Origin of the sequence: Paucibacter sp. PLA-PC-4 (assembly GCF_026241155.1) — a bacterium.
GTDB lineage: Bacteria > Pseudomonadota > Gammaproteobacteria > Burkholderiales > Burkholderiaceae_C > Roseateles_E.
Map to the genome: position 1 here is coordinate 54736 of NZ_JAPFGP010000002.1, position 55713 is coordinate 110448.

A 55713-nucleotide genomic window follows, 5' to 3' on the forward strand; every position below is an offset into this window, starting at 1 on the left:
CCGGTCATTGCTGTGACCGCTGGGGTGGGGCTGCGGCGGCCCGGCCGGCGCTGGAAACTCCACCGCCTGCCCGACCGGCAGCTTGACCATGCAGGCGGCGAACAGCGCGCTGTCCAGCCACTGCGCCAGCCAGCGCTGCAGAGCCGGCCACCGCGCGCGCTGTGCTGCATCCCCAAACCAGTCGGGCTGCACCGCCGCGAACTGGCGAACGAAGGGAAAGAGTGCCAGATCGCTGGCGCAGGGCGAGTCGCCGCCCAGATAGGCATGACCCTGCAGGCGCTGCTGCAGCGGTGTCAGCAGCGCGGCCACGGCCCGCTCGCGATGTCGGTCGCGGTCGGCCGCCTCGTCGGGATAGCGCTCAGGGTATTTGTAGCGGTCGAGATGGTGCTTGAACTCGCCGTCGTTGATGCCTAGCAGCGCCAGGTTGTCGGCCGTCTGGGCGCGCTGCCAGTAGCCGTCGGGATCGGCCGGCGCCAGCGCCCAGCGCATGATGTCCCAGCTCTGCTCCAGCACGGTGCCGTCGCTCAGCCGCAGCACCGGCACCGTGCCTTTGGGTGATAGGGCCAGCAGCTCGGCAGGCTTGTCGCGCAGCACGATCTCGTGGACGCGAAAGCGCAGCCCCGCCTGCAGCAAGGCCATGCGGGCCCGCATCGCATAGGGGCAGCGACGGTAGCTGTAGAGCAGCGGCAACACCACGAATCGGCTGGCCTTTCTCTGTACCTCAGGCCTGCAGCAAATCGTACAAGCTTCGCGCGACGACCTTGGTCGCGCGCCGCAGATCATCCAACACCAGATGTTCGTCGGCCCGCTTGGCATTACTTTGCAGCACGGTGCGCGGGCCGGCGCCATAGATCGCGGCCGGGATGCCCTGTTCGCCATAGAGGCGCACATCGGTGTAGAGCGGCGTTCCCGAGGTCGGAATCGCCTCGCCGAACACAGCCGAGCCGTGCCTTTGCAAGGCATCAACCAAGGGCTTGTTGCCGGGCAGCGGGTTGAGCGCGCGGGCCAGCAGCAGACGTTTGATCTCGACCGTAATGCCGGGATACGTGGCGGCCGCCTGGGCAATCAGCTCGCGGATGCTGGCCTCGACCGCGACCGGGTCCTCCTCGGGAATCATGCGGCGGTCCAGCTTCAGCGCGACCTTGCCGGGCACGACATTGGTATTGGTGCCGCCTTCAATGCGGCCGACATTCAGATAGGGGTGCGTGATGCCCTCGACCCGGCTCGTGATCTTTTTGTACTCAGTATTCTGCGCATAAAGCGCGTTCAGGATGGCGACCGCGCCCTGCAGCGCGTCGACGCCGGTGTCGGGGATGGCGGCGTGCGCCATCTTTCCGTGCACTGTGACTTCCATTTGCAGGCAACCATTGTGCGCGGTGACGACCTGGTAGCTGAAGCCGGCGGCCAAGAGCAGATCGGGCTTGGTGAGGCCCTGCTTCAAGAGCCAGCCTGGGCCCAGCTCGCCGCCGAATTCTTCGTCGTAGGTGAAGTGCAGTTCGACGCCGCCTCTCAAAGGCGCGTTCAGCGACTCCAGCGCGCGCAGCGCAAAGGTGTAGCTCGCAAAGTCGCTCTTGCTGACGGCGGCGGCGCGGCCGTAGAGCTTGCCGTCCACGACCTCACCGCTGTAGGGACCGTGCGTCCAGCCCTCTCCGGGCGGCACCACGTCGCCATGGGCGTTCAGCGCGATCACCGGGCCGCCGGGGACGAAGGAGCGGCGCACGATCAGATTGGTGATCGACTGCAGACCGTAGGCCTTGACCTCGGCATCGGGCACCGCATGCTTCTCGGCCGTGTAGCCCATCGTCGCCAGCAGCTCGGCGGTGCGTTCGGCGTGGGGCGCGTTATTGCCGGGCGGGGTGTCGGTGGGTACCTGGACCAGGGCTTGCAGAAAGCGCACTTGCTCGTCGAAATGCGCGTCTATCCACTGATCGAGTTGTTCGTAGCGAGCGTTCATGGGCGGCATTCTTCGGCGAGGTTGTGCAAAAGGCTTTGGAAGGCCTGGACGCAGAGCTGGGCGTCGTCGGCGGTGATGGACTCCAGCGGGTTGTGGCTGATACCCGCGTTGGCGCCGCGCAGAAAGAGCATGGCCTGTGGCATGGCCTCGTGCAGCTTCATCGCGTCGTGTCCCGCCCCCGAGGGCATGCGGTAGACCGGCAAGCCCTGGGCGCGCACCGCCGCTTCCCAGCGAGCCTGCCAGGCCGGGTCACTGGGGGCGGCATCGGCCGCCATGGTCTGCTCCAGCGTGAAGCTCAGTCCGCGGCGCTCGCAGAGGGCGGCCAGCTCGGCGCGTACATCGGCGTCCAGCGCGTCGCGCGCCGCATTGGTGGTCGCGCGCAGGTCCAGGCTGAACAGGCAGCGGCCCGGCACCACGTTGATCGAGCCTGCCGGCACCTGCAGCATGCCGACGGTGCCGACCACATCGGGCACCGAAGCGGCGCGCTTCTCGACAAACAGGATCAGCTCGGCCGCTGCGGCCGCCGCGTCGCGACGCCGGTCCATCGGCGTGGTGCCGGCATGCGAGGCCATGCCAGAGATCTCGCACTGGTAGCGCATGCTGCCGTTGATCGAGCTGACGACGCCCAGCGGCAGGTCGATTTCGTTGAGAACCGGCCCTTGCTCGATATGCACTTCGACAAAGCCCAGGTACTGCGCGGCATCGCGCTGCAGCGAAGCAATGGATCGCAAGGTCGCCGGCAGGCCGGCCGCGCGCATCGCGTCGGCCATGGAGATGCCGTCGGCATCGAGCTGGTCCAGCCAGCGCGGGTCGAACTGCTTGATCAGAGCGCCCGAGCCGAGGAAGGTGGCCTTGTAGCGCTGGCCTTCCTCCTCGGCAAAGCCGACCACCTCGATGCCGAAGGGCAGGCGCCGTCGCTGCGCGCGCAGCTCTCGCACGCAGGCCATGGGCACGAAGATGCCCAGCCGGCCGTCGTACTTGCCGCCATTACGCACCGTGTCGTAGTGGCTGCCGGTCAGCAGGCGCTTCGCATTCGGTTCGGCGCCGTGATAGACGCCAACGACATTGCCCACAGCGTCGAGGCTGACCTCGTCGAAGCCGCAGTCGTCCAACATCCACTGCTGCAGCTGCGCCGCGCAGGCGCGGTGCGCCTCGGTCAGATAGGTAACGGTGAGTTCGCCGCGCTCCTTGAAGCCGGGGTCGGAATGCACGGCCAGGGCCTCGGCCCAGTCCCAGACCTGCTCGCCGAGCGCGGGGCTGGCGCCGAACTTGTCGTTCAGGCGGATCTCGGCGATGCGGTGGATATTGCGCAGGCATTCGGCCCGCTCGAAGTCCGGATGGCCGGCGAGCCGGCGCGCCAAGGTCGCGATGATCTCGCTGCGGGGCAAGCCCTGACCCCGGGGGCCGCGCACCGCGAGGATGAAGGGCCAACCGAACTTGGCGCTGTAGTCGGCGTTGAGCTGTTGGATGCGGGCGAACTCTTCGGGCGTGCAGGCCGTCAGCCCGGCCTGGTTCTGCTCGTTGGTGGATTCGGCCGTCAGCGACTTCGCCACCATGGCCTTACCGGCCAGCTCGGGGTGGGCACGTATCAGGGCCAGCTGCTCCTCACGGCTGGCCTCGCGCACCGACCGGGCCAGAGCCAGCTTCAGCTGTGCCAGGGTCGCGAACGGGCGGGCGGCGGCGGCCCGCTCTGCCACCCAGGGCGAGTGCTCATAAGTGCCGTCCAGCAGCGCGACGAAGTCGGCATCGCTGGCGGCGTTCAATCGGGTCAGGGTCAGCATGATGGCGGCCTCACTCCCAGACAAAAGCGGTGTTGACATCGAAGGGATGGGTGGCGCGCCAGTGCCGCGCGATGTCGACGCGGCGGCAGACCCAGACGCGGTCGTGCTTCTCGATATGGTCCAGGAAGCGCTGCAGCGCCCGCAGGCGGCCGGGCTTGCCCAGCAGCCGGCAGTGCATGCCGATGCTCATCATCTTCGGCGTTTCGTCGCCCTCGGCATAGAGCACATCGAAGCTGTCGCGCAGATACTCGAAGAATTCGTCGCCATGGCTGAAACCCTGGGGCAGAGCGAAGCGCATATCGTTGCAGTCCAGCGTGTAGGGCACGACCAGATGCGGGGCCAGTTGGCCGTCGCTCTTGCGAACCTGCAGCCAGAAGGGCAGGTCATCGCCGTAGTAGTCGCTGTCGTACTCAAAGCCGCCGTAATCGGCCACCAGGCGGCGGGTGTTGGGGCTGTCGCGGCCGGTGTACCAACCCGAGGCCCGTTCGCCGGTCAGGCGCTGCAGCAGCTCCATGCCGATCTCCATATGCTGGCGCTCGGTGGCCTCGTCCATGCCCTGGTAGTGGATCCAGCGCCAGCCGTGGCAGGCAATCTCGTGGTTCAGCTCGACCAGGGCTTTCGTCAGCTCCGGGTGGCGATCCAGCGCCATCGAGACGCCAAACACCGTCAGCGGCAGCGCGCGCTTCTCGAACTCGCGCAGCAATCGCCAGACCCCCACCCGCGAGCCGTACTCGTAAATGCCTTCCATACTCAGATGGCGCGCCGGGAAGGCCGGCGGATTGAACATCTCGGAGAGAAACTGCTCGCTGCCGGCGTCGCCATGCAGCACCGAGTTCTCTCCGCCTTCCTCGTAGTTCAGGACGAACTGCACCGCGATGCGGGCCTGGCCCGGCCACTGCGCATGCGGTGGCTTCTCGCCGTAACCGATCAAATCTCTGGGGTACATGTCAGCCCCGCGTTCGATGAGTACATCGCCCGATGCCCCGAAGGGATGGAGCCCGCTTGGAGCGGCCCGGCGCTGGGCCCCAGCCGGTTTGCATTATTGTTTTCATGGTGAGAGCACGCTTTTCAAATCCTTGACGCGCGGGTTCAACCGCAGATTCGCCTCTACATTGCCCAGATGCGCTTCCAGCAGCTTCAGCGCGGCCTTCTTGTCGCCGCGCTCCAGCGCGTCAACGATGGCCTCATGCTCGGCCTGCGACTCGGCCGCCGAGTGGCTGCTCTGGTACATCAAAGCAATCAGCGAGCTGCGCGACAGCAGATCGGTCAGCAGCTGGGCCAGCACCTCATTGCCCTGCATGCGCGCCAGGATCACATGGAAGTCGGCCAGCAGCCGCGTGCGGCCGCTGACATCGGTATGCGCGACCGCCTCGCGCTCGGCCTTCAGATGGGCGCGCAGTTGCGCGATCTGGGCCTTGGTGACGGTGGCAGCCAGCTGGCTGATCATCGCCGCCTCCAGCATCTTGCGCACCTCGAAGACCTGGCGCGCTTCCTCGACGCTGGGCTGGGCCACAAAAGCGCCGCGCGCCGGCTCCAGCGTCACTAGCCTGTCGCGGCTGAGCTGGTTCAGCGCCTGACGCACCAGCGTGCGCGAGACCTGGAAGATGTCTGCAATCTGCTGCTCGGCCAGCTTGGTGCCAGGCATCAGCCGGCGCTCGACGATGGCCTGGGTGATCGAGTCGGCGATGCGGTCGGTGGCTGACAGGGCAGTTTTGGCAGGCATTGTGTTCTGAAGTGTATACACTTTGCCGCATGGACTCGAAGGAACAATCGATGGGCAAGCTCACCACCCATGTGCTGGACACCATGCACGGCAGCCCGGCCGCCGGCATGACCGTGACTCTGTATCGTCTGGACGGGCGCGAGGCCCGCGAGCTGAAAACCCTGAACCTCAACGCCGACGGCCGCGCCGACGGCCCGCTGCTGGAGGGTCAGACCTTACTCGCCGGGCGCTACCGCCTGGTGTTCGGCGTCGCGGCCTATTTCATGGCGCGGGGCGTGCAGCTGCCCGAGCCGGCTTTTCTGGACGAGGTGCCGCTGGACTTCGGTATTGCCGATGTGGCGGGCCACTACCATGTGCCGCTGCTCGCCAGCCCGTGGAGCTACTCGACCTATCGCGGCAGTTGACCGGCCATGCGAGATTGGCAGCTTCTGCAGCGCGCGCTGGCGCGCGAGCCTGCGGTACTGGTCACGGTCGAACGGGTCGAAGGTAGTGGCCCGCGCGAGGTCGGGGCCTGGATGGCGCTGACGCCCGACCGGCTGTTCGCCACCATAGGCGGCGGCCAGCTGGAATTCGAGGCGATTGCCCAGGCTCGCGCGCTGCTTGCCGTGGGCGCCGTGGCCGAGCCGCTGCGCCGCTATGCGTTAGGCCCCAGCCTGGGGCAGTGCTGCGGCGGTGTCGTGCATCTGCGCTATGAGCTGCTGGGTGCGGCCGATATCGGCGGCCTGCGGGCGCGGCTGGCGCAGGAGGAAAACCTGATGCCGGTGGCGCTGTTCGGCGGCGGCCATGTGGGGCGGGCCATCATCGCGCTGCTAGGCCGGCTGCCGGCCCGGGTGCTGTGGGTGGACAGCCGCGACGAGATCTTCCCGGCCGAGCTGCCCGACAACATCGTCGCCGAGCATTCCGAGCCTGTGCAGGCGGCGGTGGGAGACCTGGCCCCCGGCTCCCGGGTGCTGATCATGAGCTTCAGCCATGCCGAGGACCTGGACGTCGTCGCCGCCTGCCTGCAGCGCCAGCGCGAGCGCGCAGATCTGCCCTATGTGGGCCTGATCGGCAGCAAGAGCAAATGGGCGAGCTTTCGCCAGCGCCTGCTGGCACGCGGCTTCTCCGAGGCCGAGCTGGCCCGCGTCACCTGCCCCATCGGCGTGCCCGGCATCTCCGGCAAGCAGCCCGAGGTGATCGCGGTGGCCGTGGTGGCGCAGTTGCTGCAGGGCTGGCGCTGACTCGGTGCGACAGCGCACCGACGCCGGGTCGGCATCGGCGCACGCTGGGTTTGTGGGCGTGGCCTTTGAGCCAGCGTTGGTCAGGTTGATCCACCGCAGCCGCAAGTAGTGCCGGTTTCGCCCCAGATTTGGCGCCGTGCACTTGCGCCGCCATGAGGATCAGCACATGCCCAATTCATCACTCCGAACCGGGCCGGCGGGCTACGAACTGCGGTTCGCCAACCTATTTGATCGCGGGCGCGGTTATGCCTTCCCCTGCGATGCCCAGGGCTGCGTCGCGCTGGACCTGCTCAGCGAATGCGCGCGCAATAACTATTTCTATGCCCGCGCCGTGGTGGGAATGGAGCTGTCACAGCCCGGCGTGCTGGCGACCGCCCCCCCGATCTGAGGGGGCGGTCATCGGGCTGTCGCGGGCCTGTCATCGACGCCTCCTAACTTGCCGACTTCGGTCACAACAAGCAAGCCAGGAGCTGATGATGAGCAAGACGATTTCCAACACCCTGATCGCCGCCACCCTGGGCCTGGGCAGCCTCGCTGCACAGGCCCAGGTGCAGATCACCGAGTGGCTCTACAACACTTCGGAGTTCATCGAGTTCACCAACCTCGGCAGCTCGGCCGTAGACTTCAGCGGCTGGTCATTCGACGACGACTCGCGCCTGGCCGGCGTCGTGAATCTGTCCGGCTTCGGGCTGGTGGGCGCCGGCGAGTCGGTGATCCTGGCCGAGTCCGATGCTGCAGACTTCCGTGCCGCTTGGGGCCTGACCGCCGGCGTCAAGGTGATCGGCAATAACGGCACCAATCTGGGTCGCGCCGACGAGATCAACCTGTTCGACGGCGCCGGGCAACTGGTTGACCGTCTGACCTACGGCGATCAGGCTCGTGGCACGGTGCGCGCCGACACGCGCAGCGGCAACCCGCTGAGCCTGGCCGACCTGCAGCAGACCACGCCCACCCGCTGGGTGCTGGCCTCGGACGGGGATGCCTTCGGCTCGCGTCTGTCGCTGGACGGTGGCATCGGCAACCCCGGTCAGTTCGCACTGGCTGTGCCCGAGCCCTCGAGCTATGCGCTGCTGATCGGTGGCCTGGCCCTGCTGGCCGGTGTGGCACGCCGCCGCGCGAAGTAAAAAGGCGGTCACGATCATGAGCATCAAGAAAACCCTGCTGGCGCTGGCCCTGTCCATGGGCGCGCTGGGCGCCTCTGCCGCCGGCCTCGATCTGTCGCGCTACCAGCTCGGCGCCAACTACGCGCTCGACACGCTGGGCGGCATGGGGCTGGAAGCCTCGGCCGTGAGCTATGCGCGCGACCGCAACAGCCTGTTCTTCGTCGGTGACGAGGGCCTGGGCGTGGTCGAGATCTCGCTGACCGGCCAGACGCTGGGCAGCATGCGCTTCTCCGGCTGGCCGACCAACAGCACGCACAACGATGCCGAGGGCCTGGCCTATCTAGGCAATGGCCAGCTGGTGGTGGTCGACGAGCGGCCGCAGGATGCGCACCGCTTCAGCTACCAGGCCGGTGGCAGTATCAATCTGGCGAATGCCCAGTCGGTGTCCTTTGGCGGCAACGCCGGCAATCTGGGCACTGAGGGCATCAGCTACGATCCGCGCAACGGCGGCAGCTTCGTCACCGTCAAGCAGGGCAGCCCGCAGGCCGTGCTGGCCGGCGGCCTGAACTTCGCGACCGGCGTCTCGACAATGAGCGCGCTGTTCAGCCCGGCGCTGCTGGGCCTGGCCAGCCTGTCGGATGTGCAGACCCTGGCCTCGGTCGATGCGCTGGCCGGCACGGCGGCAGCCGATCACCTGCTGATCTTGAGCCTGGAATCGCAGCGCCTGGTCGAGGTCAACCGCAGCGGCCAGATCTTCTCCAGCCTGGACCTCAGCGGCCTGACCCAGCAGGCCATCGAGGGCGTGACGGTGGACGAGAAAGGCATCATCTACCTGGTCGCCGAGGATTCGGGCTTCGGAAATTCGCGCCTGATCGTGCTGACGCCGGTGCCCGAGCCGGCCAGTGTGATGCTGATGCTGGCGGGCCTGGGGCTGCTGGGCTGGCGCGCAAGACGGCGCTGAGCAGCGCTGGGAGCCGCAGGGTCGCGGCGATGATGTGACGCGAAACTGTATACACTTCTGCTCACACATCGCCGCGGCGCCCGGGTGTAGCCACCCGGTCAGCGCGATGCTTCGCCGGTTCACAGCGCCCGCAGTGGTGGGCCGGCCCATCGTCCGCTGGGTGCTGCTGCATGGAAACTTATCTGCTCGACTGGGCCAATTTGCTCTTGCGTTGGCTGCATGTCATCGTGGGCATCGCCTGGATCGGCGCCTCTTTCTACTTCGTCTGGCTGGACAATCATCTGCTCAAGCCTGCGGCGGCCGATCTGAAGGCCAAGGGTGTTGACGGCGAGCTGTGGGCCGTGCACGGTGGCGGCTTCTACAACCCGCAGAAGTACCTGGTGGCGCCGCCCGATCTGCCCCAGCATCTGCACTGGTTCTACTGGGAGAGCTACTGGACCTGGATGAGCGGCTTCGCGCTGTTCGTCGTGCTCTACCTCTTCAATGCCGAGAGCTTTCTGATCGACAAGCGGGTGTTCGATTGGGGCGCGCCAGCGGCGATCACGGCGGCGCTGGGATTCCTGGCTGCCGGCTGGCTGGTCTATGACCAGATCTGCCGCCGTTTCGGGCACAGCAAGGATGGCAGCATCGGCAATGACGGTCTGGTGCTGGGTCTGATCGCGGTCTTTGTCGTCGCGGCGAGCTGGGGCGCGGGACAACTGTTCGCCGGCCGCGCGGCCTTTCTGATCATCGGCGCGATGCTGGCGACGATGATGAGCGCCAATGTGTTCTTCTGGATCATTCCGGGCCAGAAACAGGTAATTGCCGATATGCGCGCCGGCCGATCGGTGAACCCGGTGTTCGGCCAGCGCGGCAAGCAGCGCAGCGTGCACAACACTTATTTCACGCTGCCGGTGCTGATCGCGATGCTCAGCAACCACTACGGCATGCTCTACAGCCATGCCCAGGGCTGGCTGGTGCTGGTGCTGCTGATGGCCGTCGGCGTGCTGGTGCGGACCTGGTTCGTCAAGCGGCACAAAGGTGTCAACGCCTGGGGCCTGATCGTCACTGCCCTGGCACTGCTGGCTGTGCTGATCGCCTGGATGGCTCCGGCCAAGCCGGACGCTGCCGCCGCAACAGCGGCCTCCGCGCCGACGCTGGCCCAGGTGCAGGCCGTGATCGAGCAGCGCTGCACGATGTGCCACAACGCCCAGCTGGCCCAGAAGGGCATGCAGTTGCACACGCCGGCACTGGTCGAGCAGCATGCCCAGGCGATTTACCAGCAGGCGGTCGTGCAGAAGATCATGCCGCTGAACAATGCGACGCAGATCACGGACGAGGAGCGGGCCTTGCTGGGGCGCTGGTTCGAGGCGCGGCAGGCCGGCGCTCGTTGATGCTCTGCGGGCGTGTTGGCGCCTCAGCTTCTTGAGTCGAAGGCTTCTGGCAGCAGTTCAATCCCGTCCCTTCTTGCTTGCCTGGACGTATTGACCAGCATCGCGGGATCGAGATCCTTGCTGGCGGCGAGCCACATCGTGAACGGGGTCGGATCGACAGCAAGAATCTGGGCCCCGGCGGGGAGGCGGTGGCTGCGCTCTAGCGCAGACGCCACGCTGGCGACCGTGGCCCACGCATCGATCCGGCCCAATGTCAGCTTTTTGGCGTTCGCAATTTCGGCAGGGGCCACATCGATGTTCTTGAATCCCAGCGCCGTCAAGCGCCCGAGTACGAATGCGCTCCTGACTGAGCCTACCTTGAGCGCCCTGAGGTCGGCCAGTTCCCGGCCGCGCTGGGCTGCAGCGGGAGTGAGGACCAGCACTAAGCGGTCTCGTGCGAGCGGGGTCAACCATTGCCATGCGGATTCACGCTCCGGCGTTCTGGCGAGCGGAAAGATCAGGCAGTTGCCACGCGCGGCGGTGATCATCGCCCTGGCCCAAGGCATCCAGCAGATCTGGGCTGCGGCGTGCGGCCAAAGGACATCGATGACTCTTCTCTCCAGGATCCCGCCTGACTCGATGGCGCCGCCAAAGTAGCCGGCCAATATCCTGGGCTGGCCGGATGAAGCCGCTGGCGATGCCGAGATCGGGCCGGCGGCAAGCAGCAGCGCGGTCGAGAGAAAAACTCGCCGTGAATACCGCTCGCCGACAGGACCGCTCTTGTCAGAGGCGCCTCCGTGAGGGTCTTGTGCAGCATCAGCGCCGAGGCCGGACGTGTTGGACAATTCCATCGTGGCACCTCTGTGTGGTTTCGGGTCGGTCGTCGTAGTTGAAGTTAGTCAAACGGCCGGTCGTTCACAGGCATTCGGGCTGAACGCTCCGTGCAGTTGCGTTGAACGACCAATGCGTGAAGAGTCGGGCTGCAGGGGGCTCGCGTGGTCGTGCTGCAAGGCATGGCTCGGGTCGTCTAGACTGCAGCATCGGCCATGAAGGCCTGGTCCCAGGGGAGAGGCTCATGGATTCTGTTCTTAGCGGGGTCTTCTGGTTAACCTTCGAATTGCTGCTAATCGGCACCGGCCGAGGGGTGGTGCGGCTGCTGACGCTGGGGCATTGGCGCAGCGAGAAGTTTGGGGGCGATGAAGGCCGCATCTATGGGCCAGCAGGTGCGCTCTCGTTTCGGTTCGATGGTCAGCGGGTGATCACGAGGGCTGGCTTGTTTGTGGCCGGGCTGCTGTTCTACCTGCTGGCCGTGCCGGCGCTGTTGTGGCTGCTTTAAGGCAACTCACTCTTCAGCATCGGTCGCGCGACCTGATCTCTGATCTTGCGTTGCAAGCCGTTGCACCCCTGAGCGCAGCAGCGCTGCACCCGACCTACCGAGATTGGCCCTCAGTTTCGAACACAAAGGTTGTCATCAATGAAAGCAAGCTCACCCAGGCCTGCCCCCGTGGCCATCGCCTCATCTATCGTGGGAGCGGCCCTGCTGCTGCACTCCAGCGCATTTGCGATCAACGCCAAATATGCGCAGCAACTGGAGCGCTCCGGCTGTACCCAGGTCAGCGAAGCTCAGGGTTGCGACATCCACAAGACCAAGGCCGAAAACGCCAAGGCCGGCTTCGTCGTTATCAGCAACAACAGCGGCGCCGTCTCAGACGCCGCGCCCAAGGCGGCCCCCTCGGGTGCCACGCCCTATGCCGGCCAATGGGTCGCCAAGTCGGACTCGGGTGCCACGGTGGCCACGATACGCATCGACGCCAAGGAACGTGTCTGGGTGAACGGCAAGCCGGTCAAGGCCAAGCGTAGCGACGGCGGCCTGACGTTCAAGTCCGGCCCTATCACCTTCCGCATCCAGGGCGACCGTCGCCTGAAGGGCGAAGATACCTGGACCGATAGCGACGCGGGCACCAGGGGGCTCGTTCAGGCGGGGTGAGGCTGGAGGCGGCCGTTCGGTCACACTGAGCGGGTGCCCTTGTAGGTTCAAACCCTTCACCGGTTTGTGGGACACAAGGCCCGGCAGGCAAGCCCTGACCCTAGAATTCTGGCGGTGGTGGCTTCAGGGAGATGAAGATGCGCTTGTGCAATCAGGCAGGGGTTCTGTCATTGGCGGTTGGGTCAGGCGTAGCGGCATTCGCAGCGCCACTGCCGCCTGGCGCGGGCTTCCAACAGCATATCCAGTTGGTTGGTCATCTGCCCGAAGGCCAGTTGAAGACTGCAGTCGGTGCGGCTCGCTACGATCCCGCCGTGACCAACACCGCAGTGCTGGAAGACTCCCGTACAGGCATGAGCGCCGAGGCTTCGGTCAGCGCTGGATCGGCGCGCTTTGAGCTGGTTGGCGGTCACGATCCATGTGTTGTCGGACAGCCTGGGACGACTGTGTGTCCGAGGTCTACGACCTACCCAGTCAACGCGACTATTGTCATGAGCGACATGATCAGCCTGCAGGGAACGAACTCCGGTCAGACCTATCTGACCGTTCATTTCTCCGGCAGCGTGATTGGTCACCCCAGGGATGGAGACGATCGTGCGAATGCCGTCTTCGGTGAGGCCGGCGTGCGGGTCGCCTTCAATTTACTGAACCGTACCAACGGCGGTGGTTTCGGTGACCGGCTGGAGCTACTCTCCGGCGAGCTGCTTGGCCCTGGTGGACTGTGTCTGCCCAACAATGCAGACCTCAGCTGCAGTGCCTCGGTCAATATGGACAAGAGCTATGCGCTGAACTGGAGCGGTGATTACTCGCAATGGATCATCCAGGCGACCGTCACAGGCTATGCCTCCGGCACGTGGGAAGCGCTGTTCGGGAATACGGTCTCCTTTGGTGTTCGTACCGTACCGGACGTAGACGTGACGTCGGTATCAGGCTCATTGCCGGTCAGCGTAGTGCCTGAACCTGCGTCAGCGCTGCTGCTGGGCTTGGGTGTGGCGAGTCTGGCTCTGCGTAGACGGTCTTAACCCTGTCAGTTACCTAGCCCGTATAGAGCACTGCCTGCTCCCCCCGACAAAAGCCATAAAGCTGCAGCCCTGCCCGGCGCGCGATGTCCACCGCCAGCGTGGTCGGGGCTGAGATCGTCGCCAGAGCGGGCACGCTCAGGCGGGCGCATTTGAGCACCAGCTCGTAGCTGGCGCGGCTAGACATGATGACAAAGCCGCCATCGTCGCAGGGCCGGCCATCCATCAGGCGCCGGCCCAGCAGCTTGTCGAGCGCGTTGTGGCGACCCACGTCTTCCATCACCAGCAGCAAGTCGCCTTCCGGCGTTGCCCAGGCGGCGGCGTGGTGGGCGCCCGTCCGCGCGTTCAGCGGCTGCTGCGCCGGCAGCTGTGCGAAGGCGCGGGCCACGGCGGCGGGGGTGATCTCGCGACGGGTTGCCAAGGGCGGCGGGGCCAGGTCGAGCTGGCGCAGGCTGTCGATGCCGCACAGGCCGCAGCCGGTGCGGCCAACCATGGTGCGGCGCCGCTCCTTCAGGCGCATCTCGGCGCTGGCCGCCACCTGCAGCTGCACCTCCCAGCCTTGCGGCTGCTGCAGCAGCTCGACGCCGTAGCACTCGGCGCGCGACTGCAGGAGCCCTTCCGACAGCGCGAAGCCCAGCGCGAAGGCCTCCAGGTCGGCCGGTGTGGACATCATCACGGCCTGCGAGATGCCGTTGAAGACCAGGGCCACCGGCAGTTCCACCGCGACCTGGTCGAGCTGCGCCTGCCGTTCGGTGCCGCTGATGCGCTGCACCGCCAGGGCCTGGACCGGCTCGCTTGTCGTCAACGGCATTGCGCGCGCCCCTGCTCGGTTAGATGCACCAGCCAGCGGCCGCTGCCTTCCTCATCGCATGCCAGCCGCACCCAGCCCGGGCCGGCGATGCCGCCCAGCCGCGCGTCGCTGAGCTGCGTGTACTCGCGCATCAGCAGGCTGACATTGAGTCCCAGACGCTTGCCGATGCGGGTCAGCGCGACGCCCCGGCCCCCGTTCTGCTGATCCATTTCGGCCAGCGTATGCAGCAGGTTTTCAGACAGCAGCGTGGACACTGAGCTTCACCGGGATAGATTTTGAGGTGGGTGTGCGCGCGTCAATTGCAAAACTCTGCAACGGCACCAGCGGATTGGTCTCCGGGTAGTAGCTAGCCAGGCAGCCGCGCGGGATGTCGTACTCGACCAGCAGGAAGCGCTCGGCGCGCCGGCTCTGCCCATCTTCATAGAGGCTGGTGATGTCCACCCAGTCGCCGGCCTTCATGCCGATCTGGCGCAGGTCTTCGGCGTTGATGAAGACCACGCGGCGGTGGCCCCAGACGCCGCGATAGCGGTCGTCCATGCCGTAAATGGTGGTGTTGTACTGGTCGTGCGAGCGCACCGTTGCGAGCGCGAACACGATGGTGTCCTGCCGCTGGCGCCGTGCGCGATGGACGCTGGTATCGGTGGGCACCGCATGGCAGCGGAATTCTGCCTTGCCCGAGGCCGTGGCCCAGACCCGCTCCGAGGCGGTGTTGCGCAGGCGAAAGCCGCCGGGCGTCTTGATCTTCTCGTTGAAACCGGCGAAGTCGGGGAATACCGCCTCGATCTTGTCGCGGATTGCTGCATAGTTGCCGGCTAGCGCCAGCCAGGGTGTTCTGCTGGCCGGCAGGGTGGCACTGGCCAGGCGGGCGACGATCATCGGCTCGGACAGCAAGTGCTCAGAGGCTGGCGCGTTCAGCCCAGCCGACAGATGGACCATGCTCATGGAATCTTCCACCGTCACGCCTTGCGGCCCGCCGGCCTGCATGTCGATCTCGGTGCGGCCCAGGCAGGGCAGCAGCAGGGCCTGGCGGCCGTGGACCACATGGCTGCGGTTGAATTTCGTCGCCACATGGACGGTCAGCGCGCAGCGCCGCAGCGCCGCCCAGGTGGCGGCGGTGTCGGGTGTTGCCGCAGCGAAGTTGCCGCCCATTGCGATGAAGACCTTGGCCTTACCGTCCCGCATAGCCTCGATCGCGCCGACCGTGTCGACGCCATGCGCACGCGGCGGCTCGAAGCCGAACACCTCGCCCAAGCGGTCCAGAAAGGCGGCAGCGGGCTTCTCGTAAATGCCCATCGTGCGGTCGCCCTGCACATTGCTGTGGCCGCGCACCGGGCAGGCGCCGGCGCCGGGTCGACCGATATTGCCCCGCAGCAGCAGCAGACTGGCAATCATCTGGATGGTCGCCACCGCATGCTGGTGCTGGGTAATGCCCATGCCCCAGCAGACGATCACGCGCTGGCTGCTGGCATAGAGCTCGGCGGCTTCGCAGATTTGGGCCTGGCTCAGGCCCGACTCGACAACAATCAGCTCCCAGGATTCGGCGCGCAGATCGGCGATCAACGCCTCGACGCCGACCGTATGGGCAGCGATGAAGTCGCGGTCCAGCACCGGTGCCGCGTCGTCCAGCTCGATCAGCCGCTTGCAGATGCCCTTGAGCAGAGCCAGATCGCCGCCGATCTTGAGCTGAAAGTAGTGGCTGCTGATGGCCGTCGAGCCGAAGGTTGCCATCTCCAGCTTGTTCTGCGGGTCGGCAAAGCGCTCCAGGCCGCGCTCACGCAGCGGGTTGAAGCTGACGATCTTGGCGCCGCGCTTGGCGGCCGCGCGCAGCTCGCCCAACATGCGCGGATGGTTGGTGCCGGGGTTCTGGCCGAGGATGAAGATCGCGTCGGCCTGCTCGAAGTCATCCAGGGTCACCGTGCCCTTGCCGACGCCTATGGTCGGGCGCAGCCCCGAGCCGCTGGGCTCGTGGCACATATTCGAGCAGTCGGGGAAGTTGTTGGTGCCGAACTCGCGCACGAACAGCTGGTAAAGGAATGCGGCCTCGTTACTGGTGCGGCCCGAGGTGTAGAAGATTGCTTCGTTGGGGTCGGCCAGGCCCTGCAGCTCGCGGGCGATCAGCGCAAAGGCATCGTCCCAGGCGATGGCGCGGTAGCGGTCGCTGGCGGCGTCGTAGACCATGGGCTCGGTCAAGCGGCCAGAGGCTTCCAGCGCGAAGTCGCTCTCCAACGCCCATTCGCTGACGGTCTTCGCAGCGATCACGGCGGGCGTGGCGCGCCGGCTGGTGGCCTCGGCCGCGACGGCCTTGACCCCGTTCTCGCAGAACTCGAAGCTCGACGCATGATTGCGGTCGGGCCATGCGCAGCCGGGGCAGTCGAAACCGTCGGGCTGGTTGGCGTGCAGCAGGGTTCTCGCGCCCTTGGCGACGATGTCCTGCTCGAACAGCTGCCGGGCCACGCTTTTGAGCGCACCCCAGCCGCCGGCCGGGCCTTCATAAAAATCGATCTTCTGTTCGCTCATGTCCTGCCTACAGACTCGCCACACCAGGCAGGAGCGTATCAGTTGGCGAGCGCTATCTGAACAGGCCCGGCAGCCACAGCGAGAAGGCCGGCACATAGGTCACCAGCATCAAGGTTGCGGTCAGCGCGCCGTAAAAGGGCAGGATCGATCGCATCACCTCGCCTACCGAAATTTCGCCGATCGCGCAGCCAACGAACTGGGTGCTGCCGACCGGCGGGGTATTCAGCCCGAGCGCACAGTTGATCAGCATCATGATGCCGAACTGCACCGGGCTCATGCCAAATTGCTGGCAGATCGGTAAAAAGATGGGCGTGCAGATCAGGATGGTGGCCGCCATGTCCAGAAAGGTGCCGAGCAGGAACAGCAAGATGTTGACCATCAGGAAGATCACCCAGGGTGAGCTTGTGATCGAGGTCATCAGCTCGCCGGTCTTCTGCGGCACCTCGTACAGCGCCATGAAGTAGCCGAAGGCCGAGGAAATCCCGATCAAGAGCAGCACCACGCCGGTGGTCTTGCAGGCCTTGGCGCAGGCTTTCAGAAAGTGCGGCCAGCTCAGCGAGCGATAGACGAAGACCGTGATCAAGAGCGCCCAGAACACTGCGGTGGCGGCCGACTCGGTCGCTGTGAAGACCCCGCTGAGAATGCCCACCAGGATGATGACGACGATCAGCAGGCCGGGCAGCGCGCCGATGAATGCCGCCAGTACGGCGCCCCAGCCGGGGAAGGCGCCATGGGTCGGGTAGCCGCGCTTGACCGCGACGCCGTAGGCGGCGGCCAGGTTGGCGATGGTCAGCAGCACCGCCGGGATCAGCGCCGCCAGGATCAGGTCGAACACGCTTACCGCCGCGATGCCGGCGGTGGCCAGCGTGAAGATGATCAGGTTGTGCGAGGTCGGCATCAGCGCGCCGACCAGCGAGGCGTGGGTGGTTACATTGACCGCGTAGTCGGCGTGATAGCCCTGCTTCTTCATCAGCGGGATCATCACCGAGCCCATCGCCGACACATCGGCCAGCGGCGAGCCGGCCACGCCGCCGAACAGCGTACAGCCCAACACATTGCTCATGCCGAGGCCGCCGCGAACATGGCCGACCAGGCTGTTGGCGAAGCGCACGATGCGATCGGCGATGCCACCGTGCAGCATCAGTTCGCCGGCAAAGACGAAGAAGGGGATGGCCAGGAAGGAGAAGACCTGCATGCCGCCGACCATCTTTTGGAACACCACCGCCACTGGCAGACCGGCGGCCATGATGGTGGCCACCGAGGCCAGGCCGATGGAGAAGGCCACAGGCACGCCCAGCAGCAGGAGCACCGTGAAACTAATCCCGAGAACAGTCAATTCCACGCTGGCTCCACAGTCTCGCCCTTCAACAGCGCGACGATATGTTCGATTGAGAAGAGCACGATCAGCACGCCGGCGATCACGATGGGCACATAGTCGATGCCCTCGGGCACGTTGAGCATGGGCTTGCGCTCGTTCCACTTCAGCGTGGCCCAGAGCCAGCCGCTCTTTGCCATCAGCGCGCCGAACAGCGCGACCAGCGCATGGATCAGCAGCTCGAGCTTGTGCCGCAGCTGTTCGGGCAGCAGGGCCGCCAGCGATTCCAGCCCGATATGGCCGGCGTCGCGGACTCCGACCGCGACGCCGAAGGCGGTGACGAAAAGAATCAATAGCATTGCGAGCGCTTCGGCCCAGGTCGGGGTGTCATTGAACACATAGCGGCCCACCACCTGGAACTGTACGCACAGCACCACCGCGATCAAGCCCGCCACGGCCGCCATCAGGGCCAGCTTGGACAAGCCCGCGCAGAGCCTCGTGAAGCGACTGCTCACCGGGTGTCCTGCACCGCCTTGACCAGGCGTTGCAGATCCGGCGTGGTCATGAACTTGGCGTAGACCGGGCCCATCTGGGCCTGGAAGCCGGCCTTGTCGACCTCTACGATCTCGGCCCCGCCGGCCTTGACCGTGGCCAGGCTCTTTGCCTCTTGCTCATCCCACTTCTTGCGCTGGAACGCCACCGACTCTTTGGCCACCGCGCGCACCAAGTCCTGGTCGGCCTTGGGCAGCTTGTCAAACACCGCCTTGCTCATCAGCAGCATCTCGGGCGCCATCGAATGCTCGGTCTTCGAGTAGTACTTGACCGCCTCGTAGTGCTTGAAGCCGTCGTAGGAAGGCACATTGTTCTCGGCCGCATCGATCAACCCGGTCTTCAGCCCGGTGTAGACCTCGCCGATCGGCATCGGCGTCGCATTCGCGCCCATTGCACTGACCAGAGCTACCCACAGATCGCTCTGCTGCACGCGGATCTTCATGCCCTTGGCATCGGCCACGCTCTTGACAGGCTTGCGGCCATAGATCGAGCGGGCGCCACTGTCATAGAAGGCCAGGCCGACAAAGCCCTGGGCCTCGCAGCTCTTCAGGATCTCCTCGCCGACCGGGCCGTCCAGGCTCTTGCGCATATGCTCGACCGAGCGGAATAGAAAGGGCATGGTCGGCACCTGGGTCTTGGCGCAGATCGCATTCATTGGGCTGATATTGACGCGTGTCATCTCCAGCGCGCCGATCTTGACCTGGTCGATGGTCTCCTTCTCGGTGCCCAGGGCTCCCTTGTTGAAGACCTTGATCTTGTGCTTGCCGCCACTCTTCTGGGCCAGCAGCTCGCTCATGTACTTGACGGCTGCCACGGTGGGGTAGTCGTCGGCGTTGTGCACATCGGCCGAGCGGAACTCGATGGCGGCGGCATCCTTGCCCATGAGGGCGAGCGCGGCGAGGGCCAGGCCGGCCAGCTTGTACTGTTTCATGGTTTTGTCTCCTTGATTTCTTTGCAGGGGTGGGGTGTTTCCGAAAGTCCTTGAACGCCGGGGCACAGCGCAAAGAGCGCGCCGTCCAGCGGGTTTGTCGTGGTGCCTTCCTCGGGGCGCATCGAGGCGATCACCAGCAGGTCCATTGCCGGCCCGCCGAAAGCGCACATGGTGGGCTTGGCCACCGGCAGCGCGATGCGTCGGTCCAGTCGTCCAGCCGGCGTATAGCGCAGCACCGCCGCGCCGTCGTTGGCGCAGATCCAGTAGCCGCCCTCGGCGTCGACCGCCGCGCCATCGGGGCGACCCACGGGCAGCGCGGTGATGAAGTCGCGTGGCGCGCCGGCGCGGCCGGTCTCGGTGTCGTAGTCGCAGACCCAGACCCGGGCCTGCGATGCATGCGAGTCGCTGAAGTACAGCGTGCCGCCGTCGGGGCTGAAGCCCAGGCCATTGGCCACCAGTAAATCCTCGCGCAGAGCCGGCTGCCAGGGACCGGCCTCGCCCGGCGCGGACAGGCGCGCCAGCCGGCCCTTGGCTTGGCGCTCTGCGCCACTGGCCAGGTGCAGGCTGCCGACCCAGAAGCGGCCTTGGCGGTCGCAGCGGCCGTCGTTGAAACGCATATCGGCGCCATGCGCCGCGGGGGCGAGCAGGCGCAACCCGAGTCCGTCATCGAGATCGAGCGCGTAGACGCCGTCCTGCAGCGCCGCGATCAGCCCGCCGCCTTCGCGCAGCGCGATGCAGCCGATCTGCTGCGGCAGCGCCCAGCTGCGCGCCGCTGCGGCTGAGCCGTCATGGCGCCACAGGCGTCGGCCGCTGATGTCGACCCAGAAAAACGCCGCCGCCTCGGCCGACCACAGCGGGCTTTCGGCCAGCTGGCTGTCGTCCTGCCACCAGAGCTCAGGCTTCATCGCGTGCATCGAAGGGGCCCAGGCCCAGAAAGCTGCCGCCCTGCAGCTGCGCCATCGGTGTGCCGGCGGGGAAGTCCATGGTACCGACGCGAGCGCGCCAGGCTTCGGCGCTGTCCTGCGGGCTGTAGCCGATCTGCGACCAGCCGTCCTCACTCCACCAGCGCTCGGGGTTGGCTGAGACACCGTACACGGTCAGACAGCCTACTTTGGGGGCGCGCAGCGCCGCCAGCACCAGGCGCTGCAGGTCGGCATGGCTGAGCCAGGTGGACAGCGCGCGCGCATCGGGCGGCTCGGCCGTTGCGGTGCCCAGGCGCAGGCAGACCGACTCGATGCCGTAGCGGTCCCAGTAGAGCCGGGCCATACCCTCGCCGAACAGTTTGCTCAGGCCGTAATAGCCGTCCGGCCGTGGCGGGTCTTGCGGGCTCAGCGCTGTGCCGCGCGCGTAGCCGCCGGTTACATGGTTGGAGCTGGCGAAGACGATGCGGCGCGTGCCGGCCAGGCGGGCCGCCTCGTAGAGATGGAAGACGCCGTCCACGTTGGCAGGCGCGATCTGCTCGTAGGGACGCTCGACGCTGATCCCGCCAAGGTGCACGACGGCGTCGACACCCTGAAGCAGGGCCTTCACCGCAGCGCGGTTGGCCAGGTCGCAGGGCTGCTGCTCTTCATGCGCGTCCAGGGCGCCATCTAGCGCGAGGCGATCGCTGAGCCGCAGCCGGCGGCAAGCCCGGCCCAGCGGCGCGCGCAAGACCGTCCCCAGGGTGCCTGCGGCGCCGGTCAGCAGCCAAGTCGATGGCGTCTTTACGTCGGGGTTCATGCGGCCTGTTGCGGCTTTAGGGACAGCCCTGTGCCGGAAATGAAAGTGTCTTCGTAGAATATCGAAACACTGTTTCGAAAATGCTAGGGGATTCCATGAGGCTTGAGAGAAAGCGGGTCGCGCTGATCGGCGAATGCATGCTGGAATTGCAGGGTCAGGCCTTTGGCGTGATGCGACAGGGCTATGGCGGCGACACCTTGAACACCGCCGTCTACCTGGCCCGCTGCGGTGCGGCCGCCGGCATCCGACCCAGCTATGCAACCGGCTTGGGCGAGGACCGCTTCAGCAGCGGCCTGATTGAGCGCTGGCAGGAGGAGGGGGTAGACACCGGCTTGGTGCGGCGCCTGGCGGGGCGCATGCCGGGGCTCTATCTGATCGAGGTCGATGAGCGTGGCGAGCGCAGCTTCAGCTACTGGCGTGACACCAGCGCGGCCAAGGCCTATTTCGAGGTCGAGCGCACGCCGCTGGAGCAGGGCCTGGCGAGCTGGGATGCACTCTATCTGAGCGGCATCAGCCTGGCCATTTTGCCGCCGGCCGGGCGCGAGCGCCTGTTCGCCTTGATGCGCGCGCTGCGCGAGCGCGGCGCGATGGTGGTGTTCGACAACAACTACCGCCCGCGGCTGTGGGCCAATGCGGACGAGGCGCGCTCGAGCTTTGAGCGTGCCTTTGAGCTGGCCACGCTCGCTCTGGTGACGGCCGATGATCACCAGGCGCTGCTGGGACTGCACAGCGCCGAGGCGGCGCTGGCGGCCGCGCAAGACCTCGCTCCGCCCGAGCTGGTGATCAAGCGCGGTGCAGCTGCGACCCTGCTGCGCGCACCCGGCGGGCCTTGGCAAGAGGCGGCCACCGAGCCGGTGGCGCGTGTGGTCGACACGACGGCTGCCGGCGACTCCTTTGCCGCCGGCTATCTGAGCCGGCGTCTGGCCGGCGCCGGCGCCCTGGAATCGGCGCGGTTCGGCAACCGGGTGGCGGCCCGTGTGATCCAGCATCGCGGGGCGCTGATTCCGGCCGAGGCTATGGCCGACCTGGTGGACGCCGCATGAAGGCGGCACTGGCTCTGGGTCTCTTGCTGATGGCCTTGCAGGCCTGGGCGCTGGACCGCGGCGGCATCGTTCACCCCGGCTGGGCTACGACCCAGGGCGGGCAGGGCGGCCGCATCCTGCGCGTGGACACGCTGGCGGCCGACGGTCCCGGTTCGCTACGTGCGGCGTTGGAGGCCCAGGGGCCGCGCATCGTGGTCTTCGAGGTTGGTGGCGTGATCGATATGGCCGGCGCCAGACTGCAGATCCGCGACCCCTTTGTGACCGTGGCCGGGCAGACCGCGCCAGACCCCGGCATCACCGTGATCAAGGCCGAGACCCTGATCGCCACGCATGATGTGATCATCCAGCACCTGAGGTTCCGGCCCGGCGAGTTCGGCCGGCCCAAGAAGGGCGGCGGCGACCAGGACGGCATCTCAACCGTCGGTGCGGCCCGCAACATCATCGTCGACCACTGCAGCTTCTCCTGGGCCACCGACGAGAACCTGTCGGTCTCCGGTCCGCGTTTCGAGGGCGCCACGCCCGCGCAGTGGCGCGAGCACACCGGTCGCCAGATCACCTTCAGCCACAATCTGATCTACGAGGGCCTGGCGAACTCCGTCCACGAGAAGGGCGAGCACTCCAAGGGCTCGCTGATCCATGACAACGCCAGCGCAATCCTGATTTACGGCAATGTCTATGCTTCCAACCGGGAGCGCAACGCGCTGTTCAAGGGCGGAGTGCAGGCTGCCATGGTGAACAACCTGATCTACAACCCCGGCGCCAAGGCGGTGCACTACAACCTGGTCGCGCATGAATGGGCCGGCCAGCCCCATCAGAACGGCCGGATCAGCCTGGTCGGTAATGTGCTGCGCCACGGGCCCGACACGCTGGCCGGCACGCCGCTGTTCGCGCTGGGCGGCCATGGCGATGTGGAGCTTTTCATGCAAGGCAACGTGGCGCTGGACATGGCCGGCCGCGAGCTCGCGCAGACCGGGGTCTACACGGCCGGCCCGGCCCGCATCGTCGCCGCCGAGCAGCCCTATCTGCCGCCTGGGTTGCAAACCCTGCCGGCCGAGCGGCTGGAGGCCGAGCTGATGCTGGCCGCCGGCGCGCGGCCATGGGCCCGCGATGCGATCGACTTCAAGCTGCTGTCAGACGTCGCCGAGGCCCGCGGCCAGATCATCGACAGCGAGAGCCAGAACGCCAGCGGATTCCCGCGCCACGTGCCGACCCGGCGCCGCTTCGATCCGGCCGACTGGCGTCTGCAGGACATGAGCCCGCGCAAGGGCTGGCAGAGTCTGTTCAGGCCCTGATCCGCATCAGGCAAAGGCCGCTCATGGCAGCGGCGCCCACCCTCCCGGCGCGCCGGTGGCGATGGTCGAGTTGTGGAAGATCTCGGCGCGGCTGCTCAGGCCGGCGTCGCTTCCGAGCTGTTTGGCCAGCAGCACCGCTTTGTCGACGCCGCCGAGCTTGACGTTCGCGCTGCCCAGCCTGGCGCTGATGTCCAGCGGCGTGCCGTCCAGGTCCAGGCTGCCGATCTCGCGCCATCCCGCCGTGTCGGTCGCGCTGCCATCGGTGCCGCCTGCCCAGGGTGGCGGGTTGCTGCCGCAGCCGCCTGTGCCCTGGCCGGTCTTGCTGGTGCCGCTGCCGACGCACCAGCCGATCGGCAGGATGTGCGCGCCGATGCGGCTGTTGACGAAGGCGATATTGTCGACATAGGCGCTCGACGCGGTGCCGCCGCTGCGGGCCAGATAGGCTTGTGTGACACCGGGGCCTGCGGTGAGGCGGCTGTTGAGGAACACAAAGCCCTTGTCACCGACGGTGGCGCGAGCCTGCAGGATGTAGCCGGGCGAGTTGCTGGCGGGGTCGGCCACCGAGCGGATTTCGCTGTCTTCGAACAGGCTGGCCATCGCGCCGCCCCAGATGAAGTCCACATTGCCTTCGACCAGAGACTGGTAGATCCAGTTGTAGCCTTTGAGCTGCAAGGTGTCCTGCTGGCTGATGAAGTTCATCTGCTTGGCGACCAGCCGGCCGGCCGCGGCCGTCGTGCTGGTGTTGAAGTACAGGGCTTCGGCCTGGTTGTCGTAGAGCGTGCTGCGCTCATGCGGGTTTTTTAGCGTGAAGTTGACCAGGCTCAGCAGGTCGGCGCTTTCGACCAGCAGCACCGAGCGTCCGCCGCCCAGCACGCGGTGGCCGGCGGTGCGCCCCGAGCTGGACAGTGCCGTGCCGGGCGTCGCGGTGCTAGCACCGCTGCCGGCGTTGAGCGACTCAAAATTGGCCTCGCCCACCACCACGCCTTCCCGGCTCTCGCCGATCAGGCTCAGATTGTGGACACGGCGCAGCACGGCCAGTTCAGGATAGTGGCCGTTGGCGATGTCTATGGTCTTGGGCGTCGCCACGGTGTTGCAGCCGTAGTCCGCCGGGCTGCCGGTGGCGCAGTGCTTCATGACCCAGTTCAGCGCGCCCTGCAGGGTACGGAAGTCGGCCGCGCCGCCGCCATCGTCGACACGGACCTGCGTATAGCTGCTCGGCGCGGCGCGCGTCGTGAAGCGCCAGCCGTCGGCTTTGCCGATGCCTGCAAAGGGTGTGCCCTTGATCGTGCCACTCAGCACGGCGGCGTCCATCGTCACGTAGTAGCTGGTGCTGAAGTCCAGCTTGCCGCTGCGCAGCTTGACGAGGGCCTTGCTGCCCTGAACGCTGACTGGCCGGTACCATACCCAGCGGGCCAGCGCCGGGTTCTCGGGCATCGCGCCCAGGCCCAGCGCATCGATCTCCAGATTGGTCCGCGCCAGCAGGGTCTGGGTGTCGCTGGCCGACGGGGCGGTGGAAATGTCCAGGCTGTCGACCAGCGCATCGTCGCTGGCGCGGCGGATCTGGATCAAGCCACTCGTGCCGATCAGCGGCGGCGCATCGAAGGCCAGCGCGAGCCGGGTGTCGGTGGGTACGTCCGTCTCCTGGGCTGCAGGGACCTTGGTACCAGCCACATCATCGACATTCCCCGAGCCGCTGATCTGCGTCGTCAGCTTGCCTGCGCCGGCCTGGGCCAGTGCATTGGCCTTGGCGAGGACGGCGGGCCGGGGTTTGTAGGCATAGGGCGGGACCCAGGCGACCGGTGCGCTGGCCACGCTGCAGCCGCTCAGCGCTGCGTTGTTGAGCGTGGAGCCGCTGTCCTTGAAGCCGCCACTGCGGTCGGCGCTGGGATAGCTGACCAGAGCGTCGCAGCCGGCCGCGCCCTCGATCGCAAAGACGTTGCTATGCGACAGGACCTGAGCGGCCCGGCCGATGCCGACGCTGTAGCTGTGAGCGTAGGGGCTGGCGCTCTTGCTGCCTGTGAAGACGTTGTTGAACAGGTGGACCTGGCCGAAGCGCACGCGCGGCACGCGCTGGCTGACGCTGCTGAACACATTGTTGGCGATCGTCACCCGCAGCTTGCCGGCATCACTGGTCTGGCTGTCGGAGCCGCCGATCAGCATTGTCTTGTCGTGCTGCCTGATGAGGTTGTAGGACACGGTCACCAAATCGGCGCCCTTGGTAATATCGATGGCACCGTCATGGCATTGCCTGAGCTTGCCGTTCTCGATGGGCAGCTGGTCGTCGGTGAGCGGTGCGTCGGTGATGGTGTTGTGGTCGATCCAGACCTGGGTTGCGGTCGTGATCGCAATCGCGTCATAGGCCGAGTTCCAGTTGCCCAGGGCACCGTCACTGGGGTCCCAGACGGGCGCTACATCGCAGGGCGCGACGATGTGCAGATTGCGCACGATCACTTGGCTGACGCCGCTGATATCGATATGGCCGTTGACAAAGCCGGCCCCCGGCCCTTCGCCGACCAGGGTGGTGTGGCTGGGCAGCTTGATGCGGGCCCGTGCCCTCTGGTCGGCCGCGCTGGTGAAAGGCCGGCCCTCGCTCATGTCAATGGTGCCGGCCACCTTGATGATCTTGGCCTGATTGCCGCCATTGGCCAGCGCGGCCAGCAGCTCGGCGCGGGTACCGACCGTGTAGATGCGCTCCGGCGTTGCGGCGGCGCCGCCCACGGTGCCTCCTCCATGGCCCGCCCAGCCGTCGGCCGGCGCGGCCTGCTGCGCCATGTCCAGGGCGCCTGCCTGCAGCGCGCTCAGCAGCGGCAGCAGCGCGATCAAGGTGCTGGTTTTCATGCGCGACCTCCCCGAGCCTGTCTGCGGCGCCGTGCGAGCAGACCTGCCAAACCCGCCGCCAGCAGGGCGGCGCTAGCGGGCTCGGGCACCGGGGCCAGGCTCAGCTGCAACTCGAAGCTGGGAAACGCGTCGCTCGTGAAGCTCAGCGCGCCAAAGCTGATGCTGACGCTGCTGGGGCTCAGCAGGGTGGCGCTCACCGTGCCAGCGCCGAGCTGGCTGATGTCGTGCAGCGCGATGCCGGTGATCGCGGTGCCCAAACCGGCGAAGTCCAGGCTCAGCGTCGAGCCGACCATGCTGCCGGTTTCGCTGTTGTCATAGAGACGGATCAGACCGTCGCTGAACAGATCAATGGCCAGCGCGTAGTCTGCGCTGAGGTATTCCAGCTCGCTGTCGCTGAGCGTGACGATGTGGCTTCCGGCGCCGCTCTCGTAGCCCTGTTCCCAGCCGAGCAGGCTGGGCTGGCCGTCGAGCAGCGCGGTCACGGTGGTTTGGGCCAAGGCGGCGCCAGGTGCCAGCAAGCAGGCCAGCAGGGTTCTCAAAAGAAGTGGTCTCATGCGCTTTGTCTCCGATGCCGTCGAGCGGCTTGTTGTGGGGATGAATTCAGGGCAGCAGCTGCGCGCCTAGCTCGGGGGTCAGGTCTTGCAGTTGCCGGGCGACGATGGATGCAATCAGCCGCGCCCCCTTGTCGCCCAGATGGGTGCGGTCGAACACGGGATTGGCGGCACCGGCGCGCTCGGCCGTTGTCGCGGGGTGGATGGGCGCGCCGGGTACCGGCTTGGCTGCCATTGCCAACGTGTCGGCCTCGGCCTCGCCCATGGCCTGGACTGCGGCGCGACTCAGCGCGTGCAGGTCCAGCAGCGCGGCTCGCTTGTCGGCGGCCACGCGCCGGGTGGCGGCGGCCCAGGGCGCGAGGTCGTCATGCAGCCAGGGGCCGCGAAAGCTGCGCCGGGTCAGGGGGGTCAGCAGTACTGGCGTGGCGCCGGTAGCACGTACCTCGTCTACATAGCGGGCCAGGTTGGCGGGGAAGTCATGCACCAGATCGGTGGAGCGGCCGGGCTTGCCGGGTTGGTCGTTGTGACCGAACTGAATCAGCACATAGCTACGTGGGCCATCAGGCCCGCGCAGCAATTCCAGCACGTGCTCCCACAGCCCTTCGGCACGGAAGGAGCCGGAGCTGCGGCCGCCGCGCGCCAAGTTCACGCATCGCAGCTCGGGCCTGAAGCGTGCGCACAATGCGTCGCCGTAGCCACTGCGCGGCGCCATCGTCGAGTCGCCGACAAGGATCAGCCGGGTGTTCTGTGCCTGGGTGTCCGCGCTGAAGCCGGCCAGCGTGAGGGCCAGCAGGAGAAGTACTGTTTTCATCGTGGCTGGGCAAAAAAAAGGTGCGGGACTGTGCCGCACCTTTGGACTTGCTTGCGGTGGCGTTTGCGCCCCGGTCAGAACTTGTAGCGGGCCCCGAACAGGAACTCGCGGCCGGTGACGTGGTTCACGACGACGCTGTTGCGAGCGCGGCTGATGAACTGATCGTTGGCCCGGTTGTTCAGATTGACGCCCTCCAGCGTGACTTCCAACTGGTCGTTGACCTTGTAGGAAATCGACGCATCGACGTTCAGCGAGCTGTTCTTACCCTCGACATCGTTGTTGTTCTGGCCCGGCACCCGGGTCAGGAAGCCGCTGCGCTGCGCGGCCGAGACGCGGGCGCTGAACTTGCCGTCGTCGTAGTACAGCGTGGCGTTCCAGGACTTCGGGCTCAGGTTCAGCAGATCGTCGGTGATCGTGGTCGCGGCCGTCGGCGAAACCTGGTACTGGATCTTGGACTTCACATAGGTGTAGTTCAGGAGCGTGCCGAAGTTGCGGCCAAAGCCGGGCAGGAAGGTGAAGGGCTGCTGGTAGTTCAGCTCGATGCCGTTGAGCTTGCCTCCGGGGGTGTTGATCGGGGTCGTGACCTGGAAGACCTCGTCGCCGGTGAAGTTGGGTGGCAGCAGGTTCAGCGGCAGGCCGGTTTCCTTGAACGGCACATTGGTGCGCAGGCTCTGGATGTAGGTGTCGATCTTCTTGTGGAAGAGGCCGACGCCGACGAAGGCATCCTTGCTGACATACCACTCCAGGCTGGCGTCAAAGGTCTTTGCGCGGAAGGGCTTGAGCAGCGGGTTGCCGCTGGTCACCGACAAGGTGCCGGTGGTGCTGATCGAGCCGCCAGGGTTCAGATTGCCGAGTTGCGGCCGGGCCATCACTTTGGCGGCGGCCAGGCGCAGCACGACGTCGCGGCTCAGATTGGCGGCCAGGTTCATCGACGGCAGCCAGTCGTCGTAGTTGTTGTTCACCGTGACCTCGGTGCCGCCGGCGGTGGCCAGATAGCCGGTCGCTGCCTGCTCGGTCTTGACATAGCGCGCACCGGCATTGCCCTTGACCTTCAGGCCAAAAAGCTGGGTGGCGAAATCGGCCATGAAGAAGGCGCCGGTGTCCTTCTCGACCACCGAGCGGTTGTTGCCGCGGGCATTGCCGTTGGTGGTGGACGACAGCGTGAAGTCGCCGGGGCCGCCGGCCGGGCCGCTCTTGATGCAGTTGCAGTAGATGTCGTAGGCTGCCGCAATCGCGTTCAGGTCGGGAATCACCCAGGAGGTCGGTGTGCCGGCCGGCATGCCCAGGCCCTTGCCGAAACCGGTCAGCAGCGTCGTCAGATTGCCGGCGCCGGCGGGCGGCGCGAAGATAGTGTCGTTCTGGTTGACGCGACGGAACTCGTAGGTGTCAAACTTGTACTTCTTGTAGTCGCCGCCGAACTTGAGGGTCAGCTTGTCGGGGATCGCTTCCCAGGCCAGGTCCACATGGGCGACATCGTTGATGTTGTTGGCGCCTTGCGGTCGGATGCGGATCTCGCTGGCCGAGGTGTTGGCGATGGTGGCGGGCTGTGTGCCCGAATTCACGCGCGGAATGGTCACCAGGCCCAGGCCGCCAACGCCGCTTTGGGTTACATCGAAGGGGTAGCTGATGGCCGGCGCGCGGTCGTCGCCACGGAAGTCGATCGAGTAGCCGTTGACGTTGAGAGCATCCAGGGTTGTTGTGGTCTGCACAGGATTGCGGAACTTCGACTCGGCCCGGCCCACCGAGGCGGTCAGCTTCATGGTCTCGCCGATGTCCTGCTCCAGCAGCAGGCTGGGTTGGGTGAACGTGGTCGAGAGCTTGTCGAACCGAGACTCGGAACGGATGTCGACACCGTTGTACGTGCCGTGGAGCAGGGCGCCGTTGCTGTCGTAGGCGGTGTCGACGACGCTGGTCTGCGGCTTGCCGCCTTGTCCAGCATTGCGGCTGAAGGAGATGGCCTGCAGGAAGTCCTCTTGGCGGGTGGCCTTGAGCTTGGAGTAGAGCATGTCCAGTGTCAGCAGCGTGCCGTCGCGCGGCTTGAGCTGCACCGAGCTGGTGATGCCCAGACGGTCCTGGTCGTGAGTCAGGCGGCCGTAGCGGGGCAGGCGCGGGTGAAAATTGGCCGGGTTGCTGGCGGCGTTGTACGCGGCGATGTTGGCCGGCGTGCCGGTCAGGCGTGGCACACCCTGAGCGGCCGGGCCGCAGGTGGTGGCGGTGGAGTTGGCCGGGTTGTTGGCGACGCCGGTGGGTGCGCACCAGCCGCCGGACGAGGGACCGTTGTCCCAGCGCACCGTGCTGAAGCCATCCTCGAAGACGCGGCGCTTGGAGTAGGCGGCCGAGAAAAGCACGCCCAGCTTGCGGTCAGCAAAGGTGTTGGAGATCAGCACGGCCAGGCGCGGATCTGTCTTCTCGGACAGATCGTTATAGCGGCCCTTGACCGAGACCGATGCGGTGAAGCCCTTCAGATCGAAGGGCCGGGTGGTCTGCAGATCGACGGTGGCGCCCAGCGAGCCTTCTTCGACATCGGCCGAGCTGCTCTTGCGCACCGTGATGCTGTTGAACAGCTCGGCTGCGAAGACGTTGAAGTCGAAGCCGCGCGAGCGGTTCGCGCCGCCCGAACTGTCGGTGCCGCCGGTGGTGGCCAGGGCCTCGATGCCGTTGATACGCACGCGTGTGAAGTCCGAGCCCAGGCCGCGCACCGTGATGCTGCGGCCCTCGCCAGCGTCGCGATCGATCACGACGCCGGGGATTCGCTGCAGCGACTCGGCCAGGTTGGTATCGGGGAACTTGGCGATGTCTTCGGCCTTGATGACATCGACGATGCCCTTGTCCTCACGCTTCTTGTTCAGTGCGCTCTCCAAGGAGGACCGGAAGCCGGTCACAACCACGGTCTCCATGGCCTGCGGCTCGGCGGCGGGCGCGGCGCTCTGGGCAGCGGCAAGCAGGCTGGTGGAGCCCAAGAGGCAGGCGGCCAGTTTGGACAGTCGCGGCTGCTTGAGCCTGTGGCGGGTTTGCATGGTCTAGTCTCCTATTGATTTTTAGCGCAGGCTCGCCCGATGCGAGCAGGGCACTGCTTGGCATTCACCGACCGCTGCGGGTTCTGTGCCCGTAGCTCGGTCTGAGGTGGGGATGACACCGGCGCGCGCAGGGCGCCTTTTGACGGGGCGGCCGCGCGCTGCAGTGCGGCGACCGCTGGACCTCGAGCGACTTAGAGGTAGTCCTCGCGGCGGGGAGAGAACTGGTCCAGCAGGGTGCTGCCGGCTTCAAGAGCCACCACGCCGTGGGTATGTAGGCGAGGGGCCACGAAAGCGTCTCCGACTCTGAGCACGCGCTTGGCACCGGCGACCTCGGCCTCGAAGGAGCCGGAGATCACATAGGCGATCTGGTCGTGGGCGTCGTGAGCGTGCTGGGTGCCGACGGCGCCCTTGTCGAACTGCACCAGCACCGACATCAGCTCCGGCGTGTGGCCGACGATCTTGCGCCGTATGCCCTCGCCCAGCTCGGTCCAAGGGGCGGCATCGTTGTCGAAGTAGCTGCTGCTCATGTCTTAGCTCCGCTGTCTCCACCCGAAAGCCCGGGCGCGGTGTGATGTCTGAAACATCGATTTGCAGCTACTATAGCGCTGACGCAAATAAATGAAACATTGGTTCACTAAATAGAAACCATAATTCCGGGAAAGTCCCAGGCTGCGTTAGGCTAGCGGCCATTGAGCCTCTAGGGGCATCCCGAGACGCCTGTTCAGTGCGTCAGAAATCAGAGAGACAGCACATGATTCTGGATAATTTCCATCTGCAGGGCCGCGTCGCCATCGTGACCGGCTGCAACACCGGCCTGGGCCAGGGCATGGCCCGGGCGTTGGCCCAAGCCGGCGCTGACATCGTCGGCGTCAACGTGTCCGAACCGGATGAGACCCGCGAGCAGGTACAGGCGCTAGGTCGCCGCTTCCTCGACCTGCGTGCCAATCTGTCCGACATCAGCTGTTTGGAAGGGCTGGTCAGCGAGGCCAAGAGCTTTGGCGGGCGGGTCGATATCCTGGTCAACAACGCCGGCATCATCCGTCGCGAGGATGCGATCAAGTTCAGCGAGAAGGACTGGGACGACGTCATCGACCTGAACCTGAAGACAGTGTTCTTCTTCTCGCAGGCCGTGGCGCGCCAATACATGGCCCAGGGCAGCGGCGGCAAGATCATCAATGTGGCCTCGATGCTGTCCTACCAGGGCGGCGTGCGCGTGCCCTCCTACACGGCCAGCAAAAGCGGTGTGATGGGCATCACGCGGCTCATGGCCAATGAATGGGCCTCGCAGCGCATCAACGTCAACGCGATCGCGCCTGGCTATATGGCCACAAACAACACCGCCGCGCTGCGCGCCGACGAAGGTCGCAATGCCGCCATCCTCGAGCGCATCCCGGCCGGGCGCTGGGGTGTGCCCGATGATCTGGCCGGTCCGGTGGTCTTTTTGGCCTCGCAGGCGTCAGATTACGTCAACGGCTACACCGTGGCCGTTGACGGCGGCTGGCTGGCCCGCTAGGCCCTCTTTCTCACTGCCGTGACCCGGGCCGTCAGAGCCCGGGCGCTGTCCTACCGCCGGAGACTCGGTGCATGTATGAGAATAAAAAGCTGGGCTTCCTGTTCGTCCTGCCGTTCGTGCTGGGCGTGCTGTTGTTCAAGCTCTTCCCTTTCGTGATGAGCTTCGCGCTCAGCTTCACGCAGTACGACCTGATCGACCCACCTGAGTTCATCGGGCTGCAGAACTACCGCGAGCTCGCCGGCGACGATCCGCTGTTTCGCAAATCGCTGGGCGTGACCCTGCTGTTCGCGCTGCTGGCCGTGCCGCTGCGCGTGGGCTTCGCCTTGTTCATCGCCCATGTCTTGAACTTCAAGCTGCGCGGCATCAATTTCTTCCGTGCAGCCTTCTATATCCCCTCCATCCTCGGCGGCTCGATCGCAGTGGCCGTGCTGTGGCGCTTCATCTTCGCTAAGAACGGCCTGGTCAATCTGGTCCTGATCAAACTGGGCATTGAGCCGATCGCCTGGCTGGCCGATGAGCATTACTCGATGTGGACAATCGTGCTGTTGTTCACCTGGCAGTTCGGCTCGGCCATGGTGATCTTTCTGGCGGCGCTGCAGAACGTCTCGGTCTCGCTGTACGAGGCGGCCGAGTGTGACGGCGCCAGCAAGAGCCAGCAGTTCTGGAAGATCACGGTACCGCTGATCACACCGGTGATCTTCTTCAACATGATCATGCAGATGGTGCATGCCTTCCAGGAGTTCAACGGTCCTTACGCGATCACCGAGGGAGGCCCGCTGCACTCGACCTACGTGCTTGCGCTTTATATATACGACCAGAGCTTCCGATTCTTCAATCTGGGCTATGGCGCGGCGCTGAGCTGGGTGCTGTTCGCCCTGGTTGGCGGGCTGGCGGCATTGTCGTTCTGGAGCTCCAAGTACTGGGTCTTCTACTCTGGCGAGAAGGAGAGCAAGCGATGAGCCGCGCCGACGCCAAGTCCCTGGCGGGAGCCGTCAAACTGCCCTCGGCGCCGCGGGCACTCGCTCGCGACCGCGGCAACCCCTGGCTGCGCTATGTGGCGCTGATCGCGGTGGCCTTCGTGATGCTGTACCCGATGCTGTGGCTGATTGGGGCCTCGTTCAAGAGCAATGCCGAGATCTTCACCGAGGCCGGCTTCTGGCCCAGCCGGCTGGATTTCGGTGCCTATGCCAAAGGCTGGAAGACGAGCACCGAGTACACCTTCGCGACCTATTTCCTGAACAGCTTCCTGATCGCGATCCCCCGCATCATCGTGACCGTGATCTCCTGCGTGCTGGTGGCGTATGCCTTTGCCCGCTTCGAGTTCTGGGGAAAGAAACTGCTGTTCTCCATCATGATAGGGACGATGATGCTGCCGCTGATCGTGCTGCGGCTACCGCAGTACCTGATGTTCCGCGAAATCGGCTGGCTCGATTCCTATCTGCCGCTGATCATCCCCTCGGCCTTTGCCACCGACACCTTCTTCGTCTTCCTGCTGGTGCAGTTCTTGCGCGGCATTCCTCGCGATATGGAAGAGGCAGCACAGATCGACGGCTGCAACGCATGGCAGCTGCTCTGGCACATCATCGTTCCGCTGCTAAAGCCGGCCATCATCTCGGTCATCGTGTTCCAGTTCATCTGGACCATGAACGACTTCATGGGCCCGCTGATCTACCTGGCCTCGGTCGAGAAGTACCCCGTGTCGCTGGCGCTGAAGATGAGCATAGGCGCGACCGAGGAGGTCGAATGGGCCAACGTCATCGCGATCTCGGTCGTCGCGCTGATTCCCTCGGTGCTGGTGTTTTTTGCGGCGCAGAAGCACTTCATCGAAGGCGCCACATCGAGCGGCGTCAAGGGCTGACACAGAACTACAAACGATTCGGAGACGACAGTGGCGCAGCTAAGCCTGAAAAAAATCGAGAAGGTCTACCCCAATGGCTTCAAGGCCGTGCACGGGGTCGATCTGGAAGTGCGCGATGGCGAGTTCATGGTCTTCGTCGGTCCCTCGGGCTGCGCCAAGAGCACCCTGCTGCGCATGATTGCCGGCCTGGAGACTATCAGCGGCGGCGAGCTGAGGATTGGCGATCAGCGCGTTAATGAGCTGGCACCCAAGCAGCGCGGCATCGCGATGGTGTTCCAGAACTATGCGCTGTACCCGCATATGAAGGTCTACGACAATCTGGCCTTCGGCCTGAAGCTAGCCGGCACGCCCAAGGCCGAGCTCGATCAGCGCGTGCGCCATGCCGCCCAGCTGCTGGAGATGGAGCATCTGCTGGATCGCTATCCCAAGCAGCTCAGCGGCGGCCAGGCCCAGCGCGTGGCGGTGGGCCGGGCTATCGTCAAGAAGCCCGAGGTCTTTCTGTTCGACGAGCCGCTGTCCAATCTGGACGCCAAGCTACGCGCCGCGATGCGGGTTCGACTCACCGAGCTGCACCGCACCCTGCGCGAGGCGGGCCAACCGGCCACCACCATCTATGTGACCCACGACCAGGTTGAGGCGATGACCATGGGCGAGCGCATCTGCGTGCTCAAGGAAGGCGTGATCCAGCAGGTCGACACACCCACCGCGCTGTACGACCGTCCGGCCAATGCCTTTGTCGCCAGCTTCATTGGCTCGCCCGAGATGAACATCCACGACGCCACGCTGCAGAGCCAGGGCGCCGGCCTGGCCATTGCGATCGGGGACCAGGTTTTGCCGCTTCCAGAGGCCAAGGCGGCCAAGCTCACGGGGCGCGGCGCGGCCATCAAGTTCGGTCTGCGGCCCGAGCATGTGTCCTCGCTGCCGCGGCCCGGCAGCGTCGAGGTGCCCAGCACGCTGCGCTTCATGGAGCATATGGGCAGCGAGGTGTTCGTGCATTTCGACATCGGCAAGGTGCCGATGACGGCCCGCGTGCCGGCCGATCAGCTCGGGGGGCTGGGTGAGAAAACGCGCGGCGCCGCCCATAACTTCTGGCTGCAGCTCAATCAGGCCCACCTCTTCGACGCCGCCAGCGGCGCCAACCTGCTGCTCTGACATGCCGATTAGAAAGCTCTCTTTCATCGCAGCCGCGCTCCTATTGACCTTTCCGGCCTGGGCGCAGGACTCGACCGTGCTGCGTTTCTCCTGGTGGGGCGGCGCGGGCCGGCATGAGGCCACGCTGAAGGCGATTGCCGCCTTCGAGCGCCGCAACCCCGGCCTGAAGATCAAGGCCGAGTACATGGGTTTCAACGGATACCTGGAGCGCCTGACGACCCAGATCGCCGGCCGCTCCGAGCCCGATGTGATGCAGATCAACTGGGCCTGGCTGGGCATGTTCTCCAAGCGCGGCAACGGTTTCACCGATTTGCAAGCCTACCGCTCGCAACTGGCCCTGCATCAGTTCGACGCCGCCGATCTTGAACTGGGCCGCGTGGCCGGCAAGCTCAATGCATTGCCGGTGTCCTACAGCGCCCGCGTGCTGCTGTGGAACGAGGCGGCGCTGGCGCGTGCCGGGCTGTCGGTGCCCAAGACCTGGGACGAGCTGTTCGCGGCCGGCCGTGTCTTCAAGGCCAAGTACGGCGACAAGGCGTATCCGCTGGACGGCGAGCTCTACGACATGATGCTGCTGGCGCAGAGCTATGTGCAGCAAAAGCACGGCACGCCCTACGTTGACCCGACCCAGCCGCGCGTCGCGATGAGCCCGGCTGCTGCGCTGGAATGGGTGCAGACCTACCGCCGCCTGATCACCGAGCATGTGGCTGTGCCGCTGCCGCTGCGCGCCAGCCTTGGCGGCGCCGAGAAGCCCACCGAGCAGCAGCAGGACTGGGTGCTCGGCAACTGGGCCGGCAACTACACCTGGGACTCGGTGATCGCGCTGCGCGCCAGTACCTTGAACAAGCAGCAAAAGCTGGTGCTGGGCGACTTCCCGACCCTACCCGGCGCCGGCAACAGCGGCATGTTCGGCAGGCCCACGCTCATGTATGCGGTGGGCCGCAACAGCAAGCAGCCAGAGTTGGCCGCGCGCTTCGTCAACTTCTTGCTGACCGACCCCGAGGCTGCCGAGATCCTGGGCCGCAGCCGTGGCGTGCCGGCCGCCGCCAACAGCTTCGAGCTGCTGCTGAAGGCCGGCAAGCTGCCGTCTCTGGAACTGGCTGCCCACGAGCAGGTCAAGGCCCAGCGCCAGGCCGGCCGGGTGCCCATGCCCTCGAAGCTGTTCGAGCATGCACGCTTCCATAAATTCATGCGCGAGGTCTTTGAGACTGTCGCCTATGGCAAGACCACGGACCAGGAGGCCGCGCGCCGCCTGGTTGAAGAGGGCAATGCCCTGCTCAACCGGATCAAGTGAGATGAAAGCCACCGAAAGACAGCTGAAGTTCGTCAGCCAGCAGGATCCCGACACCGGCGCCCGGGTGACCCGGCTCACGCCGCTGGACGTGACCTGTCATCGCAACTATTTCTATCAGAAGTGCTTCACCAACGATGGCGGCAAGCTGCTGTTTGCCGGGGAGTTCGGCCCGGGAAAGTACTGGAACTACCAGCTGCTGGACCTGCAATCGCAAGTTGCCACGCAACTGACCGACCAGCCCGGCGAGAACACCTTCGGCGGCTTTCTGTCGCCCGATGACCGGCACCTCTATTTCGTGCGCGCCGAACGCCAGCTGATCCGCCTGGCCCTGGCCGATCTGAGCGAGGAGGTGGTCTACACGGTGCCGCAGGGCTGGGTGGGCTATGGCACCTGGGTCAGCAACAGCGCCTGCAACAAGATGGTCGGCATCGAGATCCATGCCGATGACTGGTTCCCGTTGAACACCTGGCAGAAGTTCAACGAGATGTTCCATCAGAAGCCACGCTGCCGGCTCTTCAGCGTAGATCTGAAGACCGGGGAGCGCACGGTCATCCTGGAGCAGCAAGGATGGTTGGGCCATCCGCAGTACCGCCCCTTCGACGACCACACGGTGGCCTATTGTCACGAGGGTCCACATGACCTGATCGATGCCCGTATGTGGTTCATCAACGAGGACGGCACGAACCGCCGCTGCGGCAAAGAACACAGCAAGGGCGAGAGCTGTACCCACGAGTTCTGGGTGCCTGACGGCAGCGCGATGATTTATGTGTCATACGACCACAGCTCGCCCGAACGCTGGATCTGCAGCCTCGATCCAGTCACGTTGGAGAACAGGGTGCTGACGGCGATGCCACAGTGCTCGCACCTGATGAGCAACCATGACGGCACGCTGATCGTCGGCGACGGTTGCGGCAAGGTCAGCGGCGATGCCAGCGCCAGCAACGAGATGCTGAGCGGCGACCCCTATCTGCATCTGTTTGACCTGAAGGCCGGAACGACCCGGCCGATCGCGCGCCACGACAGCGGATGGGACGTCTACAAGGACAGCCGCCAAGTCACCCATCCGCATCCGAGCTTCACGCCCGACCAAAAACAGGTGCTGTTCAGCTGCGACAAGGAGTCGGGCGAGCCTGCGCTCTACCTGGCCGATCTGTGAGGCGGCTTGCTGCTTTGCTGCTCGCCGTGGTGGGTGCGGCAGCGCAGGCTCATGGGCCGCTGCGACCTCAGCTCGACGACGCCCAGGCAGCGCGGCTGCGCGTCGAGGACTGGCTGCAAGGGTGGCAGCCACAGCCGCTTGAGCCCAGGGCCTGGACGCCCGACTTCGTGGTCGCTGCGGACGGAAGCGGCACACACGGCAGCTTGCAGGCCGCGCTGGATGCCTTGCCTCGCCAAGGGCGTCGCCACTACATCCGGCTCAAGCCTGGCACCTACCGCGAACAGATCTGCCTGCGCGACAAGGCGCCGCTGACGCTTTACGGCGACCCGGGTGCCGTCATCGTAGCCGGCCACTACAACGCCCAGCCCAAGCCGGCCGGGCAGGCGATCAATGCCTGCACGCCGCACCAGGAAGGCGCCAGCTATGGCACGGCCGGCAGCGCCACCGCGATGCTGTTCGGCGACGAGTTGCAGCTGGCCGACCTAACGATTGCCAATGATGCGATGGACGCGGTGCGTCTGGGCCAGGGCTATCCGGCCGGAGCCGGCGAGGCCGGTGGCGCCCAGGCCGTGGCGCTAATGATCCGGGGTGACCGCATCCAACTGCAGCGTCTGCGCCTGTTGGGCCATCAGGACACCTTTTACGCGGCAGGCAGCGGTCGCATCCATGTCAGCGACAGCCTGATTGCAGGCGATGTGGACTTCATCTTCGGCGACGCCCGCCTGGTGATTGCGCGCAGCGAGATCCTTAGCCGCGCCGGCCGTCGCGCGCCGGCTCAGGACGGTCACGTGCTGGCACCCAGCACGCCGCCAGGACGCGAGCATGGCTTCCTGATCATCAACAGCCGGCTGCTGGCCGAGCCGGGCATTGGCGAGGCTCGCGTCTCGCTGGGGCGGGCCTGGGATCAGGCAGTCAGGCCTGGCACCTGGCAGTCCGGGCTCTCGCCGAACGCTCAGGCCTTGATACGCGACAGCGAGCTGGGCCACCACATCGGACCCTGGAGCGCTTCGACCTCGCGCCGTCCCTTCGACGCCGCGCACAACCGCATGGCCGAATACCGCAACCGCGCCGCGCCGCGCGACTGGGGTCGCGAGATCTTGGCGTTGGACGACGGCTGGGCGGCGGCCGAGGGCGGCACCACGGGCGGCGCTGCGGCCGTGCCTGCCGATGTCTACCGAGTGCGAGACCGCGCCGAACTGGAGGCTGCGCTGGCGGCCGGGCAGCGGCCCAAGATCATCTACCTGCTGGCTCGCATCGATCTGAGCAGCGACGCCGCCGGCCGGCGGCTGGGCTACGAAGACTACCGCGACCCGGGCTTCGACTTTGAAGCCTTTTTGCGCGCCTACGATCCGGCAGTCTGGGGCCGCAAGCCGCCCGAAGGGCTGCTGGAGGAGGCGCGCAAGCGATCTGTGCAGGCCCAGGCCCAGCGCGTCGTGCTGCGCATCCCGTCCAACACCACGCTGGTTGGCGCAGCGCCGGGTGCGGGCTTCATCAACGGCATGCTGATGCTGGACAAGGTGGACAACATTATTCTGCGCGGCCTGCAGTTCGCCGATGCCTACGACTTCTTCCCGGCCTGGGATCCGCTCGACGGCGCGGCCGGCGAATGGAACTCTGAGTACGACACCGTCGCATTGCGCGGCGCGACGCATGTGTGGGTAGACCATTGCAGCTTCGACGACGGCGCGCGCGCGGATCGCCAGGCGCGCGTCGCGCTGGGCCGGCCGATGCAGCACCATGACGGACTGCTGGACATCACCCAGCAGTCCGACTTCGTGACCATCTCATGGAACCATTTCTCGCGCCACGATAAGACCAGCCTGGTCGGCGGTAGCGACAAGCACACGGGCGACGCTGGCCGGCTGCGCGTGAGCCTGCATCACAACCGCTGGGAGGCGCTGATGGAGCGCACGCCAAGGGTACGCTACGGCCAGGTCCATCTCTACAACAATCTGTTTATGGCCCGCAGCGACGGCGACTACCCCTATGGCTACTCGATAGGCATAGGCCTGGCCTCGCGCATTTTCAGTGAGCGCAATGTCTGGGAGACCCCGGCGGAGATCCCGGCGGCACGGCTGGCCCGGGTTCTCAAGGGGCAGGTCTTCAGCGATCGCGAGTCGCTGCACAACGGCCGGCCATTGGACCTGGGCGCTGCGCTGCGCGCCGCCGGGGCGGAGCTGGGTGGCGATGTCGGCTGGCAGCCGCGTCTGCACGGGCCGCTGGATCCGGTCGAAGCGGTCGCGGCACGGGTTCGTGCCGGGGCCGGCGCGGCGATAATCCAGCACAATTGAAACGCCAGACCAAACAAAGCGAAACACCGCATGGATGACGATCTGAACGACGGCAAGCAGCAACCGGAATCGGTGGCGGCGGTGCTCAAAGTATTTGCCATCCTGCAGGCACTGTCCGAACGCAGCGAGACCGGTATCTCCGATCTTTCGGTGCGCCTAGCCATGCCCAAGGCCACGGTCTACCGTTTTCTGCAGACCATGATGACCCTGGGCTATGTGCGCCAGGAGGCCGACAGCGAGCGCTACGGCCTGACAATGAAGGCCTTCGAGCTGGGTACCAAGGCGCTCCAATACCCGGAGCTGATCGATCTGGCCAAGCACCATATGCAGATGCTGGCCGACGCTACCGGCGAGACGGTCCACTTGGGCACCTTGATCGACAGCGAGATCATCTATGTCCACAAGGTCGATTCGCGCCACATGCTGGGCATGTATTCGCGCGTCGGCCGGCGCGCTCCGCTGCACTGCACCGCGATCGGCAAGGTGCTGATGGCTTGGGAGCATCCGCAGCGCCGCGAGCGCATCCTGCAGGGCGCCGAGTTCAAGCGCTTTCGCGACAAGACCATTGTCGAGCCGGCCGCCTTCCAGGCCGAGCTGGATCGCGTCAAGGCCCAGGGCTTCGGCGAGGATCGCGAGGAGTTCGACGACCACATCCGCTGCCTGGGTGTGCCTATCTTCGACCGGCTGAACCAGCCGATCGCGGGTTTGAGCGTTTCCTTCCCGACCTTCCGCTACGACGAGGCCAAGGAGGGCGAGGTGGTGGCTATGCTGCAAGGCGCCAGCCGCGACATCTCGGCGCGCCTGGGTTGCACGCAGTTCCCGCTCGACCCGCCGGCCAAGGCCGCGCGCGCCTGAACTTGAACGCCATCACCGGCCGACGGCGCCCCAAGACCCTGGCCCTGGGCCTCGTCGAGGCGCTGGGCGATCGCATCCGCGAAGGCCGACTCAATGCCGGCGACAAGCTGCCCACCGAGGCGGCCATCATGGCCGAGTTCGAGGTTAGCCGAACCGTGGTGCGCGAGGCCATCTCCAAGCTGCAGGCTGCCGGCCTGGTCGAGACTCGACACGGCATCGGCACTTTCGTGCTGGGTTTGGGCGAGGGCGCCGCATTTCGCATCGCCCCTGATCAGATGGGTACGCTCACCGATGTGGTTGCGGTGTTGGAGCTGCGTATCGGCGTCGAGACGGAGGCGGCGGCGCTGGCTGCGCAGCGCCGCAGCGGGGACCAGTTGGCTGCGATGCAAGAAGCACTGGCCGCGTTTGCCGCGGCCGCCCAGGCTGGGCGCGATGCGGTGGCGGCCGATTTCCAGTTCCATCTGGAGATCGCCCGCGCCACCGGAAATCCGCATTTCGAGCAGCTGATGGGTACGCTAGGTGCGCCCAGCATCCCGCGCGCGCGCCTTCCGGGCCTTGATAGCGTGGCTCCGGCCGAGCGCCTGGCCTATCTGACGCGCGTCAACGCCGAGCACGAGCACATCCTCGATGCGATCAGCGCGCAGGACCCCGAGGCCGCCCGCGCGGCGATGCGCACCCACCTGGCAAACAGCCGCGAGCGCAGGAGGCGCGCGGCGCTGGCGGCGGCTGGCGGCGAGTAGCCGGTTACTTGCGCGCCGGCAGATAGGCCATGATAGCGTTGGCATGACCGTGGCCCAGGCCGTGCTCGGTCTTGAACCAGGCGAGCATCTCCATTTGCTTCATGGTTTTGAGGCCCTCGGCCAGGCGCAGCCAATAGGCGATCGGCTGGCCGTACTTCTTTTCGATGGACGACAAGTAGGTGGCCGGACGCCCTTGCGGCTGTTCATTGCTGCTCATGTCTGAACGGCTGTCTTCGGGAGTGATGCTGCCGAGCATTCTGACCTCTCGATGCGCGAACCGACCTTCGGCCTGGTCGCCAGACAGCTCATCGGCAGGGCGCCACCGGGCCTGAGCCCGGCTTGGCCGGGCAGGGCGGGACGATCGGCGGCTGCACCACCCGGCGACGCTCCATCCGCGCCAGATTGCGTGCAGCCAGGGCTTCGCTCTCGCGCTGGCGGACGATGCGGTCGCCTTCCATTGGGTCGGCCGCGCTGTGCATGCCCTCGGCGCGCAGGCGCTCCTTTTCCGCGTTCGAGCTGCTCTGCGCTTCCTGGGCCCGGCGGCTCAGCGCCCAGTCCTCGGCGGTGTAGCGCCCCTGGCCCTTGCGGCATTGGCGTACCCGGCGGATCTCGTCTTGCATGAAGGCGCGCTCGCGGTCGCCCAGGCTGGTCGAGTTGGCGCGGGTCTCCATATTGCGCAGTTCCAGATCGCCGGGGCAGTCATTGGCCGGGGCCTGCGCTGGGCCGCTGGCGGCGGGCTTGTTCTCGGGCGGCGGCAGGCGCGGGGCGTCCGCCACATTGCTTTGCAGCCGGCGCTGCTCGACCGGCTCGCCGGCGCCGGGGCAGGGCACATCGGAAAAGCTCACGCCGCCATCGCGTTGCTTGCACTTCCAGACCTCCGCCTGGGCCGCCGTGCCTAGGCCGACCATCAAGAAGAGGATGGCGAGCCTTGCCCAGCCCCTGTGTGCCTGTCTCATTGCCGCGCCCCTGATGAAGAATTGTGCCGCTCCAACGCTGCAGACCGTCGATCGGAGGACATTGTCGGGCAAACGCGTATGTGATTTTCAGAGGTCAGTTGTATGATGACGTACAACTAAATCATGGAGACAAGCATGAAAACACCTTCGACCCTGCATCGATGGCTTGCCGGCCTGTTGCTGGTCACCGGCCTCGCGGGCGGAGCCGCTGCATTCCCGGACAAGTCTGTGACCCTGCTGGTGCCGTTCCCGCCCGGAGGTTCCACCGACACGCTGGCTCGCGCGATGGCTGCCAAGCTGCAGGAGCGTTGGGGCCAGACCGTCGTCGTTGATAACAAGCCCGGTGCCACCGGAACGGTCGGCTCGGCCATGGTCAAGCGGGCCGCACCCGATGGCTACACCTTGCTGGTGGCCTCGCTTGGCCCATATGTGATCGCACCGCACCTGCTGAAGGCCGTGCAGTACGACGCGCTGAAGGACCTCGACCTGCTGACGGTAGCGGTGCAGGCGCCCAATGTGCTGGTCGTGCCGGCGTCGTCGCCACTGAGGAGCATGGCCGATGTGCTCACGCAGCTCAAAGCCAAGCCCGGCGCGATGACCTTCGCTTCGTCAGGCAACGGATCCTCGGATCATCTGACCGCCGAGCTGTTCTGGCAGCAGACCGGCACCTCCGGCTCCCACATTCCCTACAAGGGCGGCGCGCCGGCCATCACCGATTTGCTGGGGGGCCAGGTCGATGCCTCGTTCCAGAATGTCAACGCGGTGTTGCAGCACATTCAGAGCGGCAAGCTGCGCGCGCTGGCCGTCACCGGCGATAAGCGCTCGGCCGTGCTGCCTCAGGTGCAGACCCTGACCGAGGCCGGAATCAAGGGTGCCGATGTCTATTCCTGGCAGGGGATCGCCGCGCCGCGCGGCCTGCCAGCGCCGCTGCGTGGACAGATCCACCAGGCCCTGGTCGCGGCGCTCAACGATGCGGCGCTGAAGCAAAAGCAGGCCGAGGTCGGCATTGAGACCGTGGCTAACACCCCGGAGCAGGCCGCCGCCTTCCAGAAAAGCGAGTTCGCGCGCTGGAAGACCGTCATTGAGACCGGCAAGATCACTGCAGACTGAGCAATCAAGTCAAACCATGAGCTCCACCCCTCTCGTTAAAAGCGCCCGTGTCATCCCGGTGGCCGGCCGTGACGGCATGCTGCTCAATCTCAGCGGCGCTCATGCCCCATTCTTCACCCGCAATCTGCTGCTGCTGGAAGACAGCGCCGGGCACACCGGTGTGGCCGAGGTGCCCGGCGGCGAGGCGATTCGCCAGACCCTGGAGGAGGCTGCGGCGCTGACCATTGGCCAGCCGCTGGGCCGCTGGCAGGCCCTGCTGGGCCAGGTGCGCGAGCGCTTTGCCGACCGCGATGCGGGCGGCCGCGGACTGCAGACCTTCGATCTGCGCACCACCATCCATGTGCTGACTGCCGTCGAGTGCGCGCTGCTGGACCTGCTGGGCCAGCACCTGGAGGTACCGCTGTGCGAGCTGCTGGGAGAGGGCAAGCAGCGCGACTCGGTGGCGATGTTGGGCTATCTCTTTTTCGTCGGCGATGCCGGCAAGACCGATCTGCCCTATGTGCGCGAGGATGCTGGCGGCGGCTGGCTGCATCAGCGCCACCAGACGGCGCTGACGCCCTCGGCCATCGTCGCCCAGGCCGAGTCGGCCCAGGCCCGCTACGGTTTTGCCGACTTCAAGCTCAAGGGCGGGGTGCTGGCCGGCGAGGCCGAGGTGGAGGCCATCAAAGCGCTGAAGGCCCGCTTTCCCGAGGCGCGCATCACGCTGGATCCGAACGGCGGCTGGCTGCTGAAGGACGCCGTGCGCCTGCTGCGCGATCTGCACGGTGTGCTGGCCTACGCTGAGGACCCCTGCGGCGCCGAGGACGGCTTCTCCGGCCGCGAGGTGATGGCCGAGTTCCGCCGCGCCACCGGCCTGCCGACGGCGACCAATATGGTGGCCACCGACTGGCGCCAACTGACTCACGCCATCGCGCTGCAGGCGGTCGACATTCCGCTGGCCGACCCGCATTTCTGGACACTTAGTGGGGCGGTGCGCGTGGCCCAGACCTGCCGCGACCATGGCCTGACCTGGGGCTCGCACTCGAACAACCACTTCGATATCTCGCTGGCCATGTTCACGCAGGCGGCCGCCGCCGCGCCGGGCCGGCTGACCGCGATCGATACCCACTGGATCTGGCAGGACGGGCAAGGCCTGACCCTCGAGCCGCTGCAGATCCAGGGCGGCGAAGTGCGCGTGCCAAACGTGCCAGGCCTGGGCGTGCAGCTCGATATGGCCGCCGTCGAGCGCGCCCACGCCCTCTATTTGCAGCATGGCTTGGGCGCGCGCAACGACGCGATGGCGATGCAATACCTGATCCCGGGCTGGGCCTTCGATCCGAAAAAGCCCTGCCTGCTGCGCTGATCGACCGAACAAGAAGCAAACACCACGGAGACACAAACATGACCCAGAAATCCCTTCGTCTCGCTGTGCTGGCGGGCCTATGCGCGGCCGGTCTGGCTCAGGCCCAGGATCAGGCCAAAGACTGGCCGAGTCGTACCGTCCGCATCATCGTGCCCTACACACCCGGCGGCACTTCGGACATCATCGCCCGCGCGATCAGCCAGCCGCTGGGCGAGGCGCTGAAGCAGACCGTGATCGTCGAGAACCGCGCGGGTGCCAGCGGCAATCTGGGTGCAGATGCGGTGGCCAAGTCCAATGACGGCCACACCCTCTTGCTGTGCGATGTGACCGCGCTGGCGATCAGCCCCTCGGTCTATACCAAGCTGAGCTTCGACCCGAGCAAGGACCTGAAGGGCGCTGCGATGCTGGCCTACTCGCCCCATATGCTGGTGGTCCACCCCTCGGTGCCGGCCAATAATCTGAAGGAGCTGGTGGCGCTGTCCAAGACGAGCAAGATGGATTTCGCGGTCACCGCCGTCGGCAGCGCCCCCCATGTGGCCGGCATGGCGGTCGCCGAGATCACCGGTGCCAAATGGGAGTACATCCCCTATAAAGGCGGCTCGCAGGCGATCGGCGACACCATTGCCGGCCAGACCCAGGTCCTGATGAACGGCATGCTGGCGACCCTGCCCTCGGTGCAGGCCGGCAAGCTCAAGGTGCTGGGCGTCTCCAAGGCCACTCGCGTGCCGCTGCTGCCGAACGTGCCGACCCTGGCCGAGCAGGGCGCGACCGGTTTCGAGTCGGGCACCTGGCAGGGCATTCTGGTGCCCGCTGGCATGCCGCCGGCCGCGCTGGCCAAGCTCTCGGCAGAGCTGATACGCATCATCCGCTCGCCGGACCTGCGCGCCCGCCTGGCCGCGCAGGGCGCCGAGGTGCACACGATGTCGCCGACCGAATTCACCGGTTTCTTCGCGCGTGAGCGCAAGAGCTGGGCCACCGTGGTCGCCAAGAGCGGCCTGAAACTGGACTGATGACGCAGCAAGCGAGAACGACCATGCCCACGCCCTACAGCAATTTCCCAAACAGCCTGCGTCAGCGTCTGCTGGCCGGCGAGCGCCTGATCGGCTGCTGGTGCTCGCTGGCCAGCCCCATCACTACCGAGGTGCTGGGCGTGGCCGGCTTCGACTGGCTGCTGCTCGACGCCGAGCACGCGCCCAACGATGTGCTGAGCCTGATCCCGCAACTGATGGCGCTCAAAGACAGCCCCTCGGCCCCGGTGGTGCGGCCGCCGCTCAACGACACGGTGCTGATCAAGCGCCTGCTCGATGCCGGCTTCCACAACTTCCTGATCCCGATGGTGGACAGCGTCGAGCAGGCCCGCGCCGCGGTGGCCGCCACCCGCTACCCGCCCGAGGGCGTGCGAGGGGTCTCGGTCTCGCAGCGCAGCAACCGCTACGGCACGGTGCCCGACTACTTCGCCCAAGTGAACCGCAATATCACGGTGATGGTGCAGATCGAGAGCCGTGCCGGTCTTGCCGCCGTGGCCGAGATTGCGGCCGTCGAGGGCGTGGACAGCATCTTTGTCGGCCCCTCGGACCTGGCCGCCGCGCTGGGTCATTTGGGCAATGCCAACCACCCCTCGGTGCAGGAGGCGATCAAGATCATTCTGCGGGCAGCCCAGGCTGCCGGCAAGCCCAGCGGCATCCTCGCGCCGGTCGAGGCCGACGCGCGGCGTTACATGGAGCTGGGCGCCACCTTTGTGGCGGTCGGCAGCGATTTGGGCGCCCTGCGGGCGTCCACCCAGGCAATGGCGGAAAGGTACAAGGCATGAGTCAAAAGAAGATCGGTTTCATCGGGCTGGGCATCATGGGAGCGCCGATGGCGTTGCGGCTGGCGGAAGGTGGCCACCGGCTCTTCGTGCACACCCGCAGCCAACTGCGCGAGGAGGTCAGGGCGGCCGGTGCCACCGTCTGCGCCAGCGCGGCCGAGGTAGCCCGTGCGGCCGACATCATCTTTACGATGCTACCCGACACACCCGATGTCGAGCGGGTGCTGTTCGGCGCAGGCGGTGTGGCCGAGGGCCTCAGCGCTGGCAAGACCGTCGTCGACATGAGCTCGATCGCCCCAATCGCAACCAAGGACTTCGCTGCCCGCATCGAGGCGACCGGCTGCGCTTGGCTGGATGCGCCGGTCTCCGGCGGAGAGGTCGGTGCCAAGGCCGGCACGCTGACGATCATGGTCGGCGGCCAGCAGGCCGTGTTCGACAGCATCCGCCCTTTGTTCGAGCTGATGGGCAAGAACATCACGCTGGTCGGCGGCGCCGGTGCGGGCCAGACCTGCAAGGTGGCCAACCAGATCATCGTCGCGCTGAATATCGCGGCGGTCAGCGAGGCCCTGGTGTTCGCCTCCAAGGCCGGCGCCGACCCGGCCAAGGTGCGCGAGGCGCTGATGGGCGGCTTTGCCTCCAGCCGCATCCTCGAGGTGCATGGCGAGCGCATGATCAAGCGAACGTTCAACCCAGGCTTTCGCATCGCTCTGCACCAAAAGGACCTGAACCTGGCGCTGCAGAGTGCCAAGGCACTGAAGATGGCACTGCCCGGTACAGCAAACGCGGCCCAACTGATGCAGGCCTGTGCGGCTCAGGGCGATGAGCAGCTGGACCACTCGGCCCTGGTGAAGGCGCTGGAGCTGCTGGCCAATCATGAACTGGGTGGGTCCGCATAATCGGCCCATGAGCTCTGCCGATCCGCTTCTGACCGACCCGCGGGCGCTGCTGCGCCATCTCTACGATGTCGCGGTGGCGCGTGCGCTGCCCGACCAGGTGCTGGCGGCGCAGCTGCCACCTCCGCCCAAGGGCCGCACGCTGGTGCTGGGCGCCGGCAAGGCCGGCGGCGCTATGGCCCAGGCGCTCGAAGCGGCCTGGCCGCGCAAGGCCCCGCTTTCGGGACTGGTCATCACCCGCTACGGTCACACGCCACCTGGCTACCGGCCTGAGCGGCTGGAGCTGGTCGAGGCCGCGCACCCGGTGCCCGATGCGGCCGGCCGCGAGGCCGCCGCGCGCATGCTGGCGCTGACAGAAGACCTGAGCGCGGACGACCTGGTGATCTGTCTGATCTCCGGCGGCGGCTCGGCCCTGTTGAGCCTGCCGGCATCGGGGCTGAGCCTGGAGGAAAAGCAGGTCATCAATCGCGCCTTGCTCAAGAGTGGGGCTGCCATCGGTGAGATGAACTGCGTGCGCAAGCATCTGTCGGCGATAAAGGGCGGGCGCTTGGGCGCAGCCTGCGCGCCGGCGCAAGTCCTGACTCTGACCATCAGCGATGTGCCGGGCGACGATCCGGCGGTGATCGCCTCCGGGCCGACGGTGCCCGATGCTACGAGCTGCGCCGATGCGCTGGCGATTTGCCAGCGTTATGGCCTTGCACTGCCGTCGAACGCACTGGCCGGGCTGGAGTCGGGCGAGTTCGAGACGCCCAAGCCCGGGGACGTCCGGTTCACGGGGCACCGTTTGACCATGCTGGCCACGCCGCAGCAAAGCCTGGAGGCGGCCGCCGAAGCCGCCCGCTCCCTGGGCCTGGACGCCCACATCCTCAGCGACGAGATCGAGGGCGAGTCACGCGAGATCGGCAAGATGCATGCGGCGCTGGCCCGAGCGGTGGCTCGGCGCAATGCGCCGTTCAAGAAGCCCTGCGTGATACTGTCCGGCGGCGAGACCACGGTGACGGTGAGGACTAAAGGTGGCCGGGGAGGGCGGGCCACCGAATTCCTGCTCGGCGCCGCGATCGCGCTACAGGGCGAGCCGGGTGTGCATCTGCTGGCCGCCGATACCGACGGCATCGACGGCATCGAGGACAACGCCGGTGCCCTCGTCACACCGACCACGCTGGACCGTGCCGCCGCTCTGGGCCTGAACGCCCAGCGAGAGCTCGATGCCAATAATGCCTATGGTTTCTTCGCGCCGCTGGGCGATCTGGTCTCGCCGGGACCGACCTTCACCAATGTGAACGACTTCCGGGCTCTGCTCATTGTGTGAGCTTGAGGCCGCGCCGCGCGGCCATCTCGACGCCCATTGCCCGACTTTGTGCATCGTCTAGCAGCGCCCGGGCGGCCGGGAAGATCAGCTCGTTCTCGCTTCGCAGATGCTCGTCGTGCAGCCGTGCAAAGGCCTCGGCCGCCCGCCTCAGCGCCGGCAGCTCGGCCTGATCGAGGGTCTGCAGCAGCGCGCGAAGCGGCCGCCACTGGGCCTCAATCTCGCAGTGCTGGGCCCGCAGCCGTGCGCAGATCGGCGCCAACACCGGATCTCCGGCCAGCGCCGGGAAGACATGCAGCTCCTCGTCCTGGTGATGCAGCGGCGCAGCGACGTCGAAGTAGCGCAGCACATCGCGGGTCGCGTCCCGGGCGACCGCATCCGGCCCGGCCGTGGCCAGGTGGGTGCACAGGCGCGCCAGCAGGCTCAGGCTGCGCTCGATCCGCTCATGGCAGGCCGCCAGCAGCTCAAAGGGTTGCTGGTAGCTGCTGCCGGGTTTCGGTGCGATGCGCATGCGCGGGATTGTCGCCTTGCCTGGCTTTGACAAAGCGCAAGGACGCCGGCACCGGTCTGCGCCACATTGCAGCCATCATCCCCCGACCGAGCCTCACACACCGTGGACAGCCTTCAACCCCAAGCCTCGAGATCCGGCATCGACCACTCGCCGGGTCGGGCCTGCGCACCCGTTGCCGGCAGCGACTGGCAGGCCCTGCTGGGCGGCCCGCCGCTCAACGGGGCGGAGCTGCACGCACTGAACCAGATGGTGGAGCTGCGCAGCCTGAGCGCCGGTGCACCGGTGATGCAGCGCGAGCAGCCGGCGCTGCACCTGCTAGCCGTGCTCCGCGGTGCCGTGGGGCTGGGGCAGGCCCGCCATGACCAGCCCTTTCATCTGGAGCGTACGGTGCGGGGACCCGCCTGGCTGGACCTGAGCAGCGCCTGGCTGGCTCAGGGCTTTGCCCAGGACGCGCGCGCCCAGGGCGAGGCGCAAGTGCTTGCGCTGCCGCTGGCCGCGATGCGGACCCTGCTCAGCCATGAGGCCTTGATGTTGGACCGCCTGATGGTCGGCCTGTCCCGGACAGTGCAAAGCCTGACCGGCACGGCCCATGACCTGATGCACAAGGATGCCGAGAAGCGCCTGGCGGCCTGGCTGCTGCAGCGCGCCGAAGGTGATACCCTCTTGCAGTTGGGCGAGCGCAAGCGCGATATTGCCGCCCAGCTGGCGATCACGCCGGAGACCTTGTCGCGGATGATGCGCCAGCTCAAGCTCAAGGGCCTGATCGAGGTCCAGGGTTACTCGGTGAGCCTGTTGGCACCAGCCGCGCTACGCCAGCTGGCCGCGGACTGACTCAGCTCAGCGGCATAGGCCCAGGATGCGCTCCTCCGCCGAGCATTTCGGTTTGGCCGGTTTGGCCGTGCAACTGCGCAGCTCGCGGGTGCTGGGCGCGTAATAGCTCCAGCCTTTGCCCAGTTCGGGCAGATTCAGGCTGACCTCGCGCCATTTCGGGTGCCCCTCGGACTGCAGGCGCTCGAAGTTCTGGCAGATCGAGCGGCCGAGCTTGCTGAAGTAGTCGCGCGTGCCGCGGGTGTTGTAGTCGTAAGTGACGAGGAAGGCGCCCACCGAGATCGTCGTAAAGTCCTCGCTCAGCAGGTTTGGGTAGCTGCTGGCGCGCACCGTGGCCGGCGCATAGACCGTCAGCGGCGAAATGCTGCTGGGATGTGCGGGGTCGAACTTCAAGAGCTTGATGAACTTCTGCGCCTCGGGCTTCATGTTGGCGACCAGCGGCGCAGGCTGGCCTGCAGCCACGACGACCACATCGACGGACTTGTCGCCGATCAGCTTGACCAGGGCTTCCTCATTGGACAGGTAGCCGGCCTGCGCCTCCGGCATCGGGCCGCCGAACATCATCCGGTACAGCGTGTGCGTGATCAGCGCCGCGCCGGAGCCAACCAGGCCGCCGTTGATCTTGGCGTCCTTGATCTCGTGCAGATAGTTCAGCGGCGAGTCGGCGCGCACGATGTAGTGGATCTCGGTGTTGTAAAGCGGCAGGATCACGCGCAACGGCCGGATGATGGCGGCGGCCTCGCTATTGCCGGTATCGGCACGGTCGATGAAGGCCTGGTAGACATCGGCCTGTACGACGGCCAGCTTGACCCCGGGCTCGTAGCGCATCAGCTTGACGTTGGCGGCCGAGCCCGAGGTGGCCAGCACCTCCAGATCGATATCCGCATCGGGCGCGACGAACTTGGCCAGATCCTTGCCGATGGCGTAGTAGGTGCCTTTGTCGGAGGCGGTGACGATCTTGTAGCGGGCCTGTGCCGCCGCCGTCATGGCACTGCTGATGCCCAGAAGTGTGATGGCGAGGCAGCGCCAGACGGTTGATCTCATCTCAGGGTCTCCGTGGAGCGGGGGTGCACAGGCCGAGGGCGGCTACCGCATCGGTACAAGGGCCAATGTTGGGCGGCGGTGGTTCGACGTTTGATCGCTGGTCCGGGCTCATTCGCGGGGGCCTTGCTGCGGTCCTTGACGCGGCGGCGGGCCGGCCCAGCGCGGGCGGCTCGGCCGCTACAGCTGCTGTGGCAACGGCCGTGACAGCGGCCGCGCCGGTTTCTGGTTCTGCGGGCTCGACAATGCGGTCGGGCACGGCGGACGGCGCTGCGGCGATGGCCGGCGCCGTGAGCTCGGCCTTCGCCTCGAGGGCAGCAGGCGCCGGTGCTGGTGAGGCGGCCGATGGGCTGGGCGGCGCTGGCTTGTGCTGGAAGGCATATAGACCCAGGCCGCCCAGGGCCAGCGCGGCAATCAGCAGCAGGCGCAGCGGCGGTGATGTGCTGGCCGCAAGGGCTGGGCGGGCCTCCTGCCAGGGCAGCGAGTCGACCGCTGTCATCGGCGTCTCGGTCAATCTCTCGGGCTGCGCGGCTTCCACCAGCGCAACGGCGGTGCCGTCGTTGAGCGCGCCATTGCAGCGGGCGCACACGCTGGTCAGGGTCACGTCGTTGACCGCGCCACAGTGCTGACAGGGCTTCAGATGCAGAGCCGCACCGCATTCGTTACAGAACTTGGAATTCGCCGGGCTCACATGATCGCAGTAGGGACACTGGTTCAGTGGCCTGGCGAGTGCGGTGGCGGGTGACATGAGCATGCAGGCGCAAATCCGTGCGGTAAGCCGTCATCCTGGCGACGTCTCACTATATTGCGCTTCTGGCGCCGCCGCCACCCGGGGCATACGCCCGATTCAGGGGACGGGTTCGGGCAGGGGCCGGCCGGCCAGCCGGGCCGTCACGGCGTCCTGCAGCCAGCCGTTTTGCAGGTGGCGGTAGAGATGGCGGCCCGGGCAGAGGGTTTGTGCGCTGTAGTCCTTATGCGAGGCGATCTGCTCGGCCGTCAGGCCGTGGCGCTGTGCCAGCGCGGCCATCAGCTCGGCGGTGGCGCGCAGCTGTGCCACGCTGGGCTCGATCTCCTCGAAATTGCCCAGCAGCATCACCAGGGCATGACCGCGCGGGTCGTATTCGGTGTTGGTGTCGCCAGCCGTGCCAGGATCGCGCGCCGCGTAGATGCGGCCATCGGGCGCGACCACATAGTGGTAAGGGATGTCGGCCCAGCGCTTGCTCAGGCGCGACCATTGCTGAAGCCGGCGCAGATAGGCGGCCACGTCCTTGCCCTCGGCCCAGCTCTCGCCCTGGTGGTGCAGCGTGATGTGGGTGATGCGCTGCGCAGACCGGGGCGGCTCGGCGGCGGCGCTGCCACCCCAGGCATCGACCGTGATGATGGCCGGCAGGGGCAGGTCTTGCTTGGCCGGTGTGCCGGCACAGGCCACCAGTGCGGCGCAGCAGCAAAGTGCCAAAAATGGACGGAGCTTGGGTTTGTTCATCATGGCTTTTATTGTGCAGCCGGCACAATGCCGCGATCAGCGAGGGAGAACGACGGGGCCATGGATTACTCGGACTATGTGCATCTGATGCGCACTCACGAGCAGGCCAGCCAGGATGCGCCCGACGCCTACCGGCGACGCGTACTTTGGTTCGCCGTTCTGGGCTATGCGGCGGTGTTTGTGCTTGCCTTGCTGGCCGTTGCCGCCCTGGCCTGGATTGCGCTACGGGCGCTGCAGGGGCAGGCGCGCGGATGGATGATCTGGCCGGCGCTGGCCTGCCTGGGCCTGCTCTGGGCCACGCTGACCGGCATGCGCGTGCCCTTCAGCGAGCCCGAGGGCGAGCGCGTGGAGCGCGAGGATGCGCCCGAGCTGTTTGCCGGTCTCGACCGCATTCGCAGCAAGGTCAAGGGGCCGGCCCTGCATGCGGTCATCATCAGCGCTGATTTCAATGCCGCCATCGTCCAGCAGCCGCTCTGGCTGGGCCTGGTACACCGCAACTACCTGATCCTCGGCTGGCCGATGCTGGCGGCGCTGGAGCCGCGCCGCCTGTATGCGGTCGTCGCGCACGAGTATGGCCATCTGCGCGGCGATCACGGCAAGCTCTCTGCCTGGATTTACCGCAGCCGGCGCGCCTGGGCCGGGCTTAGCGAGCGCTACAACGAGCAGGACTCGGTCGTCAGCCTTGCGCTGGCCAGTTTCGTGCGCTGGTATTTCCCGCGCTTCAATGCGTTGAGCTTTGCGCTGGCGCGGCAGGACGAGTACGAGGCCGATCGGGTGTCTGCCCGTCTGTTCGGCGCCGAGCTGGCTGGCCAGACCCTGCAGGAGGTGGCTGCCAAGAGCCGGATTTATGCCGAGGACTTCTGGCGCATTTGGTGGCGGCTGGCGCGTCTTAGCGGCAGCCAGCAGCCCGCACCGCATGCACAAATGGCCAATGCCTTGCTGCATGTGGTGCAGCCCGAGCGCGCGCAAGTGGCGCTGCGCCAGGAGCTGCGCCAGGTGGCCGATCCGGACGACACCCATCCGGTGCTCAAAGACCGGCTGGCGGCGTTGGGGCAGTCGGTCGGTCTCGGCGAGCTCTCGCCGCGCAGCGCGCTGAGCCTGCTGGGGGCGGCCCGCGGGCGCATCGGCGCGGCGCTCGACGCGCAGTGGTGGCAGACCGCGCGGCAGGACTGGGGCCGCCACGGCGAACGCCTGCGTGCGCTGCATGCCGATATCAAGGTCTTCCAGGCCCGCAGCGCGGTCGGCGATGCGCTAAGCGTCGAAGAGCTGCTTCGCTGGGCGCAGGCTATGGAAGCGCTGAGCGAGCGCGACCCCAGCCCGGTGCTGGAGCGTGCGCTGCTGCTGGCGCCGCAACACGAGCAGGTGCTGCTACGCCTATGCCAACATCATGCTTCGCTAGGCAGCGACGATCAACGTGTCGGCGTCTGGCTTGATCATCTTTACCAGCAGCATCCGCAACAGGCCTGGCGTGCCGCCACGTTGGCGCGCCAGTGGCTGGACGGCTGTGCAAATGCGGGGTGGCCCCAGCCCTTCGACCTGCGCCAGCTCTGGCGCGACCGCCTGGCCCTGGCCGAGGCGCAGGAGCGACAGTCCTGGGAACAGTTCGCCGATACGCCCTGCTGGGAGCGGCCGCTGCCGGTGCAGCTGGACGAGGCGGTGCTGCGCGGCTTGCGGGGGCAGTTATTGCGCGAGCGCGATGTGCAGGCCGCCTGGCTGGGCAGCCAAGACATCCCGGTTCAGCCGGCCCGGGCGCATCACAGCTTGTGGCTGCAATGCCGACCCGGCGTCGGGCAACGCGCCGCCGAGGCGCTGGCCCAGCAGATCCACGATGCGATGGAACTGCCGGGTCGATTCCGTGTCGTTGTCATCGGCGTGCATGTGGACAAGGGGCGGCGGGAGCAGGTCTCGCAGCTACTGGCGCTGGTGCAGCGGCGCTGAGCGCGGCGCGAGTCGGTTTGCCCCGCTCAGTCCGGCGTCGGCAGCGCGCGCAGCAGCGGCTCGCGGGCTCGATCCGCTGCATCCCGATTTCGTGCACTTGAAGCCCTAGTCCGTCGCTGCAGGCTGGTGGCTCCAACTGGGCCGCCCTAGCATGCGGGCTGCCGGACGGTGTTTGTCCTTCGAGAGTCGCTACCGGCCCTTGCCAACCGAACCGTACGTAACTCAAGCAGCCTATGAACTTCTGTCACTGGACTCTTTGGCGCGGCCTGACCAGCGCCGCGCTCGGCCTGTCTCTATGGCCGGCACATGGCGCCGAAACACCGCCGGCGAAAGACGCGGTGGGCGTCGGTCAAACCATCAAGGATTGCGCCGATTGCCCGACCCTGGTGCTGCTGCCCAGCGGCAGCTTTATGATGGGTTCGCCCGAATCCGAGAAGGGGCGCCGTACGGGCGAAGGCCCGCAGCATCAGGTGCACATCGCCTATCGCCTGGCGGTGGGCAAGCTCGAGGTGACAAGGGCCGAATTTGCGCGTTTTGTGGAGGCCAGTGGCTACAGCGCGACGTACGACCAGGGCGGTGGCTGCCATGTGCTGGACGGCGATAAATGGGGTGTCAGCAGCAAGCACGGCTGGCGCAATCCGGGCTATGCACAAGCCGATGATCACCCCGTGGCGTGTGTGAACTGGAACGATGCGCAGGCCTATCTGGCATGGCTGAACCAGCAGGTGCCCGGCAAGGGCTACCGACTCTTGAGCGAGGCCGAATGGGAGTACGCGGCGCGAGCCGGGCAGGGCGGGCGCTATGCCTGGGGTGATGACGAGGATCTCACGGCGGCCTGCGCCTACGCCAATGCCATGGACAGCACCGGCAAGTCGCAGATCAGCAATATGACCTGGGCTTCAGCCAACTGCAGTGACGGGGCGGCCTACACGGTAGCGGGCCAAGCGCTCAAGCCAAATGCCTTTGGTCTTTACAACATGGCAGGCAATGTGTGGGAGTGGGTGCAGGACGCCTATCACAAGGACTACAGCGGCGCTCCGGATGATGGCTCGGCGTGGACGACTGGGGGCAATCAGGCATCGCGCGTGACTCGCGGCGGGGCCTGGTTCAGTGATCCCAATTTCATGCGCTCGGCCTACCGCAGCACG

Annotated in this window: 54 protein-coding genes (2 of these 54 cut by a window edge); 29 read left to right on the top strand and 25 right to left on the bottom strand. The window is 66.4% G+C overall.

What is annotated here, in order from left to right; all coding sequences use genetic code 11:
- From OOZ63_RS03160 to OOZ63_RS03180, 5 genes are all read right to left on the bottom strand, one after another.
- Positions 1-696 carry the 5' portion of a glutathione S-transferase gene (locus OOZ63_RS03160; protein WP_266003863.1) on the bottom strand. The gene continues 39 nt to the left of window position 1, outside the view, so 696 of the gene's 735 nt are visible here — the first part of the coding sequence; its start codon is at positions 694-696; its stop codon lies off the left edge, out of view.
- A 25-nt stretch (positions 697-721) separates the two neighbouring features.
- Complete coding sequence (locus OOZ63_RS03165) at positions 722-1954, bottom strand: M20 family metallopeptidase (protein ID WP_266003864.1); 1233 nt, start codon at positions 1952-1954, stop codon at positions 722-724.
- Positions 1951-3738, bottom strand: a complete 1788-nt coding sequence (gene uraD / locus OOZ63_RS03170; protein ID WP_266004277.1) for a 2-oxo-4-hydroxy-4-carboxy-5-ureidoimidazoline decarboxylase — start codon at positions 3736-3738, stop codon at positions 1951-1953. Before uraD ends, OOZ63_RS03165 begins: the two co-directional genes overlap by 4 nt.
- A 7-nt stretch (positions 3739-3745) precedes the next feature.
- A complete protein-coding gene (puuE, locus tag OOZ63_RS03175) occupies positions 3746-4681 on the bottom strand; it encodes an allantoinase PuuE (protein ID WP_266003865.1) in 936 nt (311 codons plus the stop codon).
- A 102-nt stretch (positions 4682-4783) separates the two neighbouring features.
- Positions 4784-5458 carry a GntR family transcriptional regulator gene (locus OOZ63_RS03180; protein ID WP_266003866.1) on the bottom strand — a complete coding sequence of 225 codons (675 nt, stop codon included), beginning with the start codon at positions 5456-5458 and terminating at the stop codon, positions 4784-4786.
- Positions 5459-5508: 50 nt separating this feature from the next.
- Between OOZ63_RS03180 and uraH the strand changes: the two genes are divergently transcribed.
- The 6 genes from uraH (at position 5509) to OOZ63_RS03210 (ending at position 10115) form a co-directional block, all read left to right on the top strand.
- Positions 5509-5862 (top strand): hydroxyisourate hydrolase, encoded by a 354-nt coding sequence (uraH, locus tag OOZ63_RS03185; protein WP_266003867.1) that lies wholly within the window; start codon positions 5509-5511, stop codon positions 5860-5862.
- A 6-nt stretch (positions 5863-5868) separates the two neighbouring features.
- A complete protein-coding gene (xdhC, locus tag OOZ63_RS03190) occupies positions 5869-6678 on the top strand; it encodes a xanthine dehydrogenase accessory protein XdhC (RefSeq protein ID WP_266003868.1) in 810 nt (269 codons plus the stop codon).
- A 166-nt stretch (positions 6679-6844) separates the two neighbouring features.
- Positions 6845-7066, top strand: a complete 222-nt coding sequence (locus tag OOZ63_RS03195) for a hypothetical protein (RefSeq protein ID WP_266003869.1) — start codon at positions 6845-6847, stop codon at positions 7064-7066.
- Between the two features lie 88 nt (positions 7067-7154).
- Positions 7155-7802, top strand: a complete 648-nt coding sequence (locus OOZ63_RS03200; protein ID WP_266003871.1) for a lamin tail domain-containing protein — start codon at positions 7155-7157, stop codon at positions 7800-7802.
- A gap of 16 nt (positions 7803-7818) precedes the next feature.
- Positions 7819-8742 (top strand): SdiA-regulated domain-containing protein, encoded by a 924-nt coding sequence (locus tag OOZ63_RS03205; protein WP_266003872.1) that lies wholly within the window; start codon positions 7819-7821, stop codon positions 8740-8742.
- A 170-nt stretch (positions 8743-8912) separates the two neighbouring features.
- The gene (locus OOZ63_RS03210; RefSeq protein ID WP_266003873.1) at positions 8913-10115 is read left to right on the top strand and encodes a urate hydroxylase PuuD; all 1203 of its coding nucleotides are present in this window, start codon (positions 8913-8915) and stop codon (positions 10113-10115) included.
- Between the two features lie 23 nt (positions 10116-10138).
- On the opposite strand, the gene OOZ63_RS03215 is transcribed toward OOZ63_RS03210, so the two are convergent.
- Positions 10139-10945: a hypothetical protein gene (locus OOZ63_RS03215; protein WP_266003875.1), complete on the bottom strand. Its 807-nt coding sequence runs from the start codon at positions 10943-10945 to the stop codon at positions 10139-10141.
- A 224-nt stretch (positions 10946-11169) separates the two neighbouring features.
- Here OOZ63_RS03215 and OOZ63_RS03220 point away from each other — a divergent pair, with 224 nt between their 5' ends.
- From OOZ63_RS03220 to OOZ63_RS03230, 3 genes are all read left to right on the top strand, one after another.
- The gene (locus OOZ63_RS03220) at positions 11170-11430 is read left to right on the top strand and encodes a hypothetical protein (RefSeq protein WP_266003877.1); all 261 of its coding nucleotides are present in this window, start codon (positions 11170-11172) and stop codon (positions 11428-11430) included.
- A gap of 138 nt (positions 11431-11568) precedes the next feature.
- Positions 11569-12081 (top strand): hypothetical protein, encoded by a 513-nt coding sequence (locus OOZ63_RS03225; protein ID WP_266003878.1) that lies wholly within the window; start codon positions 11569-11571, stop codon positions 12079-12081.
- 488 nt (positions 12082-12569) lie between these two features.
- A complete protein-coding gene (locus OOZ63_RS03230) occupies positions 12570-13100 on the top strand; it encodes a PEP-CTERM sorting domain-containing protein (RefSeq protein WP_266003879.1) in 531 nt (176 codons plus the stop codon).
- A 13-nt stretch (positions 13101-13113) separates the two neighbouring features.
- On the opposite strand, the gene fdhD is transcribed toward OOZ63_RS03230, so the two are convergent.
- From fdhD to OOZ63_RS03270, 8 genes are read right to left on the bottom strand one after another with little or no spacing between them, the layout of a single operon-like run.
- Positions 13114-13908 carry a formate dehydrogenase accessory sulfurtransferase FdhD gene (gene fdhD / locus OOZ63_RS03235; protein WP_266003880.1) on the bottom strand — a complete coding sequence of 265 codons (795 nt, stop codon included), beginning with the start codon at positions 13906-13908 and terminating at the stop codon, positions 13114-13116.
- On the bottom strand, positions 13899-14162 hold the full coding sequence (locus OOZ63_RS03240; RefSeq protein WP_266003881.1) for a hypothetical protein: 264 nt from the start codon (positions 14160-14162) through the stop codon (positions 13899-13901). The genes fdhD and OOZ63_RS03240 overlap by 10 nt, the downstream gene beginning before the upstream one ends.
- Entirely contained in the window at positions 14143-16425 is a 2283-nt protein-coding gene (locus OOZ63_RS03245) for an FdhF/YdeP family oxidoreductase (RefSeq protein ID WP_266003882.1), read from the bottom strand. The genes OOZ63_RS03240 and OOZ63_RS03245 overlap by 20 nt, the downstream gene beginning before the upstream one ends.
- Before the next feature lie 52 nt (positions 16426-16477).
- Positions 16478-17767, bottom strand: coding sequence for a TRAP transporter large permease (locus OOZ63_RS03250; protein ID WP_266003883.1), 1290 nt, complete (start codon positions 17765-17767; stop codon positions 16478-16480).
- The gene (locus tag OOZ63_RS03255) at positions 17758-18204 is read right to left on the bottom strand and encodes a TRAP transporter small permease (protein WP_266004279.1); all 447 of its coding nucleotides are present in this window, start codon (positions 18202-18204) and stop codon (positions 17758-17760) included. The genes OOZ63_RS03250 and OOZ63_RS03255 overlap by 10 nt, the downstream gene beginning before the upstream one ends.
- A gap of 47 nt (positions 18205-18251) precedes the next feature.
- A complete protein-coding gene (locus OOZ63_RS03260) occupies positions 18252-19223 on the bottom strand; it encodes a TRAP transporter substrate-binding protein (protein ID WP_266003884.1) in 972 nt (323 codons plus the stop codon).
- Positions 19220-20128, bottom strand: a complete 909-nt coding sequence (locus OOZ63_RS03265) for an SMP-30/gluconolactonase/LRE family protein (protein ID WP_266003885.1) — start codon at positions 20126-20128, stop codon at positions 19220-19222. Before OOZ63_RS03265 ends, OOZ63_RS03260 begins: the two co-directional genes overlap by 4 nt.
- Complete coding sequence (locus OOZ63_RS03270; RefSeq protein WP_266003886.1) at positions 20118-20942, bottom strand: NAD-dependent epimerase/dehydratase family protein; 825 nt, start codon at positions 20940-20942, stop codon at positions 20118-20120. The genes OOZ63_RS03265 and OOZ63_RS03270 overlap by 11 nt, the downstream gene beginning before the upstream one ends.
- Before the next feature lie 95 nt (positions 20943-21037).
- Here OOZ63_RS03270 and OOZ63_RS03275 point away from each other — a divergent pair, with 95 nt between their 5' ends.
- On the top strand, positions 21038-21985 hold the full coding sequence (locus OOZ63_RS03275; RefSeq protein ID WP_266003887.1) for a sugar kinase: 948 nt from the start codon (positions 21038-21040) through the stop codon (positions 21983-21985).
- Positions 21982-23277, top strand: a complete 1296-nt coding sequence (locus OOZ63_RS03280; protein WP_266003888.1) for a pectate lyase family protein — start codon at positions 21982-21984, stop codon at positions 23275-23277. Before OOZ63_RS03275 ends, OOZ63_RS03280 begins: the two co-directional genes overlap by 4 nt.
- Positions 23278-23298: 21 nt before the next feature.
- On the opposite strand, the gene OOZ63_RS03285 is transcribed toward OOZ63_RS03280, so the two are convergent.
- The 5 genes from OOZ63_RS03285 to OOZ63_RS03305 form a co-directional block, all read right to left on the bottom strand.
- Positions 23299-26115 (bottom strand): pectinesterase family protein, encoded by a 2817-nt coding sequence (locus tag OOZ63_RS03285; RefSeq protein WP_266003889.1) that lies wholly within the window; start codon positions 26113-26115, stop codon positions 23299-23301.
- Positions 26112-26669 (bottom strand): PEP-CTERM sorting domain-containing protein, encoded by a 558-nt coding sequence (locus tag OOZ63_RS03290; protein ID WP_266003891.1) that lies wholly within the window; start codon positions 26667-26669, stop codon positions 26112-26114. The genes OOZ63_RS03285 and OOZ63_RS03290 overlap by 4 nt, the downstream gene beginning before the upstream one ends.
- A 46-nt stretch (positions 26670-26715) precedes the next feature.
- Complete coding sequence (locus tag OOZ63_RS03295; protein ID WP_266003892.1) at positions 26716-27477, bottom strand: rhamnogalacturonan acetylesterase; 762 nt, start codon at positions 27475-27477, stop codon at positions 26716-26718.
- A 74-nt stretch (positions 27478-27551) separates the two neighbouring features.
- A complete protein-coding gene (locus tag OOZ63_RS03300; RefSeq protein WP_266003893.1) occupies positions 27552-30494 on the bottom strand; it encodes a TonB-dependent receptor in 2943 nt (980 codons plus the stop codon).
- A gap of 191 nt (positions 30495-30685) precedes the next feature.
- Positions 30686-31021 (bottom strand): cupin domain-containing protein, encoded by a 336-nt coding sequence (locus OOZ63_RS03305; RefSeq protein WP_266003894.1) that lies wholly within the window; start codon positions 31019-31021, stop codon positions 30686-30688.
- Between the two features lie 224 nt (positions 31022-31245).
- Between OOZ63_RS03305 and kduD the strand changes: the two genes are divergently transcribed.
- The 9 genes from kduD (at position 31246) to OOZ63_RS03350 (ending at position 41350) form a co-directional block, all read left to right on the top strand.
- On the top strand, positions 31246-32007 hold the full coding sequence (kduD, locus tag OOZ63_RS03310) for a 2-dehydro-3-deoxy-D-gluconate 5-dehydrogenase KduD (RefSeq protein ID WP_323055721.1): 762 nt from the start codon (positions 31246-31248) through the stop codon (positions 32005-32007).
- 71 nt (positions 32008-32078) lie between these two features.
- Positions 32079-32966 (top strand): carbohydrate ABC transporter permease, encoded by an 888-nt coding sequence (locus tag OOZ63_RS03315; RefSeq protein ID WP_266003895.1) that lies wholly within the window; start codon positions 32079-32081, stop codon positions 32964-32966.
- The gene (locus OOZ63_RS03320; RefSeq protein ID WP_266003896.1) at positions 32963-33865 is read left to right on the top strand and encodes a carbohydrate ABC transporter permease; all 903 of its coding nucleotides are present in this window, start codon (positions 32963-32965) and stop codon (positions 33863-33865) included. Before OOZ63_RS03315 ends, OOZ63_RS03320 begins: the two co-directional genes overlap by 4 nt.
- A 30-nt stretch (positions 33866-33895) precedes the next feature.
- The gene (locus OOZ63_RS03325; protein ID WP_266003897.1) at positions 33896-35017 is read left to right on the top strand and encodes an ABC transporter ATP-binding protein; all 1122 of its coding nucleotides are present in this window, start codon (positions 33896-33898) and stop codon (positions 35015-35017) included.
- A gap of 1 nt (position 35018) precedes the next feature.
- The gene (locus tag OOZ63_RS03330) at positions 35019-36308 is read left to right on the top strand and encodes an ABC transporter substrate-binding protein (RefSeq protein WP_266003898.1); all 1290 of its coding nucleotides are present in this window, start codon (positions 35019-35021) and stop codon (positions 36306-36308) included.
- A 1-nt stretch (position 36309) separates the two neighbouring features.
- The gene (locus tag OOZ63_RS03335; RefSeq protein ID WP_266003899.1) at positions 36310-37464 is read left to right on the top strand and encodes an oligogalacturonate lyase family protein; all 1155 of its coding nucleotides are present in this window, start codon (positions 36310-36312) and stop codon (positions 37462-37464) included.
- The gene (locus tag OOZ63_RS03340) at positions 37461-39755 is read left to right on the top strand and encodes a pectinesterase family protein (protein WP_266003900.1); all 2295 of its coding nucleotides are present in this window, start codon (positions 37461-37463) and stop codon (positions 39753-39755) included. Before OOZ63_RS03335 ends, OOZ63_RS03340 begins: the two co-directional genes overlap by 4 nt.
- Before the next feature lie 30 nt (positions 39756-39785).
- Positions 39786-40610 (top strand): DNA-binding transcriptional regulator KdgR, encoded by an 825-nt coding sequence (gene kdgR, locus OOZ63_RS03345; RefSeq protein ID WP_266003902.1) that lies wholly within the window; start codon positions 39786-39788, stop codon positions 40608-40610.
- Positions 40607-41350 carry a FadR/GntR family transcriptional regulator gene (locus tag OOZ63_RS03350; RefSeq protein WP_266004282.1) on the top strand — a complete coding sequence of 248 codons (744 nt, stop codon included), beginning with the start codon at positions 40607-40609 and terminating at the stop codon, positions 41348-41350. Before kdgR ends, OOZ63_RS03350 begins: the two co-directional genes overlap by 4 nt.
- 4 nt (positions 41351-41354) lie before the next feature.
- Here OOZ63_RS03350 and OOZ63_RS03355 read toward each other — a convergent pair whose 3' ends face one another.
- Positions 41355-41606, bottom strand: a complete 252-nt coding sequence (locus OOZ63_RS03355; RefSeq protein ID WP_323055722.1) for a DUF4287 domain-containing protein — start codon at positions 41604-41606, stop codon at positions 41355-41357.
- A 49-nt stretch (positions 41607-41655) separates the two neighbouring features.
- On the bottom strand, positions 41656-42306 hold the full coding sequence (locus tag OOZ63_RS03360; protein ID WP_266003905.1) for a DUF4124 domain-containing protein: 651 nt from the start codon (positions 42304-42306) through the stop codon (positions 41656-41658).
- A 135-nt stretch (positions 42307-42441) separates the two neighbouring features.
- Here OOZ63_RS03360 and OOZ63_RS03365 point away from each other — a divergent pair, with 135 nt between their 5' ends.
- Genes OOZ63_RS03365 through OOZ63_RS03390 form a run of 6 tightly spaced genes read left to right on the top strand, consistent with a single transcriptional unit; the run spans position 42442 to position 48767 of the window.
- Positions 42442-43416, top strand: coding sequence for a Bug family tripartite tricarboxylate transporter substrate binding protein (locus OOZ63_RS03365; RefSeq protein ID WP_266003906.1), 975 nt, complete (start codon positions 42442-42444; stop codon positions 43414-43416).
- Positions 43417-43432: 16 nt separating this feature from the next.
- The gene (locus tag OOZ63_RS03370) at positions 43433-44758 is read left to right on the top strand and encodes an enolase C-terminal domain-like protein (RefSeq protein WP_266003907.1); all 1326 of its coding nucleotides are present in this window, start codon (positions 43433-43435) and stop codon (positions 44756-44758) included.
- A 38-nt stretch (positions 44759-44796) separates the two neighbouring features.
- Positions 44797-45768, top strand: a complete 972-nt coding sequence (locus OOZ63_RS03375; RefSeq protein WP_266003908.1) for a Bug family tripartite tricarboxylate transporter substrate binding protein — start codon at positions 44797-44799, stop codon at positions 45766-45768.
- A 23-nt stretch (positions 45769-45791) separates the two neighbouring features.
- Complete coding sequence (gene garL, locus OOZ63_RS03380) at positions 45792-46568, top strand: 2-dehydro-3-deoxyglucarate aldolase (RefSeq protein ID WP_266003909.1); 777 nt, start codon at positions 45792-45794, stop codon at positions 46566-46568.
- Complete coding sequence (gene glxR / locus OOZ63_RS03385) at positions 46565-47461, top strand: 2-hydroxy-3-oxopropionate reductase (protein ID WP_266003911.1); 897 nt, start codon at positions 46565-46567, stop codon at positions 47459-47461. Before garL ends, glxR begins: the two co-directional genes overlap by 4 nt.
- Positions 47462-47468: 7 nt before the next feature.
- Entirely contained in the window at positions 47469-48767 is a 1299-nt protein-coding gene (locus OOZ63_RS03390; RefSeq protein ID WP_266003912.1) for a glycerate kinase type-2 family protein, read from the top strand.
- Here the strand turns inward: OOZ63_RS03390 and OOZ63_RS03395 are convergent.
- Complete coding sequence (locus OOZ63_RS03395; RefSeq protein WP_266003913.1) at positions 48757-49275, bottom strand: hemerythrin domain-containing protein; 519 nt, start codon at positions 49273-49275, stop codon at positions 48757-48759. The two genes, OOZ63_RS03390 and OOZ63_RS03395, sit on opposite strands and share 11 nt — an antisense overlap.
- A gap of 102 nt (positions 49276-49377) precedes the next feature.
- On the opposite strand from OOZ63_RS03395, the gene OOZ63_RS03400 reads away from it, so the two are divergent.
- The gene (locus tag OOZ63_RS03400; RefSeq protein ID WP_266003914.1) at positions 49378-50106 is read left to right on the top strand and encodes a Crp/Fnr family transcriptional regulator; all 729 of its coding nucleotides are present in this window, start codon (positions 49378-49380) and stop codon (positions 50104-50106) included.
- Between the two features lie 6 nt (positions 50107-50112).
- On the opposite strand, the gene OOZ63_RS03405 is transcribed toward OOZ63_RS03400, so the two are convergent.
- The 3 genes from OOZ63_RS03405 to OOZ63_RS03415 form a co-directional block, all read right to left on the bottom strand.
- Complete coding sequence (locus OOZ63_RS03405) at positions 50113-51147, bottom strand: TAXI family TRAP transporter solute-binding subunit (RefSeq protein WP_266003915.1); 1035 nt, start codon at positions 51145-51147, stop codon at positions 50113-50115.
- A gap of 1 nt (position 51148) precedes the next feature.
- Positions 51149-51898, bottom strand: a complete 750-nt coding sequence (locus OOZ63_RS03410; RefSeq protein WP_266003916.1) for a zinc ribbon domain-containing protein — start codon at positions 51896-51898, stop codon at positions 51149-51151.
- A gap of 93 nt (positions 51899-51991) precedes the next feature.
- Positions 51992-52627 (bottom strand): peptidoglycan recognition family protein, encoded by a 636-nt coding sequence (locus OOZ63_RS03415; protein ID WP_266003917.1) that lies wholly within the window; start codon positions 52625-52627, stop codon positions 51992-51994.
- Between the two features lie 60 nt (positions 52628-52687).
- On the opposite strand from OOZ63_RS03415, the gene OOZ63_RS03420 reads away from it, so the two are divergent.
- Positions 52688-54565, top strand: a complete 1878-nt coding sequence (locus tag OOZ63_RS03420; protein WP_266003918.1) for a M48 family metallopeptidase — start codon at positions 52688-52690, stop codon at positions 54563-54565.
- A 233-nt stretch (positions 54566-54798) separates the two neighbouring features.
- Positions 54799-55713, top strand: the 5' portion of a protein-coding gene (locus tag OOZ63_RS03425) for a formylglycine-generating enzyme family protein (protein ID WP_266003919.1). The gene runs 63 nt beyond the window's last position; only the first 915 of its 978 coding nucleotides appear in the window; its start codon is at positions 54799-54801; the stop codon falls past the right edge of the window.

Excerpts from the sequence above, each read along its gene's own strand:
- OOZ63_RS03165 (WP_266003864.1), bottom strand. The coding sequence starts at position 1,954 with ATGAACGCTCGCTACGAACAACTCGATCAGTGGATAGACGCGCATTTC.
- puuE (WP_266003865.1), bottom strand. The coding sequence starts at position 4,681 with ATGTACCCCAGAGATTTGATCGGTTACGGCGAGAAGCCACCGCATGCG.
- OOZ63_RS03180 (WP_266003866.1), bottom strand. The coding sequence starts at position 5,458 with ATGCCTGCCAAAACTGCCCTGTCAGCCACCGACCGCATCGCCGACTCG.
- uraH (WP_266003867.1), top strand. The coding sequence starts at position 5,509 with ATGGGCAAGCTCACCACCCATGTGCTGGACACCATGCACGGCAGCCCG.
- xdhC (WP_266003868.1), top strand. The coding sequence starts at position 5,869 with ATGCGAGATTGGCAGCTTCTGCAGCGCGCGCTGGCGCGCGAGCCTGCG.
- OOZ63_RS03195 (WP_266003869.1), top strand. The coding sequence starts at position 6,845 with ATGCCCAATTCATCACTCCGAACCGGGCCGGCGGGCTACGAACTGCGG.
- OOZ63_RS03200 (WP_266003871.1), top strand. The coding sequence starts at position 7,155 with ATGAGCAAGACGATTTCCAACACCCTGATCGCCGCCACCCTGGGCCTG.
- OOZ63_RS03205 (WP_266003872.1), top strand. The coding sequence starts at position 7,819 with ATGAGCATCAAGAAAACCCTGCTGGCGCTGGCCCTGTCCATGGGCGCG.
- OOZ63_RS03210 (WP_266003873.1), top strand. The coding sequence starts at position 8,913 with ATGGAAACTTATCTGCTCGACTGGGCCAATTTGCTCTTGCGTTGGCTG.
- OOZ63_RS03215 (WP_266003875.1), bottom strand. The coding sequence starts at position 10,945 with ATGGAATTGTCCAACACGTCCGGCCTCGGCGCTGATGCTGCACAAGAC.
- OOZ63_RS03220 (WP_266003877.1), top strand. The coding sequence starts at position 11,170 with ATGGATTCTGTTCTTAGCGGGGTCTTCTGGTTAACCTTCGAATTGCTG.
- OOZ63_RS03225 (WP_266003878.1), top strand. The coding sequence starts at position 11,569 with ATGAAAGCAAGCTCACCCAGGCCTGCCCCCGTGGCCATCGCCTCATCT.
- OOZ63_RS03230 (WP_266003879.1), top strand. The coding sequence starts at position 12,570 with ATGAGCGACATGATCAGCCTGCAGGGAACGAACTCCGGTCAGACCTAT.
- fdhD (WP_266003880.1), bottom strand. The coding sequence starts at position 13,908 with ATGCCGTTGACGACAAGCGAGCCGGTCCAGGCCCTGGCGGTGCAGCGC.
- OOZ63_RS03245 (WP_266003882.1), bottom strand. The coding sequence starts at position 16,425 with ATGAGCGAACAGAAGATCGATTTTTATGAAGGCCCGGCCGGCGGCTGG.
- OOZ63_RS03255 (WP_266004279.1), bottom strand. The coding sequence starts at position 18,204 with ATGGCGGCCGTGGCGGGCTTGATCGCGGTGGTGCTGTGCGTACAGTTC.
- OOZ63_RS03260 (WP_266003884.1), bottom strand. The coding sequence starts at position 19,223 with ATGAAACAGTACAAGCTGGCCGGCCTGGCCCTCGCCGCGCTCGCCCTC.
- OOZ63_RS03265 (WP_266003885.1), bottom strand. The coding sequence starts at position 20,128 with ATGAAGCCTGAGCTCTGGTGGCAGGACGACAGCCAGCTGGCCGAAAGC.
- OOZ63_RS03270 (WP_266003886.1), bottom strand. The coding sequence starts at position 20,942 with ATGAACCCCGACGTAAAGACGCCATCGACTTGGCTGCTGACCGGCGCC.
- OOZ63_RS03275 (WP_266003887.1), top strand. The coding sequence starts at position 21,038 with ATGAGGCTTGAGAGAAAGCGGGTCGCGCTGATCGGCGAATGCATGCTG.
- OOZ63_RS03280 (WP_266003888.1), top strand. The coding sequence starts at position 21,982 with ATGAAGGCGGCACTGGCTCTGGGTCTCTTGCTGATGGCCTTGCAGGCC.
- OOZ63_RS03285 (WP_266003889.1), bottom strand. The coding sequence starts at position 26,115 with ATGAAAACCAGCACCTTGATCGCGCTGCTGCCGCTGCTGAGCGCGCTG.
- OOZ63_RS03290 (WP_266003891.1), bottom strand. The coding sequence starts at position 26,669 with ATGAGACCACTTCTTTTGAGAACCCTGCTGGCCTGCTTGCTGGCACCT.
- OOZ63_RS03295 (WP_266003892.1), bottom strand. The coding sequence starts at position 27,477 with ATGAAAACAGTACTTCTCCTGCTGGCCCTCACGCTGGCCGGCTTCAGC.
- OOZ63_RS03300 (WP_266003893.1), bottom strand. The coding sequence starts at position 30,494 with ATGCAAACCCGCCACAGGCTCAAGCAGCCGCGACTGTCCAAACTGGCC.
- OOZ63_RS03305 (WP_266003894.1), bottom strand. The coding sequence starts at position 31,021 with ATGAGCAGCAGCTACTTCGACAACGATGCCGCCCCTTGGACCGAGCTG.
- kduD (WP_323055721.1), top strand. The coding sequence starts at position 31,246 with ATGATTCTGGATAATTTCCATCTGCAGGGCCGCGTCGCCATCGTGACC.
- OOZ63_RS03315 (WP_266003895.1), top strand. The coding sequence starts at position 32,079 with ATGTATGAGAATAAAAAGCTGGGCTTCCTGTTCGTCCTGCCGTTCGTG.
- OOZ63_RS03320 (WP_266003896.1), top strand. The coding sequence starts at position 32,963 with ATGAGCCGCGCCGACGCCAAGTCCCTGGCGGGAGCCGTCAAACTGCCC.
- OOZ63_RS03330 (WP_266003898.1), top strand. The coding sequence starts at position 35,019 with ATGCCGATTAGAAAGCTCTCTTTCATCGCAGCCGCGCTCCTATTGACC.
- OOZ63_RS03335 (WP_266003899.1), top strand. The coding sequence starts at position 36,310 with ATGAAAGCCACCGAAAGACAGCTGAAGTTCGTCAGCCAGCAGGATCCC.
- kdgR (WP_266003902.1), top strand. The coding sequence starts at position 39,786 with ATGGATGACGATCTGAACGACGGCAAGCAGCAACCGGAATCGGTGGCG.
- OOZ63_RS03355 (WP_323055722.1), bottom strand. The coding sequence starts at position 41,606 with ATGCTCGGCAGCATCACTCCCGAAGACAGCCGTTCAGACATGAGCAGC.
- OOZ63_RS03360 (WP_266003905.1), bottom strand. The coding sequence starts at position 42,306 with ATGAGACAGGCACACAGGGGCTGGGCAAGGCTCGCCATCCTCTTCTTG.
- OOZ63_RS03365 (WP_266003906.1), top strand. The coding sequence starts at position 42,442 with ATGAAAACACCTTCGACCCTGCATCGATGGCTTGCCGGCCTGTTGCTG.
- OOZ63_RS03370 (WP_266003907.1), top strand. The coding sequence starts at position 43,433 with ATGAGCTCCACCCCTCTCGTTAAAAGCGCCCGTGTCATCCCGGTGGCC.
- OOZ63_RS03375 (WP_266003908.1), top strand. The coding sequence starts at position 44,797 with ATGACCCAGAAATCCCTTCGTCTCGCTGTGCTGGCGGGCCTATGCGCG.
- garL (WP_266003909.1), top strand. The coding sequence starts at position 45,792 with ATGCCCACGCCCTACAGCAATTTCCCAAACAGCCTGCGTCAGCGTCTG.
- glxR (WP_266003911.1), top strand. The coding sequence starts at position 46,565 with ATGAGTCAAAAGAAGATCGGTTTCATCGGGCTGGGCATCATGGGAGCG.
- OOZ63_RS03390 (WP_266003912.1), top strand. The coding sequence starts at position 47,469 with ATGAGCTCTGCCGATCCGCTTCTGACCGACCCGCGGGCGCTGCTGCGC.
- OOZ63_RS03395 (WP_266003913.1), bottom strand. The coding sequence starts at position 49,275 with ATGCGCATCGCACCGAAACCCGGCAGCAGCTACCAGCAACCCTTTGAG.
- OOZ63_RS03405 (WP_266003915.1), bottom strand. The coding sequence starts at position 51,147 with ATGAGATCAACCGTCTGGCGCTGCCTCGCCATCACACTTCTGGGCATC.
- OOZ63_RS03410 (WP_266003916.1), bottom strand. The coding sequence starts at position 51,898 with ATGCTCATGTCACCCGCCACCGCACTCGCCAGGCCACTGAACCAGTGT.
- OOZ63_RS03415 (WP_266003917.1), bottom strand. The coding sequence starts at position 52,627 with ATGAACAAACCCAAGCTCCGTCCATTTTTGGCACTTTGCTGCTGCGCC.
- OOZ63_RS03420 (WP_266003918.1), top strand. The coding sequence starts at position 52,688 with ATGGATTACTCGGACTATGTGCATCTGATGCGCACTCACGAGCAGGCC.